This is a genomic window from Microvirga massiliensis, from assembly GCF_001006805.1.
Taxonomy (GTDB): Bacteria; Pseudomonadota; Alphaproteobacteria; order Rhizobiales; family Beijerinckiaceae; genus Microvirga; species Microvirga massiliensis.
Map to the genome: position 1 here is coordinate 264,985 of NZ_LN811356.1, position 54,424 is coordinate 319,408.

Here is a 54,424-nt window from a genome sequence, read left to right on the forward strand (position 1 = left end):
GCTGGTGCCGTCCGGCATCACGCCCTTGCCTTGGGTTGTCCGAATGGCGGTGCAGAGATTGGAACGCCGCGAGAGGCAGGTTTTGCAGTTGCGGCATTCCGGCGTGTAGAGCGGGATCACGTGGTCGCTGGGCTTGAGGGTCGTCACGCCCGGTCCGACCTCGCGCACGATGCCGGCGCCTTCGTGGCCGAGGATCGCAGGGAACAAACCTTCCGGATCGGCACCCGAGAGCGTGTAGGCATCCGTATGGCAGACACCCGTCGCCATGATCTCGACGAGCACCTCGCCGACCTTCGGGCCTTCGAGTTCGATCGTTTCGATCGTCAGGGGCTCGCCTGCCTTCCAGGCCACGGCTGCACGTGTCTGCATCTTTCATCCTCGAATTGTTGGTGATGGCGAACCGCAGCTGAATGCGCGCGTGAACGCGCCAGGTCAGGGTCCAAGGCCTGTTGTTAGTTCCCTTCGCCGGGTGTGTCCACCCAGCTGAGCCATATCGCGCCGCCTCCTATGAGGGCGGCATCGATGAGGTTCCAGGCAGAATCGTAAGTTGAGGGCCGCCCGCCGTGTCGATTCCATCCTGGAGATAGCCGGCTTAGAAGCGCGGATTCTCTTGCCCCGGCAGAACCCGGACGCCGTTTCGGAATGGACGCACCTCCAAGGGAACAGGTTTTTCGAAGCGACGTTCTCTCGCAGGGCAGTCAGAAAAGGATTCCCTTGCATGAAACGCTCCTCGATTCTTCTCGCAGGCGTTGCGCTCTTCGCATTGACGGCTGGCGGAGCCCTCGCTGATTGCGCCGGTGAGATTGCACAATTGTCTCCCGGCACTACCACGGGCTCGGTATCCGGATCTTCCGGTGGGCACCCCGGGATTTCCAAGGATGGAAGTCTTGCTCCCCTCCAATCCGGACCTTCCACGGCTGCGGCAAGTAGCATGAGCAGCAACTCAGGCGGTCAGGGCGCCTCTGCGGCCGGGCACAGTGTCTCGAAAGACGGTTCGACCATGCCGCTGGCCAGCCAGCAGGGTGGTGGGAATGCGAACATCGCCACATCCAATCAGGACGTCCAATCTCAACAGCAGGGCGGCAAGACTGCCGCGGCCGCAGCGGGCCAAGGCTCGAGCCAGCCGAGTTCCGGAAGCCACGCTTCAGGAAGCCATGCTTCAGGTATCACAACAGCCGCCCCTGGTGGGCATCCTGGAATTTCCAAGGATGGGAGCCTTGCTCCTCTTCAGTCCGGATCATCCACGACGGGTGCCATGGGCACGAGCGGCTCAGGCAGCCAGAGCGCTTCTGCCCAAGGCCAAGGTATCTCCAAGGATGGCTCGACCATGCCGCTCTCGACACAGTCAGGTGGTGGGGATGCGAACATTGCCATGTCCGGACAGGACGCCGTGTCTCAGCAGCATGGCGGCCAGACCGCCGCAGCTGCAGCCGGCCAGGGCGGGGCATCTTCCGGAAACCATTCTCCGCAGATGATGGCCGCTCTCGAGCGGGCTCGCATGCTCCATCAGCAAGGCAACGAGGCCGGATGCATGCAGGCTATCGGGGAGGCAAAGCGCCTTCGGTAAGTCCTGGCGCAGGGAGCATCGCCGACAGCTCGGGCCGGATGCTCCCTGCGCGATTTCTCTCGCTTGAGCGATGGGGCGCTTGTTCATCGGCCTTTGCAGGGAACGATTTGGCATCGTGCCTATCGGCAGCGCTCCACCAGCGATGATCGAACGAGCCGCAAACTGCCGCTCCTACAGCAACCCCGATCGCGTCGTGTGAACAGCCCGAACTCTGGCGCGGGTGCTCTACATTCTATTCCGCGCTTCCAATCAGGCCCTTAACCTTCTCCACGAGCGCAGCGGCCGTGAAAGGCTTGACTAGGAGATTGACGTCCTCGTCCAGCCGCCCGTGGTGAATGATCGCGTCGCGGGCGTAGCCCGTCGTGAACAGCACTTTGATCTCCGGTCGCCGCCTGCAAGCCTCCTCGGCGACCTTGCGCCCGTTCAGCGGACCAGGGAGCACCACGTCCGTGAACAGGAGCGCAACCTCCGGGTGCAGATCCAGAAGGGCGAGGCCGGTTGGTCCGTCCGCTGCCTCGAGCACGCTGTAACCGGCTCCTTCCAGAGCCGAAACTGAGAACTGCCGCACCCGGAGTTCGTCCTCGATGACGAGGATCGTTTCACCCGACGCGGGAACTGCCGCAGCCTCGAATGCGGCTGCGTGGCTTGGCTTGGCAAGCGCCCGACTCGCAGCCGTTCTTGGAAGGTAGAGCTTCACGGTCGTGCCATGGCCGACCTTCGACGAAATCGTGACGTGACCGCCCGACTGGTGCATGAACCCGTAGACCTGCGCCAGGCCTAATCCAGTGCCCTTGCCGACGGGCTTGGTGGTGAAGAATGGCTCGAAGACGCGGGCCATGACGTCCTGAGACATTCCTACTCCCGTGTCGGACACGCATAGCGCGACGTAGTCGCCAGGCTTGACCTCGTCGCGATGGGACATCGGATGGCTTTCGTCGATGGAGGCATTGGCCGTCTCGATCGTCAGTCTGCCTCCCTCCGGCATCGCGTCCCGTGCATTGACCGCGAGGTTCAGGATCGCATTCTCGAGTTGGTTCGGATCGGCCTCCGCATGCCACAGGTCGCTTCCGAGCACGGTGTCGATGGCGACATGCTCTCCCAAGGTCCTGTGCAGCAGGTCGGACATTCCGCCGACCAATTTGTTGACGTCGACTGCTTCCGGCGCGAGCGGCGATTGACGCGCGAAGGCGAGCAGCCGATGCGTCAGCAGCGCGGCTCGTTTTGCTCCGTCCATGGCGCTGTCGATGTTGCGCTGCGATCGAGCATCGGCCGTATCGGCAAGCCTGCGCTTCAGCAGTTCCAGGTTGCCGGTGATGACGGTGAGCAGATTGTTGAAGTCATGGGCCACTCCTCCGGTGAGTTGGCCCACGGCTTCCATCTTCTGGGATTGGCGCAGTTGCTCCTCGACCTGGCGCAGCGTTTCCGCGCGCTCGTGCTCGACTCGTATCGCCTCGGCGATGCGGTATTCCAGGGTCGCATTGAGGTCTCGCAGCTCTTCCCGGGCTTTCAGCGCGGCTTGCGTTGCACCCGCTTGCGACCAGGCGAGGCCGGCCAACAGGAGAGTTGCAAGGAGACCGCCGGTGACGACGAACGGGATCAACTCCCGACCTGAACCGCGCTCGAAGGCTCGTCGCGAGGCAAGATCGACCGTCCATGTGCGTCCACCAATCTCGAGAGATCTGGAGGTCGACAGCAATGGAACGTGCGCCGAATCGGCGCTGCTGTCCTGTGACCGGTAAAGCAGGGTCTCCGGTGAGGGGGCGCCGTCATAAACCGCGATCTCGAGATCGTGCAGGTAGTCACCGAAAACTGCATTGAAGAGGTCGCCAGCCCGGTAGGGGCTGTAGGCGAAGCCCAGAAGCTGCGCCCTGCGCGCTTCGAGAGTTTTCGGCGTATTTCCACCGTCATAGACCGGCAGATAGATCAGGAAACCCGGTTGCTTCTGCTGATCGATCTCCTGAACGAGCTCGACTCTCCGCGACATCGCATGCCGGCCCGTGTCGCGCGCCCGCTCCATGGCTTCGCGCCGGTTCGGCTCGGTAAACATGTCATAGCCGATCGCCGCTTGGTTCCGTAGATCGAGCGGCTCGAGATAGATTATTGAATGATACTCGGGTCGCGGTTGATTGGGCCAGAGTTGGAAGTCGGCTCCGATCTGCTCCCGGGCCAGAGCCAGAAATTCGTCGAGCGAGCCGGCTTCGACCCGGCGCGTAAAGCCGAGCCCCTGGACACCCGGATAGAGCTCACGAAGTCGCAGGCGCTCCACATAGACTGCGAATTCGCTGCGCGTCACGAACTCGCTCGCGGCGAAGAGGCCTGCCGCCCCCCGCAGCAAAGCGATATGTTTTTCGATGTGGTTCTCGATATCCGCGAGCCGCATTCGGACCGCGGAATTGAACCGCTCGAGCTCATTGGCCGCGATGATCCGCTGCAGCTGGGTAGTCGCTGCAAGAGTGAAGACGAGGCCCAGGACGAGCACAATGACAGGGGCCGCGAAAGGACGAGAGAGAAGATCTCCCCGCCAGCGCAAAGCGAAGGGTCCAAGGGGGCGCCTCAAAGAATTCAATGGGGCGCCTCGAACGTGCAGTTCGTCCGGAGACTTGATGAATCGCAGCCGAGCGCCGGACGTGACCGGCGCTCGTGATCGGGCCGAGCGGCGCTTCGCGGGTTCACGTCTATACCAACCCGTCGGCGTCAGCGATCATACTTGATATAGGCGAAGCGTGGATCGGATGGCGTGCCCTCGAGCGCGCTCGTGCTGTCGGGTTGCCAGGAAATGACTTCCTCGATTTTCGCCGCGAGCGCCAGATCCTTTTCCGTGATGCCCTTCGCGGTATGGGTTATGAGGCGGACCTCCACCCAGGCGTAGGACACCGTGAGGTCGGGATGATGCCAGGCCGCCTCCGCGAGATGGCCGACGGCATTCACCACCATGAGCGTCCCCTTCCAGCTGTTGGTCTTGAACGTTCGCTTGATCCAGCCGTCCTCCAGCTTCCAGCGCGGTAGATCACGCTGAAGGCGCTCGAGAATTCCCGGCTCGCTCAAGGTCTCTTCACGCTTGGCCGTCATCGTGCTTCACCTTTCCGATGTGCGGAGGCCGTCCATCGCCACATGTCCATCCGGGTAGACGGGCACAACTCGATGTCTCCGAGCAGGTCCAAACAATCACAGTCCGGCTCGCCCGCTCCTGCCTTCCGAACCAGGCAGGCGTGAGCGATCTCACCAATGCCACAGGAGAGCGTGCGGGTGAATGCTCCCCGGGCACTGTTCCGTCAGAGAGCGGGACGAGGCAGACCGGGGTCTCCTCCGGGCAGGCAACCAGGATCCGGTGCAGGGGGCTTCTAGCATCGAATGGCTGCAATCTCGACGCGCCTCAGGTGGCGTGGACGCCGGTCAAAGCTCAGTCTCCTGGATCTCAGAGGCCAAGCCCAGAGTTCCTGCCGTGTTCGAGACGGCTGCTAGACAGAGGGCCGCATCCTCGGGAGCGATCGACACGGCGAACCGCGTCTCGTAACGCCCGCCTTCCGTGTCGGAAAGTTTGCGAGCCTCAAGCCGTACGATGTTGGCCCGATACTGCCGGAAAATTTCTGCCAGGCGGGCAACGAGGCCGAGTTGGTCGCCCCCACTGATCGTGATGCGGTGCGTCACGCGGCTCGTCAGGGCCGGATTGGGGTCGAACTCGTAGGGAACGACGCGAACCTGCGACCCGTCGAGGTCGGGCAACCCGCTGAGCTCTTGCTCGAGCGTGTTCGTGGAGACATCGTCCGGCAATTCGCAGACCGCGATGAACTCTGCGCCCGTCCCGAGCGCCGCGAAGGAGACATCCCGGAGATTGATGCCGGCGGCATAAAGGTGATCGGCAACGGCCGCCACCAGACCGATCCGGTCCGGGCCGAGGATGGAGACGAGGGCGATTGTCGTCATCGGGGCCTCCTTGCGTGCTGTCAGAATCGATCGCGCCGGCACCTCCGCTCGGTGCGTGCTTCCGTGGTCTCCCATTTGGCGGCCTGACGCAATCCGCTGCAGATGCGGAGCCGCCGTCGATCGCGCGGGCACTCGCCCCGCCGGGGCGGCGCTTCGAGAGATGCGACGAGATCACCTACCTAATAGGCCCATCCAGGGCGGGCCCGAGCGCCCGTCGCCGCCACCTCGCGGGGCAAGGGCCCACGATTCCCGCCAGGAGCCCGAAGCAAACACCAGTCCGGCGAGGCACTGCACCATGCCTCTTCCGGAGCGCATGATGAAGAGGGCGTTTAGGCCCCGTGCCTTGGCAAAGGCCGTGCCCGCGGTCTTGCCCACGACCATCCACGCTGTGGCCGGCCACCAGCCTTCCATGCACGTGTCCGCCAGTACCGCGGCCGACGCCACACCATTGTTGAGCGGCCCACCGGAATGGGCATCATCGTGTGCGACAGGTGCATCCGACCGACATTGACCCAGTGGCGATAGTCACTCGAGGTCGCGACTGCCGCATCCTGAAGTATCAGCGCGGATATCGGCGCGCGTCTCACAATCGGGTTTTTCGATAAAGATCGTCCAAGGTGTTCCATTGGCGCCTTGCACGCAGGAGATGCGCTCCGCATGAGTGCAAGGCGTCCAGAGGGATCTCCCCGCGATTGTCGCTACGGGTACTTTGAAAGTTCAGGACCAGCGTGGCATCCGGTAGCAAAGACTATCACTTGCCGCGGCCGTTTCCTTTCCCCTCATGCAGCGATTCCTGCACCTCGACGACTCCGTCAGAATCGATCCAACGCAGCAGCGAATGCCGAAGCGAATTTGCATCCGCAGGCTTCGGCAGTTACCTTGCCGGCCTTATCCCCAAGATCAGCAAGGAGGCAAGCGAGGTCCATGGACGCAGCGAACCCGATTCTGCGCCGTATCTATAGCATGAAGGGAGGCGCGGACGAATGCCGCGAGGTCTACGAAACCTGGGCTGCGACCTATGAAAGGGATACGCTCGAGGATATGGGCTATGTCGGCCCGGCGATTGCGGCCGAGACATTGGCTTCGCTGCTGCCCGAGAACGCCGTCGTACTCGACGCTGGCTGCGGAACAGGACTGGCAGGCTCAGAACTGGCGCGGCGAACCGAAGCCGTCATCGACGGCGTGGATATCTCGAGGGAGATGCTCTCCAAGGCGGCTCAAAAGGGTGTCTACCGGACTCTCGGAGAGGCCGACCTGACCCAACCGCTCGCGATCGACGCCGACAGTTACGATGGCGTGATCTGCGTCGGCGTGTTCACCAATGGACATGTCGGCCCCAAGGCGCTGGGCGAGATGGCCCGGGTTGCAAAACCGGGCGCGGCACTCGTCTTTACCGTGCATCAGGACGTGTGGGCGAGTGGCTATGCCGAGCAGCTGGAGCGCCTCGCTGCCAACGGCCGCATCCGAGTGCATAGGATCATCGATGCGCCGTATCATGAGAAAGAAGGCTATCGCTGCCGTCTGTGCATCGTCGAAGCAGCCTGACTCTGACACGAGGCGTGCCTCATCTGACACAACACTTCAAGCAGATGCAGGATTTCTTGCAGGCAAGAGTGGCGCGCCTCGTGTGTGACGGGGGCATGGATCTCGATGTGATGAGAGAGGAGGGCATTGCCTGTCTGGAACTGTTCGGAGCACAGAAGACCATTGGCTTCGAACATCTCGGCGAAGTCGAACGCGCTTATCTGGAACCGAGCAGCAAGATCGGTTCATTCAAGCAGCCAGCCAGTCACGTTCGGACTGGTTTGCCCCTGCTGCCGGAAAGGGTCGAAGGACCGCTGCGCCCCCACCGTTCGGTAAAGATAGTCTTGAGCGGCGGCTCCTACGCGTGCCGGGGGTGCGATCGTCCTGTCGATTTTGTTTTTGGCAGGACGTTTCCGCCTTGCCCAGTCTGTCATAGGGAAATGCGGGCGAGAGCTGTCATCAACGTGCACGAGACTCTGTGCTCGGCAATGCGCCCACAATAAAGCCGTATCTTCCCGATGCCTCCTCGCACGGCAATTTGCTGAAGACCCTCCTGATACACTGCACTGGAAGGCCCTGCTTCCGGTCATCATTCGAGTTGGCGAAAATCAGCCTCTTGTTCCCTTGGGGCAGGAACTTTGATCATTGCAGCTTCTACGGGCGTTCGCAGACGATCTTGAGGTAATTGCCCTGGCCGAGAATGCCATCGAAAGCGGTTCCCGCAACCAACGTCTGGCCGTTCATCAGGCATTCGAATACGGATGAGGCGCGTCGAACCATGACGTCGGTGGCGCTTGCGCGGTTACAACTGGCGTGAGGGACGGTCGAGGCGCAGATGAGCATTACGGCGAGCAGATGAGGCATGGAAGTCTCCAGGCTGCCTGCGAGGCCAGCGAGAAATCGGCCAGCTCCATCTGTGAGTATAATTCGACACTGCCGCAAAGATATGTGATGGCGCACATATGCGTCTCTTCGTCCTTTCTGATCTTCACCTCGAAAAGCACTCACCCGCGAAACTCCCTCTCCCAGCCGCAGAGTTCGACGTCCTTGTCTGCGCAGGGGATCTCTGGGAGGGCGAGCCGGAACTGGGCGTGAGAGCCGTTGCGGCGCTCGCGGACGGCCGTCCTACGATCATCGTGCCCGGTAACCATGACCGCTACCGGAAGGGTCGCAGCGATCCTCGCACGGCCGCCGATCTCCTTCACGCCATGAAAAGCGAGGCCCAGCGGCTGAACGAGAGGGCCGGATTTCAGCCGATTTCAATCCTGCACAGCGGGCAGGCGACCTCGGTCGGAGCGGCGACGTTCGTGGGCGGAACGCTCTGGACGGACTGGTCGCTCGCTGGACGGTGGCTCGACGGGAACCTGGCCGCACGAGGTTTGCCCTTGACCCCCGAAGGTGCCCTGGAGGCCGCGATCGCCCATGTGACCGACCCGGAAACCGGCTCGAGGGAATATCTCGGCGACATGGCTCCGGAGAATGGCCGGCCCTGGTCGCCGCACGAGGCCATGGCAGCCCACCGGCGCGATCGCGGCCTGATCCGTGCGGCTCTCGAACGGCCGAGGCCCGGACCTCTGGTGGTCGTAACCCACCATATGCCGCTCCCCGGGCCAGTGGACGCCTATCAGGGCAGGGAGGGCGTTCCCTGGTGGATCCCGGCCTTCTATTGTTCGACTTTCCTGGAGGAATTGCCCGACGGCCTCCGGCCGGATCTTTGGATCTCGGGCCACTTCCACGCACCCCATGACGTTTCGTGGGGCCGGACGCGATGCGTCGCCAACCCAGTTGCGGCGGCTGCTTTCGATCCCAGTTTTGTAGTCGAGATATAAGCCCACGCGGTTCCGGTATGCCCGCTGCCCCGCGAGGCGCATTGCGCAGGGTGGGGAAGGAGTTGGCTCAAGCCCCAAAGGAGTATGGAATGCTATCCAGACGCGAGCTTCTCCTGGCTGTAGCGATGGCGCCGGCTATGGCGAAAGCCAGGGATCTCGTGCCCATCAAAGTCGCGACCCTTCCCTTCGGAACCGTATCCTGGGAGGTCGAGACGATCCGCCATGGGAAGCTCGACGAGGCGAACGGAGTCCGGCTCGATCCGGTCAAGCTCGCTAACAACGATGCGACCCGGATCGCGTTCCAGGCTGGACAGGTGGACACCATGGTCACGGATCTCCTCTGGGCGGCCCGGCTCCGTAACGACGGGCGCAAGGTGAAGTTCATTCCCTTCTCGGCCACGGAGGGCGCCGTGATGGTGCCGGCGGACTCGCCGATCCGGAGCGTTGCGGATCTCCCCCGGAAGAAGATCGGGGTCGCGGGCGGAGCGCTCGACAAGAGCTGGCTCATGCTTCGGGCACACTGCCAGCAGACGACCGGTGTGGATCTCGCGACGGGGGCTGCTCCCTCCTATGGCGCGCCGCCCCTTCTAACACACAAGCTCGAGACGGGCGAACTCGATGCGGCGCTGCTCTACTGGAACTTCTGCGCCCGCCTGGAGGCCAAGGGCTTCCGGCGGCTGATCGAAGCCGGAGACATTGCCCGTTCCTTCGGCGTCGAAGGCGATATCGCCCTCATCGGCTACATTTTCGATGAGTCCATTCTGGAGCGAGGGCCCGGAGTCCTCGATGCATTCGCTCGGGCTTCCTCGGAGGCCAAGCGCCTCCTTGCGACATCCGAAGATGCCTGGACTGTCGTCCGCCCACTCATGGAGGCGCCGGACGATTCGACCTATCGGACCTTGAAGCGATACTTTCTCGAGGGCGTGCCAAGCCGGCCCGTTGCCGAGGAGCGTGAGAATGCCGAGCGGCTCTACGCGGTTCTCGCAAGATTGGGTGGAGAGAGGCTGGTCGGGTCCGCTACGAGCCTTCCGCCTGGCCTTTACTGGGGCGACAAGCGGACGCCGATCTGAGGAACCGCATGCGCACCGAAGTCTCTGCGCGCCTAGTCTCGCTCGCCGTCCTTCTCCTGATCTGGCAGGTTGCCTCGGTTCTGGCGAACAGTGCGGCGCTCCCTCCTCCGGCCAATGTTTTCTCCTTCATTCTGAGCGAGACGGCGTCGGGAGAATTGCCGATGCATCTCTGGGCCACGCTCAGGCGGGTCGCGATCGCGTTCTCCCTGGCCATGGTGTTCGGCGTGGGACTCGGAGTCGTCCTCGGCCGGCTGCCGGTCGTAGATCGCCTCGCCGATTCCTGGCTCCTCGTGCTCCTCAATACACCGGCGCTGATCATCACGGTGCTGTGCTATGTGTGGCTCGGCCTGACCGAGGCGGCCGCCATCGCTGCCGTCACCCTGAACAAGGCTCCCAACGTAGCCGTCATCATGCGGGAGGGAGCCCGTTCCATCGATCCGCAACTCGAGGAGATGCGGCGCGCGTTCCGCTTCGACCGGCGAACCTGGTTGCTGCACGTCCTGTTCCCGCAGCTCGAGCCCTATGTCGTCGCGGCAGCGCGGTCGGGCCTCGCGCTCGTCTGGAAGATCGTTCTCGTCGTGGAGTTGCTGGGCCGGCCTGATGGGGTCGGATTTGCGATTTCCTATTATTTCCAGCTTTTCGACGTGAGGGCTCTGCTCGGCTATAGCCTCGTCTTCAGCACAGTCGTGCTCCTCATCGACTTCGCACTTCTTCAACCTCTGGAGTGGCATGCCCGGCGCTGGCGCATCGTTCCCGATCCGGCTTGATATCGAACACAAGGTCTACCGGCACCGCCTCAGGCCCGTGGAGGCGGTGCGCGACTTTCATGTCAAGATCGATGAGGCAGAAACCGTATGCCTCATCGGCCCGTCCGGCACCGGCAAGACGACGATCCTGCGGATCCTCACCGGATTGGACAGGGATTTCGAAGGGCGCATCTCTCCGGATCCCGGATCCATTCGGATCGGAATAGTTTTCCAGGAGCCGCGGCTCCTTCCATGGCGGTCCGTCGAAGACAACGTGCGCCTCGCGCTGCCGCGGGCGAGGCGAAGCCTGCCCCTCGACACTCTTTTAGCGGATCTCGGGCTCGCCGAGTGGCGAAGGCGGTACCCGGGTGAACTTTCCGGTGGCATGGCCCGCCGGGTCGCGCTTGCCCGGGCATTAGCGATCGAGCCGACATTGCTGGTCCTCGATGAGCCGTTCGTCTCGCTCGATGACCGTGCCGCCACTGAACTCCGAAAGGTCGTTTTCGACGTCGTGACGACACGGCGGCTGACGGTGCTCATGGTGACGCACAACATGCGCGAGGCACTGATGTTCGCAGACCGGCTGATCCTGCTGACCGCTCGGCCCGCGAGTCTGCTCGCCGAGGTTCGCCTGCGCGAGCAGCGCGTCGCGCGCAACGCACAATGGCTCGATTCGATGCGTGCCGACTTGGCGTCACGCTATCCGCTCACGGTCTCTCTATGATCCAATCATATCTCCTCCTGCTCTCGCGATTCTTCGGCGTCATAGCGCTGGCCATTACCTCGTGGCCGGCCCTCGCACAGCCCGAGCCCCTGCCGGTTGAGGAAGTTGCGCCGGGTGCCTTCGTTTTCGAGGCGCCGATCGCGCTCGCCGATTCCTCGAACCGCGGCGCGATCGCAAATGTCGGTTTCGTGATCGGGCGCGATGCTGTCGCAGTGATCGACACGGGTGGTTCTCTGGCGGCCGGACAGCGCCTCCTCGCAGCCGTCCGGGCACGGACGAAATTACCGATCCGCTACGTGATCAACACGCACTTCCATCCGGATCATGTATTGGGCAACGCGGCTTTCGAAGTGACTGGCGCCGTTTTCGTCGGGCACCACAATCTTCCGCAGGCGCTCAGCGCGAGAGAGGAACAGTACCTTAGATCGAATCGTGAACTCGTCGGTGAGTCCTTCGAAGGCACGAAGATCGTTGTGCCTACGGTTCTCGTCGACGGGACTCTCGATCTCGACCTCGGAGATCGTGTCCTGCGACTCGAAGCTTGGCCTACATCGCACACGAACACCGATCTCACGGTCCTCGATCGTGCAAGCGGCACTTGGTTCCTAGGCGATCTGCTCTTCGTAAGCCACGTGCCGGCGCTCGACGGAAAGCTCACAGGCTGGATTGCGACGCTGCACACTCTGGAAGAACGCCAGGTCGGACGAGTCGTGCCTGGGCACGGCCCAGCAGCCGCCGCTTGGCCCGATGCCGCCGTCCCGATCGAACGCTATCTCGGGCGGTTGGGATCGGATGTCAGGACCCTGATCCGCGGCGGACACAGCTTGCGCGAAGCAGCCGAGCAGGCGGCCCGATCTGAGGCGAATTCCTGGTTGCTCTTTGATGAATTCAATGCGCGCAATGCGACGGCTGCGTACCACGAGCTTGAATGGGAGTGAGTGTTTGCATCGGTGTCTGCGAACTCCTGGCTCAGTAGTTCTCGATTTGCTGCAATGCAGCAAAAACTGCGCCTAAACGTCAGCGTGGGTACCGTCTTTTGGCCGCTGCGGAGTATTGCCCCGCCCAACATTATAACTTAGAGTGCTCTTAAGCTTCGGCTTCAACGGCACCGTTTGGGGAAAGCGGCGCCGGATCGCAGACTTGGCGGCTCTCTCCAGCCACAAGTCGGGGCGTTGCCGCCGGTCGTGACACGCTGTCGAGGCTCTCAAACTCCCCTTTTCGTGAAGTGCGGGCAGATTCCGCCGCCGTGCGTGCGGCTGGCGGACCCCTTGCGGGAGGAATAGATGAGAGCGATAGGTTTAGCTTTCGGGTTGGCGGCAGTTGCCGGGGTTACGCCGGCACTGGCCAATGATGAGCTGCAGAAGCTCATCCAAGACCCAAATCAATGGGTCATACAGACCGGCGACTATGCCAATACGCGATACTCGAAACTCGACCAGATCAAAGCCGACAACGTAGGCAAGCTGCAGGTCGCGTGGACCTTTTCAACCGGCGTGTTGCGTGGACACGAGGGCTCTCCTCTTGTCATCGGCGACGTGATGTATGTTCATACGCCGTTCCCGAACATCGTCTACGCGCTCGATCTCAACAACGACGGCAAGATCATCTGGAAGTATGAGCCGAAGCAGGATCCGAACGTGATCCCGGTCATGTGCTGCGACACCGTCTATCGCGGCTTGGCCTATGCCGACGGCAAAATCTTCCTCCATCAGGCCGACACCACTCTGGTGGCGCTCGACGCGAAGACCGGCAAGGTCCTCTGGAACGTCGTGAACGGCGATCCCAAGAAGGGCGAGACCAATACCGCAACCGTGCTTCCGGTGAAGGACAAGGTCATCGTCGGGATCTCGGGCGGCGAGTACGGCGCGCGCTGCCACGTGACGGCCTACGACATGAACACGGGCAAGCAAGTCTGGCGCGCCTATTCGACGGGACCGGATAACGAGATCCTTGTCGATCCCGAGAAGACTACTGAACTCGGCAAGCCGGTCGGAAAGGATTCCAGCCTGAAGACCTGGGAAGGCGATCAGTGGAAGACCGGTGGTGGCTGCACCTGGGGCTGGTTCTCCTATGATCCGCAGCTAAATGCCTTCTTCTATGGGACCGGCAATCCGTCCACCTGGAACCCAAAACAGCGTCCGGGCGACAACAAGTGGTCGATGACCATCTTCTCCCGCGACGTCGATACCGGCATGGCGAAGTGGGCCTACCAGATGACCCCACATGATGAGTGGGACTATGACGGCGTGAACGAGATGGTCCTGGTCGACCAGGAGATCAACGGCCAGCCGCGCAAGCTGCTCGTCCATCACGATCGCAATGGCTTCGCGTACACCATGGATCGCACCAACGGCGAATTGCTGGTCGCCGAGAAGTTCGATCCGGCAGTGAACTGGGCCACCAAGGTCGACATGGACAAGAACAGCAAGACCTACGGACGTCCGCAGGTGGTTGCCCAGTACTCCACGGAGAAGAACGGCGAGGACGTGAATACGAAGGGCGTCTGCCCGGCAGCGCTCGGGACGAAGGACCAGCAACCCTCCAGCTTCTCTCCGAAGACCGGCCTGTTCTACGTGCCGACGAACCACGTTTGTATGGACTATGAGCCGTTCCGGGTGAGCTACACTCCCGGACAGCCCTATGTCGGTGCAACGCTGTCGATGTATCCGGCGCCGGGCAGCCATGGCGGCATGGGCAACTTCATCGCGTGGGATGCCCGTACCGGAAAGATCGTCTGGTCGCTTCCCGAGCAGTTCTCGGTGTGGTCCGGGGCTCTTGCGACGGCTGGCGATGTAGTCTTCTACGGAACGCTCGAAGGCTATCTCAAGGCGGTCGACGCCAAGACGGGCAAAGAACTCTATAAGTTCAAGACCCCGTCGGGCATCATCGGCAACGTCATGACCTACACCCATAAGGGCAAGCAATATGTCGCAGTGCTCTCGGGCGTGGGCGGTTGGGCCGGCATCGGTCTCGCAGCCGGGCTCACGGATCCGCAAGCCGGTCTTGGCGCAGTCGGCGGCTATTCGGCCCTGAGCAACTACACGGCTCTCGGCGGACAGCTCACCGTCTTCGCGCTTCCGAACTGACGGCCTGGGCACATCTCTTCGAAAGTTGCCGGCGCGGCTCTGCCGCGCCGGTTTGCGTGTGGGGCTGGCTCATCCCAGGCCAAATCGCACCCGATCCCGATTTCTTGCGGGAGTCTGATCATTCTGGAATACCGGGTTTCACTTTTGCGGATCTTGCTTTAGAGGCAGATTGACTGACGTGATCTGTCGCCCATCCTCGCTTCGCTAAGCCGAGCGAAAGCTGAAAACATCGGCGGGCGGAGCAATCCACTGTCTGCGAACTCTGTTCGAACGCAATCAATGGGAGAACCTGCGTTGATTCGAGTATCAAGAGCCTCCGCGATTCAGGCGGCCGTCCTGAGCGTCGTATCCCTCATTGCCGTCGCTCCGGCCGTCCAAGCCGAGCCGAAGAAGCCGGTGAGCGAGGAGGACGGGAAATACTTCGATGCCGAGGGAAATCCGACGTACAACGTAAAGCCGGACGGAACGGTTGACTGGTATACCTACTCGGGCTTCCGTCGCTATCATGCGGAATGCCATGTCTGCCACGGGCCGGATGGAATGGGCTCCACCTATGCTCCAGCTCTTATCGAGAGCGTCGAGCGGTTGAGCTACCAGGATTTCATTGCCGTCATCATCCAGGGGCGGGAGAACGTCACCACCGGATCGCAGAGCGTCATGCCTTCGTTCGGTACCAATAAAAACGTTGTCTGTTACCTCGACGACATCTACGTTTATCTTCGCGCACGCGGCGACGGGGCGATCGGTCGCGGGCGGCCCATGAAGCGCGAAGATAAGCCCCAGGCGGCGATCGATGCCGAAAAAGCCTGTCTTGGCGATTAAAACGTGGCGGGTAAGCGCGGTAATGTCCGCGCTTACCTTCCTGCCTCTCTGGGCTGCGCCAATCATGCCGGCTGCAGCCCAGCAGATCCCCGATCTCGTGACGCCCGATGTCCTGCGCGTCTGCGCCGACCCGGCGAACATGCCGCTTTCGAACCGCAAGGGAGAAGGCTTCGAGAACAAGATCGCCTCGATCATCGCTGACGAGCTGAAGATCGGCGTTCGCTACTATTGGCTTTCGCAAGGGCCCGGGTTCGTCCGAAATACCCTCGGGCTTAAGCTCTGCGACGTAATCATCGGCTATGCGATCACTACGGAACTGGTCCAGCACTCCAATCCCTACTATCGATCTGTCTACACCCTCCTGGTCAAGCGGGGCGGAGAACTCAGCGGGATCAAGGAACTGGCCGACCCTCGACTCAAGGGGAAAAAGATAGGAGTCATCGCGGCAACTCCGCCCGTCGATCATCTCCAGGAACTCGGACTGCTCCCCGAAACGAAGCCCTACTCGCTACTCGTCGACCGCCGTTACGAGGCACCGGCCCAGGATATGATGGCCGATCTCCTCGCGGGCAGGATCGATGCCGGGATCCTCTGGGGTCCGATCGGCGGCCCCCTTGCAAAGCAGACGAATGGCGAGGTCGAAGTGGTCCCGCTCGTCAACGAAACGGAGCGACCGCCGCTCGCCTACTGGATCGGCTTGGGCATCCGCCCGCGGGAAAACGAATGGAAACATACCCTCAACAGGGTCTTGCGCCGACGCGAAGCGGATATCCGGCGCGTTCTTCTCGACTATGGGGTCCCGCTCCTCGACGATGAGAACCACCTCATTACCATGTCCGAGGGTAATGGGACGGCGAAGCAATGAGGGCCGCGTACCTGGCTGTGGTCGCGGCGCTCCCAGGGATTCTCCAGCCGGCCCTCGCCGATGCGCCGCCCGAGCCGGAAGGCTATCGTCTCGAGAACTATCGCGCGCCAACGCCTGCAACTCTCACTGGTGCCAAGGTCATCGACACAAGCGAGGCTAAGTCGCTCTGGCAGCAGCAGGCGGCCATCTTCGTGGATGTTCTGCCGCAGCCCCCACGACCGGCTAACCTGCCGCCCGATACGCTCTGGCGCGTGCCGCCGCGGAACAGCATTCCGGGAGCCATCTGGCTGCCAAATGTCGGCTTCGGCGAGATTGCCGCTGAAACCAGCGCCTATTTCCAGCACGGCCTCGATACCGCGACGGGCGGCGACCGAACCCGCCCACTCGTGTTTTTCTGCGAACGGAATTGCTGGATGTCATGGAACGCAGCAAAGCGTGCCATGACCTATGGCTACTCCGCAGTGTCCTGGTACCCCGAGGGTACCGAAGGCTGGAAAGAGGCAGACCTCCCGCTCGAGAAAGTCGAGAAAGCCCCGTAGGGCCGTGCCGCACGGCCCGCGATGCGGTCGCGATAACCTGTGGCGGGTTTCGAGGCGACCCGCATTGGCAGCGTCCGCGATTTCTACAGATCATTCACCCGTTCGATGCCGCCCCTGTCCACGCGCGCCAGAGCCTCGGCGATGCTCGATTCTCCAATCTTGAGATTGGGCGCGATTTCGGCGAGGGGAACGAGAACGAAGGCGCGCTCGGCGAGGTGCGGGTGGGGCAGGGTGAGCGTCTCGTCCGCCACATGACGTCCGTCATAGACGAGGACATCGATATCGATAAGCCTCGGTCCCCATTTCTCGTCTCGTACACGCCCGAGGGAACGCTCGACACTCAGGCAGACCTCCAGAAGGTCGTGGGGCGCAAGATCGGTTTCCACGGCCGCGGCCGCATTGAGGAACCAGTCCTGGTCCGTCTTGCCCCAGGGGGGCGTCCGGTAGAATCCGGAGCATGAAACGACCTTCACGCCGGCAGCCTCGTCAAGCCGCCGCAGGGCCTCCCGCAGCATGGCGGACTTGTCGCCGACATTGCTGCCGAGGCCGAGATAAGCCCTAGCCATTGCGGCGTCTCGTGATTTCCACGGTGACCCCATCGATGATCGCGGGCACGGGCGCGCTCGGTTTCTCGACACGGACCGTGATCGCCTCGAGGCGCGGGAAGGTGGAGAGGGCGGCCTGTGCGATGTTTTCGGCAAGCGCCTCTATGATCTTGAACCGCTTGCCGGTCGCGATACTGCCGACCAGCTCGGTGAGCTGGACGTAGCAGATCGTGCTCTGCCAGTCGTCATGTTCCCCGGCAGCCCGAAGGTCGAGGCAGCAATCGAGTGAAACATAGAACCGCTGCCCGAGCCGTTCTTCCTCCGCGTGAACGCCGTGATAGGCGTAAATGGCGATGCGATCGACGAGGATCCGGTCAGTCATGTATTGCGCCCTCTGATGACATCCGCGACCTGGCAGGCTTCGACATGGGGCCGCACATCGTGGACGCGCACGATGTCGGCCCCGTAGGAGATAGCCATGACGTGACTTGCAATGGAACCGTACAGCCGGTCCTTCGGCGCGGTCGTCGTGTTGTGAATACGGCCAAGCACCGATTTCCGGGATACTCCTACAAGGACAGGAAAGCCGAGGGCCCTGATCTCGGGCAAGCGCCGCAATGCCTCGAGATGCTGGTCCCAGCTTTTTCCAAAGCCGATTCCCGGATCGAGAATGATGTGCCTGTCGGGAATGCCGGCTCGCCGGGCATGCTCGATCGAGCGATCGAAGAACGACTTCATATCGCTGATGATATCGATCGTGGGGTCGATCTCTTCCCGGTTGTGCATGATGATCACCGGCGCGCCGAATTCGGCTGCGACCGAGGCGATGTCCGGATCGCGCTGCAGCCCCCAGATGTCATTGACGATCGATGCACCGGCTTGCAGGGCAAGTCGTGCGGTCGAGGCCTTGTAGGTATCGATCGAGATCGGGATTGTCACGCTTCTCGCGAGGCTCTCCACGACGGGCAGCACCCGCCGCTGTTCCTCCTCAGCGGAAACAGGAACATGGCCCGGCCGTGTGGATTCGCCGCCCACGTCGATGATGTCGGCTCCCTCGTCCTGAAGAGATCTTGCGTGCGAGACCGCAACATTGAGGGCTTCGAACTGACCACCGTCCGAAAAGGAATCCGGCGTCACGTTCAGGATGCCCATGATGAGCGTTCTCCGGCCGAGATCCGGAAGCAGTGCGATCCGCGGGGCATGCCCTTCGGTTTCGTTCGTCACCATAACTGTCCTGACTGGTTGGTGAGTTCGCCCCTTTTGAGCGCAACGGATGCAGGGCACAAGCGTCCCCTTGCTGCATGCCGGTTCGCCGACCAGATCCGATATGATAGATTGTTGACCTTCAGACCAGGAGAGCGTCCATGCCTTCGCGTTCCATCCGAGCCGTCCTCGGGAGCGTCGCCTTCGCGGGCCTGTTCCTTGCAATGGGCCCAAGCTTTGCTCAAAGCGAGGCGACCTGGTCGGAGATACGAACCAATGCGATCGGCGACCGGCTTCCGCAGGAAGGTGAGGGGCTCCTCACATTGGTCGCTCCGAAGCGGGCCGAGGACGCCGCCATCGTGCCGATCGAGCTTCATGTCAAGCTTCCGGAGGGCGACCCCCGGCAAGTCACGAAGCTGACTCTCGTCGTGGACGAAAATCCTGCACCCGTCGTCGGGACATTCTCCTTTCCGGAGGGCCGTCGCGCCTTCGATCTCTCCCTGCGCGTCCGGGTCGACTCCTACTCCTTCGTGCGGGCGATTGCCGAAACGAGCGACGGCACGCTCCACATGACGAAGGCTTATGTGAAGGCTGCCGGAGGCTGCTCAGCGCCGGCCGTGAAGGACCCGACCGAAGCGCTGGCCAATCTCGGGCAGATGCGCTTCCGCACCTATCCGGAGCGGGGCGAGGCGCAAGTCCAGGTGCGACACCCCAATTATTCCGGTCTGCAGATGGACCAGATCACGCGCCTCTACACGCCGGCCTGGTATGTCGAAACCCTGTCGGTCCGCCAGGGCGACCGGACCCTCTTCACGATGGAGGGGGGCATCTCGATCAGCGAGGATCCCACCTTCCGGTTCTCCTATACTCCCAGCGACGAGGCCGTCACCGTCGAGGCGAAAGATACCCAGGGGCGGGAGTTCAGGCAGACCTTCCCGGGGTCGAGTGCGTAAGTGTGATCCGGTTGAGGGTGGCGGCGCTGACGTCGAGAGCTCACGCAGCCCGATCACGCCTACCTGAAGCAGCGGATCTCCGCCTCAGCCTGAGCACGCCGCAGGTTCGCGACGATGTCGTCGAACATCTTTACGCTTTTGAAGGTAGCGGCTTGCTGGCCGACGCCTTGGCGCATCGAGAGGATGGTCTCGGCCTGGACATACTTGTCGTAGGGCAGGATCGAGGCCAGGACATCGACCGAACAGGAGCAGTGCTCCAGGCTCTCGCGAGTTTGCCCGTTTACCGCCATGCAGCCGAACACGTATTCGGCACGGGCGCTGGTCGGGTAGTCGTTCGTCTCCGCGGCTCCGGCAGAAACGAGCAGGCCGAGCCACAGCGCTCCAGCAGCGATGCCGCACTCGGCAAGCGATCTGGTCATGAGTTGCGCTCTCCCGTTGGGTTTCAGAACAATGGCTCCCGGGTGGTGATGGCGCTCAGCTGGATGACGGCTCATAGGTCAAAGTCTCGCGGAGAAGCTCGGCGCCGTCCGCTGCAGTGGCCCGAGCCTCGATGGATAGGATCGCGCCCGGCACCTGATCCGAGGTGACGAAAGTGTAGGTCAGGCTTTCCAGGCCCCGCATGCGATCCTTGTGGGAGTCGTCCAGGAAGGGCCGGGTCTCGATCCGTGTGACCTCTACGGAGCGGCCGCGAACCGTGGCGGTCTCCGGCGTCATGACCGCCTTCTCGCGGAGGCCGGCGCGGATTGCGTTCTTCAGGTAGCGCGGGTTGGCTTTGAGGATCTTGGCTAGATCGATCAAGTGATGCTCCAGAAAGAGCACGATCACCGGATTGCCTTCGACATCCTCGAAAGGACCGGCAGGAAGGCGTCGGCCGTCGGAAAACATCTGCACCTTCACGGTCCGCTTCGCATCGCTCGCACCGGCCTCGAGGGTAAGGCGGATCCTGTCATCGAAGGAAGGGCCAAGGGCGGGCTCGATCGGCGTGGATCGCTGATAATGATAGACCAGTTCGGTCCCGGCGACCGCGGTCTGCCAGTGAGGCGTCTCGAAGAGCAGGTCGGCCGGCTGGCGTTCCTGAGCCAGGGCACCGGCTCCGGATAGCAGCAGCAGGACGGCCGCGATTCGGTGAAACTGCCTCACACGAGTTCTCCTTCGGTCTGACGGACGGGGACACCTCCGATCGTGCGATACACGTAGGGTGGCGGCTTTGCTGCTCCCGCCTCGGTGACGGCGAGCTCCCTGATCTTGGCATGGTAGGGCGATAGCGAGCAGGCGGGATCCGTCGCGCTCGCATCCCCGGTCAGCGCAAGGGCTTGGCAGCGGCATCCGCCCCAGTCCCGTTCCCGGCGCTCGCAACTGCGGCAAGGCTCCGGCATCCACTCGGTCCCCCGATAAGCGAGGAAGGCCGGTGACCGGCTCCAGATCTCGGCGAGGGAATGCTCCCGCACGTTCCAGAATTCCAGGCCGGGAATGGATTCGGCCGCATGGCAAGGGAGCACCTTGCCCGAAGGAGTAACATTCATCAGCCGGCGTCCCCAGCCCCCCGCGCAGGCCTTGGGATAGGCGGCATAATAGTCGGGGATCACTAGGTCGATCACGAGACGGCCGGCAAGCCGGTCGCGGGCTGCCTCGACAACCGCAATGGAACGGTCGACGTCCGCTCGCGTCGGCATGAGGGCCGCCCGGTTCACGTAAGCCCAGCCGTAATACTGCGTATGCGCAATTTCCAGGCGCCTCGCCCCCAGCGCGACCGCGAGGTCGATGAGCTGCTCCACCTCGTCGATATTGCCGCGGTGGATGACGGCATTGACCGTGAGCGGCAGGTCGAGTGCGACGACGCGATCCGCGAAGGCGAGCTTCTGGCGATGGGCGCCATTGAGCCCGCCGATCCGGTCCGCGTTTGCGGCATCGGCGGCCTGGATCGAGAGCTGGACATGGTCGAGACCTGCATCGGCGAGGGCATCGAGCTTCGCGAGCGCCTGTCCCACACCGGAGGTGATGAGATTGCTGTACAGTCCTTCGCGCGTGCAGTGGGCCGTGATCTCAACGAGGTCCGGCCTGGCAGTGGGCTCGCCGCCGGAGAGGTGAACGTGCAGCACGCCGAGCGCCGCCGCCTCGCTCAGAACGCGCTGCCAGGTCTCGGTGTCGAGTTCCGCCGATCGGCGATCGAGCTCGAGGGGGTTCGAGCAGTAGGGGCAGCGCAACGGGCAGCGATGGGTCAGTTCGGCGAGAAGGCCGATCGGGGCAGGCGAAGTGCCAAGTGCATCTGTCATGTCATATCCCTCCGGGTGGCGGACCACCGCGGATCCGCCTCAGGATCCCGAGGCAGAGGGTCGAGTCAGCGCTCGAGGACCCTTTTGTTCATGAGATCCGCGAGCATTTCGATCACGTCGGCTTCGATGACCTTGCGGTCGGCATCGAACCTGGCGGCAAGCTCATCGACGATGGCGCTGACGTTCCGCTGACCGTCGACGAGCTTGAGGACCTCCGTCGCGATCTCGTCGAGATCGAAAGCCCGCTCGGGTGCAAGCAGCACGTGAGCGTTGCGCACCGCATCGAAACGCATCCTCACGCCACGGGGCAGGCGTGGAATATCGGTGTTCGCAAGCCCGGTCACTCTCCGCGCTCCGCTCCGGGCACCCAGGCGCCGGGGGGCGGAAAGCCCGGCTCGACATAGGCGAAGTAAAGGCCGTCGAGCTGAGACCACAGCACGTCGCATTTGAACGTGAGCGCGTCGAGAACGCATCTCTGCGTCTCGGGAGTCCTCGCATGCTTCTTGACGTAGTCGAGCGCGAAATCCGCATCGCGTGGCGCCTGCGACAGGCGCTTCTCGAAATAGGCGAGAGTCTGTTTCGAGATGAAGTCGTAATTCGCGAGCATGCCTGCGACTCGCTCCGAAATGATGTTGGGGCTGAACATTTCGGTAAGCGACGAGGCAATCGCCTCGAGAAGTGATTTCTCCCGAACGAAATGGACGTAGGCTTCCACGGCGAAGCGCGTCACCGGCAGGATGCCCTTCGTGGACATCACGTAGTCCCGGGGCAGGTCGAGCCCATCGGTCAGCCGCAGCCAGCGCTCGATTCCGCCGTCGCCCTCTCGTTCACCGTCGTGGTCGATGATCCGCTGCCGCCAAATCCGGCGCAGCTCCGGATCGGGCATGCGGGCGAGGACGCTCGCATCCTTCACGGGTATCATCGCCTGGTAGTAGTAGCGGTTCAGCGCCCAGGCGCGCACCTGGTCGCGGTCGAGTTGTCCTCCGTGCAGGAGACGATGAAAGGGATGCAGGTTGTGGTAGCGCCGCGCACCTATATCACGCAGTGCCGCCTCGAGTTGCGCCGGTGACAAGACGGCACCGCCATCCGAGAGGCTGGAATCGAAGCGGGCGGGAGACGCTGTCATAGGTTAATCACCATCCCATCATGGGCCACGATCCATCCGGCCTGCTCGACGGAGCGACGCTCTGCCGAATCTTCGATCAGAACCGGATTGGTATTGTTGATATGCACGAAAATTCTCTGCCCGATCGAGAGGTCCGCGAGTGCGTTGATCGAGCCATTGCTACCTTGCATGGGGACATGCCCCATCCGCCAACCCGTTTTCTCGCCGACACCGGCGCGAATGAGATCGTCGTCGTAAAGCACCGTGCCGTCGAAGAGGAGCGTCTCGACGCCTTCGACACGCGCGCGGAGGTCCGAGGTCACCGCGGCGCAGCCCGGAACATAAGCCATCCTGCGTCCATCCGACTCGATCAGGGCTCCGACGGTCGTTTCCGTTGCCTCGCCGATCACGGGATCCTTGCCGTCCTCGAGCCACAAAGGCACCTTTCCGGGAACTGGAAAGAGAGTCACGGTCAAGCCCTTCAGCGGCTCGAAGGCTTGCTCGAGCCGGACCTCGCTCCGAGTCACGAAACGTGGCGCCATGACGTCGAAAACCGGATTGCCGGCAAGAGCGGCAAGGATCTCCGACGTGCCGTAGAGCCGGAACGGTTGACTCTCCCGCAGGGTGAGCAGTCCCGCCACGTGGTCGACGTCGCCATTCGTGAGGAGAACGGATTCGAGAGGTGAATGGCGTAGCCCGGTTCGCGGATGCAGTGCGGTGGTGGCGCCGATCTGATGCCGGATGTCGGGCGAGGCATTCACCACCAGCCACCGGTCGCCGTCGGGCGAGACTGCAAGGCTGGACTGGGTGCGAGTCCTGACCCGCGGATCACCGGCCCAAGCCAAACGGCAGATCGGGCAGCGGCAATTCCACTGAGGAACTCCGCCGCCCGCTGCAGAGCCGAGAACGATCGCCTGCACGGTCGAATTCCGCGCGACGTGTTCTCAGCACGTTAGTGGAGCGTATCCTCGATCTCAGCCGAGTCGTAGCTCGTTACTTCCATCCCGACACAGAATTCACGGACAGCGGGTTTCAGCCACTTCATCGTATTCCTCCGTATACCTCTTACGATCTTCATCATAAGAAAATCATAAGAACATTGCGTAGCGCACCATTGCTACATGGACACTATGGTTTCTTCACAGCGCGGAAGCAAGAGAAAAGCAGATTGCCCTCGCGCATCGGGAGATCCTTATCAGGAATCGGAACTCGCCTCCCGCAGATCAAGCATGAAGCCGCGCCCCCGAACGGTCACGATTATCGGACCACCCGCGCGAGCGATATCCCCGAGCTTGATCCGGAGATATCCGACATAGACATCGACCACGTTCAGGGAAAGCCCGCCATGGCTTGCCCAGAGCTCGTCGAAGATCTCGCCTCGCAATAGCGGCCGGTTCGGCGAATGCATCAGCAGGGAGAGAAGTTCCGTCTCTCTCTGCGTGAGGCGTGCCGTCACCGCGCCGAACCGGGCTTGCCGCATCACGAGATCGAGAGAGAGACGGCCGGCTGTGATCGTGGTGCGTTCCGCCAAGCCTTTACGCCGCAGAAGCTGCGTCCTCAGGCGAGCCACGAGTTCCGCGAAGTCAAAGGGCTTGACGATGTAGTCGTCGGCCCCGTCGGAGAGTCCCTGCACGCGATCGCTCACTTCGTCCTTCGCACTCAGGAAGAGGATCGGGCCCGCGAAGCCTTCCGAGCGCAGGGATCGGCAGATGTCGTATCCCGAGCTGTCGGGGAGCATGATATCGAGCACGACCGCCGCGGGCGTCGTTTCCCGAGCATCCGCAAGAGCCTCGCTCGCCCGTTCTGCCGCGGATACGGTAAAGCCCTCCGCGGTCAGCCCGCGCTCGAGCATCGAGCGGATATCGGGATCATCCTCCACGACCAGAATACGCGTCACGCAACCTGCTCCTTTCGCTCCAGGGGGATTCGGATGACGACCCGCGCTCCGGGATTCCCACCCAGCGATTGTTCGAGGCGGATCTCTCCGTGGTGCCGCTCCACGACCCAGCGTGCCAAGGCGAGCCCGATTCCGAAGCCGGAGGGATCCTTCCGTTCGGGGGCGCGCGCAAACCGCTCGAAGAGCTCCTCCCCGGCCGCGGGAAATCCGGCACCATCATCGGTTACCGCGATCTCTGCCTCATAGCCACGCTGTTGCAGGGAGAGCAGCACCCGGGATGCACCTACCGCGTGCCGGAGGGCATTGTCGATCAACCCCTCCACGATCTGTCGCAACCAGTCACGGTCCGCGAGCACCTCCAGGTCGGCAGGGCCTGGCTCCAGGGTAAGAGCGATATCGCGGCGCCTCGCTTCGGCACTCATTGCCTCGACGGCTTCGGCGAGCACGGAAGATACGCTGATGGGCCGCAGATCGAGTTCGATCCGCCCGGACTCGGACCGTGCTACCCGGAGCAGATCCTCTACGCGCCGGTGCAGGCGCTGCGCGCGTTTGCGGATCGTCGTGAGTACGTTCCGGTAGTCCTCGTCGCTCGAGAGCGTCCTCAGGCTGATGTCGCATTCACCGAGAATGACCGTGAGCGGTGTCCGCAATTCGTGGCTGACATCCGCAAAGAAGCGCCGTCTCGCCTGATCAATCGTCGCGAGCTGCTCATTCGCCCGGACGAGATCGTCCGTGCGTTGCGTGATCGTCTCCTCCAAGGCAGCCTTGTCTCTCGCGACCTCACGCTCCCGTCGGGCTAGGCGGGCTGCCATTCGGTTGAAGTGCGCGCCCAGGAGGCCGAGCTCATCCCGGGCTTGCGTCGGCAGGCGGGTTCCGAGCTCGCCGCGCGCGATTGCCAATGCGGCCTCCTGGATCGCCGAAAGCCGCGCGAAAAGGGGACGTGTCATGGTCCGGTGGATGAAGACGATCGCCGCAAGAGCGATTGCGGCAGCAAGAGCCGCGCCGGCTCGCAACCGGCTGGCGAGAGTTCGTGCGTCTGCGGATGCAAGCTCGATCCCCCGCCGCTCGGCATCGATGAGAAAGGAGAGCGAAGGCCCGTTCATGGTGGCAAATGCATTCAGCGCACCGCGGATGGCATCCCCGCGCAGGCTCGCATCAGGCTGCGCAATGGCATGCTCGATATCGGCATCGAGGCGATTGACCGCCGCCTGAAGACGGGCAAGCAGACGGCCCCGGTTCGCAAGCTCGGTCGGGCCGGGAGCATTGGCCTCGGCGGCGCCCCGCATGATCGCCGTTTCCACTTGTGTCAGAGCGCGGTGGGCTTCTGCCCGCTGCGCCCCGAGTCGCTCAGGGCTGGGCGCAGATGAATTGGCAGTATCTACGGCCGCGAGGCCATAATCGGCGAGCCTCCCCGAGAGTTCTGCCAGAAGGTCGAGGCGGTGTTGCGCCGCAAGGGTTCTCTCAACGGCGGCTTCGGTTGCATGGAGCGCCCAGAACAGACCCGCGGCAGCCAGGATGACGAGGAGGGCCGTGCCGCCGAGCAGGAGACCAAAGCGTCCCTTCAATGACTTCATGCGAGCGCCTGACTCTTCCAGCCACCTTCTGTGAAGGTGGAGTAGCCTTCAGAGATTGTCAGGCCAAGTCTCTGCAGCAAGGCGCTATCGGGACGCGGGGCTCAGACGCGATCCTGCCAGTCAGCATCGTGCAGGTCAGGTCCTCATCCTGATCTTGCACTCACCACATGACGTCTTTCGTCCCGTCTGACGGAAGATGGGGGCGGAAGCCGGATCAGATCGGGGTCTCCGCCTTGCTTCGCGCCACACACCGCCAGTTATTGACCCGCCAGGTGGGGTGTGACTGCTGCCACTCCGCAATGACCTCCTGCGAGTGGACCATGCAGGCAAAGGCGCTTGCCGGCTCGAGGGAGAAACTCAGGCGCTCCTCGCGGCAATTTCCAGGATTCGCCAGCATACAAATCGACATCAAGATCAGCATCGTGCGGGTTCCGTCACGACTGGACTGCGCTCTCCGCGCATGCAGGCGCGATACGAGCATTGCCGCACACCGCCAGGGCGAGCGTCCCGCTCACTGGTGCGGCGTCAACAGCTCTCCTTTGCCGAGCGTGGCGAGATCCCCAGCCCGGCGGTGCAGATCCTCGCGGGCAAGCTCCGCGAGATGCGGAGCGAACGGCCGCACAACGCGCTCGAGGATGCGCACGAAGACCAGCCGATGCACGCCCGTCTCGACAAAGCTCGGCACCGGAACTCCATGCTCCCGGACGAGCAGCGTGCCTCGACGCATAGCATAACCCGGATGATCGCCGACCGTTCCGGCTACGATCGTGCCGGCAATCATGCGCGAGCCAGCATAGGGGCCGGTCCGTTCCGCGATGATCAGGCCGCTCCGCATGCGATCGCCGACCCGAGCCCCGGCCCGCCCACGAATCACGATCGTGCCGCCGCACAGGCCGCTCTTGGCGCCGTGGACGGCTCCGCCAGCGTGATCGTCAGCATCTCCGCCGATGGTCATGAGGCCGCCCGTGGCTCCCGAACCAACATAGGGGCCGACGGAACCGGAGACATGGATCTCGCCACCGCTCATTCCGAAGCCAAGCCGCTGGCCGGCATCGCCCTCGAGGCGGATCGTGCCCTCCGCAAGGCCCAGGCCCAGATTGTCGAAGCGCGACGACCCGCCCTCGATCCGGATCTCGTCGAGTGTTCCGGGCGCAATCGTAAAGCAATCGCCGAGACGAACGCCGGTCCGGGACGTGCCGACATCGAGCTCCGCGATTTCCCGCTCGCCGAGCCCCGCGAGAGAGGCGGGGTTGATGACCGAAAGGTCGAGGCGCTCGGGCGGTTGCTCCCGCAATGTCAAGCGCATCGCGCTCATGACACGAGGTCCTTCAGGTGGAAGTGATGCCGACCGAGCTGGCCGCCGTAATTGCCGGCCGTGACCCGGACGAGACCATGAGCCTCGCCGCAGGCCGTCGCGGCATGCAGGGCTTCGCGCATCGAGGCCGCGATGGCATCTGCCGAGAGGCCGTCGATGACGATCTCCAGGACGCAGCCGACCTCGGGAGGCAGCGCCGAGCGGGGCCGGCCCTTCAGGGTCGGGCAATAGGCGTCATTCGTCGAGGCGATCATCCCCTCATAGCGAGCCCCGACCTTCGAGCCCGAACGGACGACGCCGCCCGGAAATGGCAGGATGACGTCCGGAACCTTCCGAGCGGCGGCGACCGCAGCTTCCGCGACGGTCAGCGTGCCGGCCTGCGTCCGTCCGAGAAAGAGGAGATTGCCGCCTCCCACCGCTCCCGTCACGGAGCCGGTGTCGTGCTCGCAGAGAAACTCGCCGTCCATCACCGGAATGCGCCAGAAGCGTCTTCCGTCGAGGCGCTTGGCGACCTGGAAGCCATCGCCGAACATCCGCAGGGAGGCGCCGAGCTTGAGGCGAGTCCCCTCATGCACGCCAGCGAAGCACGCCGAGCCCGGCGAGGTAAGGACGCATTGGCCGACGCGTTTCAGGAGCTGCTGGCCCAGGCTCGTCGGGTCGAAGCCGAAGAGCAGGACCCGCACGCCGGGCCTGCCGTCCGGCGTCTCATCGGGGCTCAGCTCCGCATCGATGCCCGCCTCGACCCCGCACCCGATGACCGATGTTGCGAAACCCGTCATGGTGGTAGCCGCGATCATCGCCCAGGCCGGCGTATCGGCCGTTATGATGATGACCGTTGCCGCCATGTCGAAGGCTTCGGCGAAGGTATCTTCGACAGGGATGCCGTTGAGGGTCAGTTCAGGCATGCTTCCATCCTGAACGGATCCCTGTCGCGAAATGCATCCGCGGGGACATTGAAGGATTCGAGCCCGGCGCCGAAGCGATCATGGAGATAGGCGTCGACGCGCCGAGCCATGCCCTCGTCGACGTCGATGCCGAGCGACAGGGTCTTGCCATCGGCGCGATCCACGACTTCCCCTTCACGGACGATGAGCTTCCCGGCCTTCCAGACGGCCTCGGCTGCGCTGAACATGGCCGTCCGATCCGGGATGTCCCGATAGACGGCGACATCGGCTCGGGCACCGGCCCCGAGATGTCCGCGGTCTTTGAGGCCCAGGAGCCGGGCGGGGGCAGCCCGCGTGATGATCGCTACCTCTTGCATCGTAAGCTCTCGGTCGATCGTCATGATCGACGAGTGATCCCGGATGACCGGATGGATTCTGGAGAGTTCCCGGTCCCGCTCCTCCTTGTCCATCATGAGATGCAGAAGCCTGGGATAAGCCGTGAACGGGCCGCCGTTGGGGTGATCGGTCGTCAGCAGCACGCGCCATGGGTCGGGCGAGAGCAGCATCAGCTCGAGGCCGATGGCGAATTGCAGGGCGCTGGTGCCTCTGCGGTGGCGATACACGAAGGGCACGAGCCCGCCCCCTTCGGCATCTCCCGCCACCACGGTCCACTTGCGCGGATCGGCGCCCTTGCGGCCCACGAATTGTCTCAGGATATCGAGGGAAAGCGTGCAGGTCGGCCCGAAGACGACGTGTCCGACATCGAGCGTCGCATTCGGATGCCGGGCGAGCGCGTCGCATACCCGTGCAGCCGCGGAGGTGAAGCCGCCACCTTCCGTCTCCGCATAGCTATAGAATTGAGCATGGGCAAAGTGGATCCTGCGCCCCTCGGAGGCAGCCATCGTCTCGACGAGCGTCTTGTCCGCCCCCGGGATCCCCAGGTTGCTGCAATGGACATGCAGCGGGTGCGGGACGCCGAGCGACTCGACGGCATTCAGAAGGGCCGTGAGAATGCGGCGCGAAGTCAGTCCATAGCTCGGGACCTCGTCGTCGAGGTCAAATTTCGTCGCTCCTTCCTTGAAAGCGACGGCACCGCCTGCATTGATGACTTTGACCCCGAGGCCGCGCGACGTCGCGAGCGTGAGCGCAACGAGATCATTGATGGCCTGCGGACTCTCGCGCTCGCGCAACAGGCTCAGCAACAGATCGTCGTTGCCGAGAACGCTGAGCGCGCCGCGATCGATGAGCGGTATGTCGGCGAGTTCGAGATGCGTCGTGAGCGCCTGTACGGGTGCGAGCGCCGGCTCGATGACCGTCGTGTATCCCATGCACGCATAGGAGCACCCGACCTCGGCCGCGGAGCGACGGATGGCTGCGAAGGGGTACAAGTCCGGAGACGGTGCCTCGGCGACTGCATATTCAGGCAGCAGCAGCCGCGAAAGGATGACGTTTCCACTCGCGATATGAGAATGAACGTCGATGCCTCCGGCCATCACCACGCAGCCGTTCGCATCGATGATCTCATCCGGTTTCGGATCGGCGGGCGGTTCGACCACATGCCCGTCTTCGATCCACAGGTCGCCGACCGCATCACGGCCGTGGACCGGATCGACGATCCGTCCGCCTTTGATTCGGGTCAGCATTCGATACCCTGTCTCCGTTGCACGGCCCGTCCGATATCCTCGATCACGGATGCTGCGGAAGGCGCCTCGCCGGGTTGGGCGGCGTCGCGGAAGGCGAGGGCTCCGCGGTCATGCCAGAGCACGCCGGGCGTCGTATCGCCCGGGATGCCTACGGCGATGACCACGTCACCTTCGTCACCGCGCGCATTCCCGACGAGGCTGACCGAGGGAATGGTGCGGACCCAATCGGGTTGGGGAGCTTCCAGGGAGGCCAGCCAGACGACGGCATCGACCTCACCGGCTTTGGCCTGCCGCGACGCGTCGAAGCGCCAGGGGTCATGCTCGGGAATCGGGCGGCCGAATCCTACGCGGGGAGCCATTCCCGTCGTCCAGGTGGCGACCTGCAGGACGGCCTGGCCCTGCCATGGATCGGAGAGCGAAACGGCGAAGAACCGGGTGGTCTCGTTCAGATCCACGACGAGCCCTTGCATGGTCTCAATCGCCAAATCTCCGACTTCCTCCGGGTCATAAAGGGCGACGCCGAATTGCGCCTGTTTGAGCTTCTGCGTCCATTCCGCGAAGGGGTGATCGCGCTCGATGCGCCCCCCGGTCAGGGCGCGCAGAAGCCCGAGAGCGGTCGGGAGTTCATCCCGATCGACCACAAAGCCGATATCCCCATCGGACAGATCCTGCCCACCTGCCAGCACCATCACGGATCTCGGCCCGGACCCACGACCGACCGTGGCCTCGGACGTTCGGAGCGTCTGCGTCAGGGGCGCGTGGGCGGCCTTGGAGCCGATGGCGAGAACGACATCAGCCCGACGGATTGCTTCGCTCCGCGTCGTGTACATGGTGCCTGCGCTCGCGAGGACAGCCAGATCTGCATAGAGGCTGGGAGAGCTGATGGGGTCCATCGAGGCGCCGATCTCCATGCCCAGCCGATAAGCAGCCCGAATGCAGTCGACATCGGCGGCGAGGCCGGCGATGACCGGCGCGCGAGCGGCAGCAATCGTATCCGCAGCTGCTTCCACGGCGTCGTCAAACGTCGCTGACTGTCCTCGAATCCATGCTGTCATGAGTTTCGCTTTCGTCGCGGCAGCTTTGCATTCTCCTTGGAGAGCAAGCAAGCACTCAAGACATCCGGAGCGGAGATATCAAGAGCAGATCAGCAACGATCATAAGAGTTTCATAAGAACATTGCTGGTTGCCACCAGGCTTGACCCTATGTGATTGGTTTTCGGTAGTGGATCGGGAGGTGTGAGTTGTACGAAGCGGAGAGTGATGCGACCTATGCCATTCGCGTCCGCGCTCCGGCACGACTGCATTTTGGATTCCTCGATCTCAACGGGAGCCTCGGACGACGTTTCGGAAGTCTCGGGCTGGCGCTTGACGACCCGGCGGCGGAACTTCTCATCCTCCGGGCTCCGGACGGACCGGCTCCGGTGCAAGAGAACGAGCGCATCGCAAGGATCGTTCAACTGGCTTGCGCATTCCTGAAGGTATCGGACCGGTTCGACGTCCGGCTGAAAGCTGAGATTCCGGCCCATGCCGGATTTGGCTCCGGCACGCAGCTCGCCTTGGGAATCGTCAGCGGGGTGGCCGAGCTTCTGGGCAAGTCCCTCGATTTGAGAAAGGCAGCCGCCGCGCTCGATCGGGGCAATCGATCAGGGGTCGGCCTCGCCGCATTCTCCGGTGGCGGATTCATCCTCGACGGTGGCCGTGACCAGACCGGCGAGCCGCCGCCTATCCTGAGCCGCTTGAACTTTCCCGAACCGTGGCGCGTCCTCCTGATCCTCGACGAGCGAGAGGACGGGATTCACGGAACGGCCGAGGCGGCGGCGTTCCGCGACCTGCCGCCATTCCCCCAGTCCGAAGCCGCGTCTCTGTGCCGGATTGCGGTTATGCAGGTTCTGCCTGCGCTCGCGCTCGGCGATATCGGCTCCTTCGGGCGCGGCATTACCGAAATCCAGCGCCGTCTCGGCGACCATTTCGCACCGTTCCAGGGTGGCGGACGATTCACGAGCCCGGCTGTGGCAGCAGCACTTTCCCGCCTCGAAGCGATGGGAGTCGAAGGTGTCGGCCAAAGCTCCTGGGGCCCCACGGGCTTTGCCATTCTGGCTTCGGAGAAAGATGCCTGCCAAGCCGTCGAGGAGCTCGGTCGCCACGCAGACGAGTCGTTGCGCTTCCTCGTGACGCGAGGGCGCAACCGTGGCGCAGACATCATCAAACTCGATCGATCTGCATTAGAAGAGAGGCTCATTCGATGACGCGTTCAATCCTCCACATGCTGACGCCGCTGAAGCACATGAGCCCGTTCGACGTGAACATGGCGGCCGATGCAGGCTTCGATGTTATCGTGCCCTATACGGGCGTGATGGTCAGCGAGGTCGCATCGCTGGTTCAGGACGCCATTTTCTCGCGCGCTCCGCAGCACGGTGTTCGCACGGGCCTTTTCATCGCCGGCAAAAATGCGGAGATGGCGCTCGACATGGTCGACGTAGCCCGCAATGCGTTCGTGCCACCGTTCCAGCTTCACGTCTTTGCAGATCCGGCGGGGTCTTTCACGACGGGCGCTGCAATGGTCGCCGTCGTCTCGAAAGTCCTGCGCGAGAAGACAGGCCAGGATCTGGCAGGCCGGAGAGTCGTGCTGTTCGGCGGCACCGGTGTCGTGGCCTATTGCGCCGCCGTGCTCGTCGCACAGCAAGGCGGCCACCCCGTTCTGGTCGGCTATGACGGCCGGGAGCGTGTCGCCCGCATCGCATCGTCCATGAAGGAGCGGTTCGATGTCGAGGTGGAGGCTGTCGACGGCTCCACGGCCGATCTGCGGCGCGAGGTGAGCCGGGAGGCAGACATCATCCTCTCCGCCGCAGCGGCAGGCGTGCAGGTCCTGACCGAGGACGATCTCACCGTGGCGAACCGCCTTCTCGTCGCGGCCGATGTCAATGCGGTGCCGCCTGCCGGCATCGCCGGAGTCGATGTGCAGGCCGCGGGTGAGCCGCTTCCAAGTGGACGCGGCGTCGGTGTCGGCGCCCTCGCAATCGGCAACGTGAAATACCAGACGGAAGCCGGCCTCTTCCGGCGGATGCTGGAGGCGGACCAGCCCCTCGTGCTCGATTTTCGCGATGCCTACGAACTCGCCGTCCGGATTGCCGGCTGACGGAGGATTCATCCTCCTTGCCGCGCAATCGGGCCGGGCGCTGGCGGCAGCGGCACGGCGCGCAGGCTTGCGCCCGCTGGTCGCCGATCTGTTCGGCGACACGGACACGCGGGCGCTCGCGGAGCACTACCGCCCGTTGCGCGGACAGTTCGGATTCAGCATCGATGGAACGAGCGTGCTGGGCGCGCTGGAGGAACTCGTCGCCGCTGCCGAGGGCGAGCCGATCGGAATCGTGCTCGGGAGCGGCTTCGAGGCCGCGCCGGATGTGGTCGAGACCATTGCGTCGCGATTTCGTCTGTTCGGCGCCGGCGCAAATACGCTCCGCATCCTCAAGGACCCGATCCGGTTCGCAGCAATCCTCGACCGGATAGGTATCCAGCATCCGGCCGTGAGCCTCGGATCCGTTGCGGATCCGGACAATTGGCTCGCGAAGAGGGCAGGGGCATCCGGCGGAACGCATATCGGCCCTGCTCTTTCCGGCCTTCCGGAGGACGGCACCTATTACCAGCGGCGCGTCGTCGGGGAGCAGCGTTCCTTCGCGTTTCTCGCCGACGGCCGATGCGCGCAGGTGTTCGCGGTCACGGCGCAATGGACTTCACCCTCGGTGCGCGCCCCACATCGTTTCGGGGGGGGCCTCTATCCGGGCGCCTGTCCGCCTACGGTCATGCGCGAGGCGAAGCGCGGTCTCGATGCGATCGTCGCCGAGACGGGTCTCCAGGGCCTCGCCAGCGCGGATTGTCTCGTCGATGGCGAAAATTGGTGGCTTCTGGAGGTTAATCCCCGTCCCGGAGCGACCCTCGATGTCCTCGATAGGCGGACGAGGCCGCTGCTGCTCGACCACATCGAAGCTTGCCTCGGCCGGCTTCCTCCCATCGAAAGCATGCCCCGCGCTGCTGCGACGACGATCGTTTACGCGAGCCGACCCCTTCCGGATGTTCCGGTCATCGACTGGCCCGATCACGTCTTCGATCGCCCGGAACCCGGTTCCCGCATCCCGCCCGATGGCCCTGTCTGCACCGTGTTCGCAGATGGGGACAATGCTGCAGCGGCGCTCGACCTCCTCGACCGCCGCGTTCAAGACGTCCGTCGGACGCTTCGCATAGAGGAATACGAACATGGCTGCTGTGTCGGATCGCCCGAGCGTGAACGCGCTTGCTGCGCCGCTTGTTGACCGCCTGATCTCGGACAGATCGGCGCTGCGTCTCGCCGTATCGGCGGAACCGGGCGCGCCTTGCATGATCGATGCTGGTGCAGGCGCCCTCGGTTCCGTTGAGGCCGGGCGGCGGATCGCCGAAATCTGCCTCGGTGGACTCGGAACCGTCACTCTGAGCCCGAGCGGCCCGGTTGCGCGCTGGCCGTTCTCGGTCAACGTCCACACCGCGAATCCCGTCATGGCCTGCCTCGCGAGCCAGTATGCGGGATGGAGCCTCCAGGGTGATCCGGAGGAAGGCAATTTCTTTGCCCTGGGCTCCGGTCCCGGGCGCGCGGCCGCTGCCGTCGAGTCCCTGTTCGAGGAACTCTCATATCGGGACCCAGCCGAGCGAATCGCCCTGGTGCTGGAGGCCGATCAGCCGCCGCCGAGAAGCGTCGTCGAAAAGGTGGCCGCGGCAGCGGGCGTGGATAAGAGCGCTGTCACGTTCATCTATGCTCCCACCCAGAGCCTCGCAGGATCGACGCAGGTCGTCGCTCGCGTTCTGGAGGTCGCACTTCACAAGGTTCACGCGCTGGGTTTTCCGCTCGACCGGGTCGTGGATGGTTTTGGCGCGGCGCCTCTTGCTCCGCCGGCGCCGGACTTCGTCGCCGCCATGGGGCGAACCAATGACGCGATCATCTATGGCGGCCGTGTGCAACTCTTCGTGACCGGCGACGATGCCGACGCGCGCCAACTCGCCGAAGCCCTGCCGAGCACCACGTCGCGGGATTATGGCGCACCCTTTGCGGAAATTTTCAGCCGCTTCGGCAGCGATTTCTACGCGATCGATGCGCATCTCTTCAGCCCCGCCGAGGTAATCGTCACAGCCCTCGGAAGCGGCCACAGCTATCGCGGCGGGCATCTCGCCCCCGATCTCGTCGACGCCTCTTTCGCGTGAGACAATTGTGATGCGCATCGCGCTCGCCGTCGAGAACGGCGAATGGCACCGAAATCAATTGCTCGCCGCCTTCAGGAAACTGGGTGTCGAGCCGATGCTGATTTCCCTTGCCGACGTGACGATCGTCACGGGATCGGGTGAGCCCGTGCATGTGCCGGGCTTCGGTGATGCGCTGCCCGATGGACTGCTGCTGCGCACCGTGTCGGGCGGCACCTTCGAGGCTACCACGATGCGGCTCGGCGTGCTCCATGCCATGGTTTCGGCAGGCGTTACGGTGTGGAATTCGCCGGTCGGAATCGAGCGGTGCGTCGACAAGGGAATGACCAGTCTTCTGCTGGCGCGCCATGGCATTTCGACGCCGGACACTTTCGTGGTTTCGAGCCGGGATGCGGCAGCCGACATCGTCGCGCGCGAGGCACGGAAAGGGACGCCCCTCGTCCTCAAGCCGCTCTTCGGCTCGCAGGGCAAAGGCTTGCGTCTTGTCGAGAGGCCGGAGGATCTGCCGCAGCTCGAAGAGGTATCGCGCGTCTATTACCTGCAGCGAATGGTCGACAACGCGCGCATCCCCTGGCGCGATTACCGCATCTTCGTGTGCGCAGGACGAGCCGTCGCGGGCATGATTCGCGAGGGTGACACGTGGGTCACCAATGTGCATCAGGGTGGCCGGCCGATTCCGTGGGCGGTTCCGGCCGCGGCTGCGGAACTCGCGACGGCCGCGGCCCGCGCCGTTACGATCGATTATTGCGGCGTCGACCTCATCGATGACGGGGCCGGAGGTTATCTGGTGCTCGAGGTCAACAGCATGCCGGCCTGGTCCGGCCTGCAGCGGGTGACGGATATCGACATCGCGGAGGTGGTGGCGCGGTCCTTCCTCGATTCGGTGCGAGGTGCGGTGGCGCCCGTCCGGCTCGTCGCATCGCAATGACCGCAGGAATTTCTACGACCAGGATCGCCGAGGCCTATCGTTTCGCCTGCCGGGCGGAACTCGATGCACTGAAGCCCGGGAACGTGCATGTCTATGCGCACGGTCACGGCATGGTGGTCGACGACTTCGAGCGAAGCACCCTCGTCACGGCCGGTCCCCTCACGCAGGCAGGGGACCGGGTCGGAGCGCGAATTCTCGCAGCAGCGCGCGCCACCGCCACGGAGGTTGGCACGAACACCAATCTCGGAATTCTGCTCCTCTGCGCGCCCCTCGCCGTAGCGGCGGAAATGGGCGGGATTTTCAGGCCTCGTCTCGCAGAGGTCCTGAAAGGACTTGATCGAGAGGATGCGGCCGCGGTCTTCGAGGCGATCCGGATCGCATCGCCGGCCGGCCTCGGGAAGGCCAGGTCTCATGACGTCAACCAGCCTGCCCGGATCGACCTCCTCACGGCAATGCGCGAGGCGGCGGAGCGTGACCGGATCGCGCGCGCCTATGTGACCGATTTCGAGGATCTGTTCGTGATCGGGCTGCCGGCCCTTGCCGAGGCCCGCGCGCGGGGGCTCGAAATCTCCTGGTGCACCACGGCCGTATACCTGGAATTCCTCGGCCGGATTCCGGACACCCACATCGCCCGCAAATATGGGACTGGCCAGGCGGAGGCCGTGTGTGCGGAGGTTCGATCGGCCGTCCGCAGTCTCGACCTTTCCGCAAAGCCCGTCGAGGCTCTGCTTCGGCTCGACGCTGCTCTCAAGGAGCGCCGGCTCAATCCCGGCACGAGTGCGGATTTCACAGTGGCGACGCTGTTCGCCGATGCACTCCTTTGTTCCCTGCGAGGTGACATCGACCTTGTCGACCGATGAGTGACGGGTTAGGCTGCAGCCCGCTATCTGGCCAACCGGTTCGGCGCGCCCGAACGCTGTCAACAAGGATAGAGAGTTCCGCTCGGCCTCGAGCGGCTGTTGGTCATTTCTCCCGGGAGGTATTAAAGATGGCGACGATCAACAAGGTAATGGTGGGTGAGTCGCTCGTCGGCGACGGCAACGAGGTCGCTCACATCGACCTGATCATCGGACCGCGCGGCAGCGCAGCCGAAACGGCGTTCTGCAATAGCCTGACGAACAACAAGCACGGGTTCACCTCGCTTCTGGCGGTTATCGCTCCGAACCTGCCCTGCAAGCCCAACACATTGATGTTCAACAAGGTCACCATCAACGACGCGCGTCAGGCCGTCCAGATGTTTGGCCCGGCTCAGCACGCTGTCGCCATGGCGGTGCAGGATTCGGTTGCTGAAGGCATCATCCCGGCCGATGAGGCGGATGATCTGTTCATCTGCGTCGGCGTCTTCATCCATTGGGAAGCAGCGGACGACGCCAAGATCCAGCAATACAACTATCAGGCCACCAAGGAAGCGCTGCAGCGCGCCGTGCGTGGACAGCCCACCGCTCGGGAAGTCACTGATAAGCGCAACACGGTGAAGCACCCCTTCCAGGCGGCCGAAGGCGCTTAGACACGAAACAGTCCGGGGCAAACTCAACCTTCGGAAGTTCCGAAAGGCCTGCTTCAGCGACTGGCAGCCATCTTCATGGGGCGGAGCTAAAGCCGGCCCCACTCGTGTCCCCTGGGTCAGGAAAGGAGGCGCCAAGCCTCCTTTCCAGCTTTGTTGCCGTGCGGGACTCGGCTTCGGTGGTTGAAACGACGGGCCGCTTACACGGCCTCTCTCCAATATCTCTCAGTCACGATCGGCGAAGACGCCCGTCATGGATCGCGGAGGCCACCAGGGCGCCTGCGACCCCCATCCGGTGTAGGTCGTGACAATCCTCCCAGCCCCGCACCCCACCGGCCGCGAAGATCCGGGCCTCGGGCGCTTGCTCCCGAATGGCAGCAATGCGTTGCCAGTCGGGGCCATGGGAAAGCCCGACTCGGCCGAGTGTCATCACGATGAGGTCTCTCGGCCAGAGTGACCGGGCCTCGTGAAGCAGCGTAGGCCCGAGCGGTTCGTCGCCGCGGAAATCAAGGGAGAGGATCGCCTCGTCACCAAGTCGCTTGAGGAATCCGGAATCCCGCTGGCTTTCGGAGCCGATGACGGGACGACCGATCTGCCCTTCGATCAGAGGCCGGATTGCCGCCTCGTCCGAGAAGCCGCCATCCACCCATAACTCCACATCCGGGAATGCGGCGCGGATGTCCCGAAGAGCCTTCAGGTTGTCGCCGTGCCCCTGGATCGCGTCGAGATCGGCGATATAGAGGTGGTTCGCGGCAACGGCGCGCAACAGGCCTGCCGCCACGGCGACCGGCTCGGCGGTCGGACTGAGGGGCGTCACGATCGGAGCATAGTTCTGCCGGTCGCCGCCTCTCGCATGAACGACCGTCCCGCGGAGCAGGTCGATGACCGGTATAACAGTGAAGTCCGTTGAAGCCGCTATCGCCTCGCAGCCCGCATCTGGATCATTGACCGACATGCCTCAGCTTTATGGAAAGGAAGCCCGGCCGACAATCGGTTGGGATATAGGCGGCATTCACCTGAAGGCGGCGTTCGTCCAAGAAGGCCGCCTGGGCGAAGTCGTGCAGGTGCCTTGTCTGCTCTGGCGCGGGCTCGACGCGCTGGATGAGGCCTTTGCGGCCTTGCCCGACTGGGTGCGCGGCGAGGCTTCGCATGCGGTCACGATGACAGGCGAATTGTGCGATTACTTCTCGGGCCGGGAGAAGGGCGTCTCAGAACTCGTCGGATGGGCCGGCCGCACGCTTCGAGGCGATCTCCGCATCTATGGAGGGCGGTCCGGCTTCCTGCCCCCGGAAGCCGCCACGGCCGCGGCCGCGGATATTGCTTCGGCGAACTGGCACGCGACGGCTCGCCTCGTCGGCCGCCATCGTCCGGAGGCTTTCGTCGTCGATGTGGGCTCGACGACTGCAGATCTGATCCCGGTGGCAGACGGCATGCCGAGAGCGTTCGGCTACAGTGATGTCGAACGGCTCGAGACGGGAGAACTCATCTATACGGGCGCCGTTCGCACACCGCTCATGGCGCTGGCGAGACAGGTTCCGTTCCGCGGGCGCTTCATATCGATCATGGCGGAGTATTTCGCCACGACCGCGGATGTTTATCGTTTGATCGACGCTCTCCCGCCTGATGCCGATCAGCAGGAATCTGCAGACGGTCGCGGCAAGAGCCTGCCGGAAACGGAAACCCGATTGGCGCGCATGGTCGGCTGCGATCGGTCGGACGCGACGGCGCAGGAATGGAGGCGCCTCGCGACCTATTTCGCCGAGACGCAATTGCGTCTTTTGCACGATGCCGCTGCACAAGTTCTCTCCCGCGGAGAACTCCCCGATGATGCGCCGGTCGTAGGATGTGGTGTCGGCCGCTTCATCGCTGTGCATCTCGCGCGTCGACTCGCGCGCGAGTTCATCGATCTGGAGAACCTCGTCGCTCCAGGTGCCGATCAGGCGTGGGTTTCATCCTGCGCGCCGGCGGTTGCTGTCGCGCTCATTGCTGCCGGCGAATGATTCCTTGTGCGACGGGTAGGGCTTGTCGTCCTTGAAGCGCTCGCGGCACGTTAATCGCGGGTGAGTTTATGCTCTACGTCCTTCTCGCATCCCCCTCGTCATTGCGCGGGGCAATGCAATCCAGGAGCACATCCGTCGACGGGTAGATTGCTTCGCCTCCGGCTCGCAAGGACGGAGGTGCGGCTGAAAGGGCTGTGCGAGCCGCCCGCTCGCAAGGACGGCAGTGCGACGGGAAGGGCGGCGGATCGCGCCTGAAGCTCGCAAAGACGGCTGTGGTTCAGGCACCACTCCGATTCCGAGTGTGCTCCTCACGCTTTCACGCCCTCACCGTCATTGCGAACGCAGTGAAGCAATCTACCCGTCGACGGACACTTCGCCTCGCCTGAGGCTTGCAACGGCGGCAGTGGGACGGGCAGTGCGTCGCCTCACATGGCATGCACGGATGATGTGGTCGCAGATCAGGTAGGCGCCTTCAGCGCTGAACCGATTTTCTCCTCGATCCAGCTCCAGGCCTCCTCCTCGGCCGGGCCTGCCGTCTTGGAGATGGCGATCCGCAAATACTCCATCTCCGCATTGATCTTTTCGGCGGGCAGGAGATGAAGCCGCGTCGAGAGGATGGCGGCCTCCAGTACGGCGGCTTGGGCGCGGTTGTATCCCAGGAACGGGCGGTGCATGGCGGTATGCACGATGCGGCAGCGAAAGCGCGGACGCATCGGATCATCCACGAGTGCAACGACTTCGAGCTCCGCATGCGAATACGCATCGGCGAGCCTCATCCCGTCGATGCGTTCGCAGGGCAACATCGGCCAGTCGCGCCGTCCCGTCACGCAGCCGGCCAGAACGCGGATATCGGCTGGTGCCGCCGCGGACAGGAACGGATGCCGCTGGAGATTGTCGATGCTCGGCGACGGCCTGAACGGCGCGACGATGAAATCCACGTTCTCCTGGATGAGACCGAAGGGCACCATGTGCCAGCCGTCTTCGGCTTTGGTCACGACCACCGATTCGAGAATCCGCGGCATCACTCGCCTCCCGGCTCGCGAACGCGGGCCCGCAATGTATGCCCCGCTTCCTTGAACGCGGTCGTATCTTCTTCCGGCCGGTCTGCCGAGCAGCCCCAATCGAGAGGCTCGTCCTGGACGTAACGTTTCCCGAGCGTCCACGCGATCTCTGCCTTGGCGAGTTCGCCGCCGAGATAGAAGGCATGAGCGCCGTCGGCCTCGACCCCCAGTTTCGGGAACAGGGCGAGTGCTTCAGTCGCCGTCTCGTGCAGGGCGCGGTTGTAGATGTGGATGCCGTCCTGAGCGACGGCGATCCGGAAATTCGGGTCCCGCACGGCGGCTGCGTCCGTGGCGACTTCCTCGGGGCTCCGCACGAACGGGCGAAGATCGTGAAGGCTGAGCATGGCGCGGCTGTAGCCCTTCGGCAGCGCGGCATCGGCTTTGGCGGCATACATGATCCGCCGTGCCGCATCATGCTCCTCGATCGTACGACGGGTATGGTCGCTGACCTGAACGACGAGGACGTTCCGGATGCTCAGCTCCGAGCACATGCCGATCAGGGCTGCGGTCATGCCGAGGCTGTCGGCTTCGGTGAGTTCCGTGAGATTGCCGGTCCCCATCAGCATGTCGATGTCGGGAAAGCGCCGGCGGACTTCGGCATAACGGAGAATCGATTCCACGAAGCCGAAATGGATCGGCTCGAGAATCGGATCCGCCATGAACGGCTTTCCTGCGACGCTCAGCCGTTCGATGGCTCGAAAGAGCGAGTCGAGGTCGTTCGGCTGAACCGGAACGAGAACCGGTACGGCATCGGTCTCGAAGGCCAGGTCGAGATTGTCCTCGTTGAGGCTCAGGAGAAAGTCGGCTCCGGCGGCAGCGCCGCGTGCCAGCTCGTCCCGCGAGAAGGAATCGATGCTGACCTGGAGGCCGGCATTCTTCAGCGCACGAACGCTCTCTTCCAGATGCGGGAAGGGCGTATCGGGCAGGCCGCCGAGATCCACGACATCCGCGCCACGCCTCGCCAGGTCCAGTCCGCGGGCCAGGATTTCCGATGGCTGCAGGCGGGGCGCATCGACGATCTCGGCGAAGATTCGCAGGTCGTATCGCGACAGGTCGACCCGGTGCGCGCCGACTCCCAGGTAAGCGGGCAGGTCCACCACTTCGTCCGGGCCACGCTCCACCGGCACGCCGAAATGCTGGCCAAGCGCATCGAGATCGGCCCGGCATCGGCCCGGCAGGACAATCCTGTCCACACCGGCCGGGATTTCGACGCGCCTGCGGATGATTTCCTCTGTCATGAGCGCCGCGACCTTGACGCCTGCATCGATGATGATGCTCTCGAAGCGATCGGATGGCAGCGTCGCAACGACCTTTTCGAGCCGCGCCTTCGCCAGCCGTCCCGTCACGAAGACGATGCGTTCACGCATGCGAGCCGCGCCCTCAACGCCTGTTTGAGCTCGTCGAGTGTTTCGACGACGGTCGTCGCCTCGAAGGTTCTCAGACGATCGACATTCTCGAGGTCAATTCGCCGCGGATAGACCTTGACCATGCCCGACGGCGCCATGGTGTCCATTTCGGGAGCCGTATCACAGGCGAAAACGATCGTCGGGATGCGGCACTTGCCGGCCTGAGCGAAAACGTTCGTCGCGAGCGTATCCGAGATCCCGTAGACGCACTTCGCCACGGTGTTCGATGTCGCCGGGGCGATGACGGCCGTGTGGTAGAGGCCATGATAGAACTGGCCGATGGGTGCGGCGCTCGCCGTCGTGTCCTTGATGACTCTCACCCGGTTCGGCAATTGCTCCAGCTTCTGGCGGTACATCCGCACGACTTCGGCCGCCGCGCGAGTGACGAAGAGATCGAGATGCGGGATTTCGTGCATGAGATCGAAGCATTCCGTGAAGAAATGCCCCGAGCCTGTCAGCGTCCAGGCGAGACGTTGCGGACGAACCGGGGCGTTCATGCGGCAGCGAACTCCTGGACGATTCTGAAGCCCGAGAGATCGGACGACGGGCCGAGCAGGTGAATGGTGCCCGGGAAGTTGCGCGCAAATGCGGGAAAAGCCTCGTCGACGAGGCCCTGCTCAGCAAGGAATTCCGGATCGAGACGGGCGGGCGGCTCCGCGGATTTCACCAGAACCAGATGCTCCGCGTCGAGCAGGCCGGCGAGCCACAGGGCCAGGGAATCCGAGGTCACGCTCCAGCTTTCCGGGATATCCGCATACCCTGCCTGCAACTCCAGCGGATCCCACACCGGTACGCGGCCATAGGAATGGACTGCCGCAATTCCGACCGGATCATGAACCGTGATCAACGAGGGTTGGAGGGCGACAAAGACCTCCGCCATTCGGCCCATGGCATCGAGAGCAAGGCGGTGGGCCAGGGCATCGTCGAAGCCGGCGTGCTCCTGGGCGACCCGGACCGCATCCGCGAAGACACCGCCGCCCGGCGCCAGGACGAGCCGCAGGTTGCGCCATTCCAGGATAGCGCGGAGTGTGGACGGGAGCCTACCGGAATCGAGCAGGCTTCCTCCGATCTTTACGACGACGAGCGGATGCGGCATCCGGCTTTCACGCGCAGCTTGAAACGGGCAGGGTGGACGCAAGCTCGCTCAATGCCTCAGCAATGCGCCCCACTGCAAGCCTTGTGCGGCGGTCTCCCTCCTCGCACAGGCCGCCACGAAAGCCGAGATAGTCCGGTCTGAGAGCGGCAAGCGTCCGGATGTCGGAAATGCGCAGCGAGCCGGCAAGCCCCGTCATCAGGCCGTGTTCTTCGCAGCGGCGCAGAAAAGCATCGAGCTCGCTGATCGTCAGATGGTCCGGCAGGCGCTGCCCGTTCTTGACTCTCGTGTCGATCATGGCGCCCGAGAACCCGGCGCCCGCCAGCTCGGGAACGATGCTCGGCGGCGGATGATCCTCTGCGAAGAGCGCCGCGACGACAGGACAGGGGAGCGCGCGCAGAGTGTCGCTCACGCCAGCGGGAATGACTGCTTCCCGGCTCGGAAGTGCGACCTTCACGAGGCCGACGCCCGTCGAGGCCACGCGCCGTACCCGGATGCAAAGATCGGCCCAGGTCTCGGGCTCTCCTGCAACCGCACTCGTGACGGCGCGGCCACCGACCGCATCGACGATGGCCCGGATCGTCGACGTGGGGAGAGCACCGAGTGCTCCTGCCGCAGGATCCTTGGCATCGACGAGCTGCGTGCCGGCCGCAGCGGCGAGGTGAGCCTCGGCGGCGTCACGAACGCTGACGAGGAGCCTGACGGCCCGCGGAGAGGTATGCGGTCGCATCGAGCAGCGCTACGAACGAACCGGAAGGGGCTCGGCGAGGAGGCGATTCTTTACAACCCACCGAACGCCGCGCAGCCAGTCCTCATCGGTATTTCCGCGAATATCGACCTGACCGCCCCGGATCATCTTGCCGGTCCGGACATCCTTGATCGTGATGGCGAAGCTCAGGATCAGGTTCGACGTCTTCTGCACGATTCCGGAAACCTCCAGGTCCGCTCCGAGAGCCTTGGCGATGTCTTCGTCACAGCCATTGCACTTGTGCAGGGGACCCTTGGTGCGAATGGCTTCCGCCTGTGGCGCGATATCGACCAGCTGGAGCTGCGGCGACTTCGAGAGGAATTCGCGCAATGCGTCGCTTGCGAGGGCGAGCCGACGAGACTGATCCTCTCGGACGCGCCCCGATTCGGCGCTGGTGTCAATGAGTTCGAGATCGAAGACTGCGGTCTTGGCCGGCTCGGCCGCCGCCGCACTCGCTACCAGCAGGAAGGTCAGAACAGTCCAGATTTGCAACAAGGCAGGCCTCTCCAAAAGTCAAACGTCGCATATTCCGCAAGTCCTGCGCAACGCAGGTTGTCTTAGTTTTCTCTTAGCAGAATCTCGTTGTATTCGCGCAGGAAACACTGCAGCTTGTCTCACGACATGATGGTTGGTTCCACTCGTTTCCTCCTCCGAAATCACCTCGGGCTGATTGCTGCTGTGGCGATCAGCCTTCTTTTTTGGCAGTCGCTGGCGCAAGCTGCCGATCCGGTCGAGGTCCGTATCGGGCTCGTGGCCCGAGAGCCGAACCCGCCGGTTCTCTACGAGGTTGATCCCGTCCCCGAGGATGAGGGGCTGGCAGGCGGGCGTCAGGCCATTCAGGACAACAACACGACGGGCCGATTCACCGGGCACCGTTATTCCCTCAAGGAGGTTCTCGTCCCGGCCGATGGCGATCCCGCCGAGGCGGCCCGCGCCCTAGTAGCCGAAGGGATCGGCTTCATCGTAGCGAAGCTACCGGCCGACGACCTCCTCAAGGTTGCCGATGCCCTCAAGGGTTCCGATGCCGTTCTCTTCAACGCGACCGCACCCGACGACCGGCTCCGCGGGGCCGAGTGTCGGCAGAACGTCTTCCACCTGGCGCCGAGTCGCGCCATGCTCACCGACGCGCTGGCGCAGTTTCTGGCCTTCAAGCGCTGGCGCAAGATCTTCCTGATCGTCGGTCCGAACCCTGCCGACCGGCTCTACGCGGACGCCATGAAGAAGTCGGCCCGCAAGTTCGGGCTCCAGCTTGCCGCCGAGCAGGCATGGACGTTCGGGCCGCTCGCGCGCGCCAAGGCCGACAGCCCCACGACGGCCGAAGCCCTCGTGTTCACGCGGGGCGTGGATTACGACGTGGCCATCGTCGCCGACGAGGCCGCCGACTGGGGCGACTATGTGCCGTATCGGACCTGGGATCCCCGGATCGTCGCGGGCACGCAGGGGCTCATCTCCACGACCTGGCATCCGACGCTCGAGGTCTGGGGCGCCACCCAGGCGCAGACCCGCTTCCAGCGCCTCGCGCAACGGCTCATGCGCCCAGTCGATTATCAAGTCTGGATGGCAGTCCGATCGGTTGGTGAAGCCGTGACGAAATCGAAGAAGACCGACCCCGGCGAAGTGGGCGTCTTCCTGCGTGGCCCGGACTTCGCACTGCCCGGCTACAAGGGCGTCCCGCTCACCTTCCGCACGTGGGACCAGCAATTGCGGCAGCCGATCCTGATCGTGCAGCCGAAGGCCCTCGTCTCGGTCGCGCCGGAACAAGGATTCCTGCATCAGCGCACGCCTCTCGACACGCTCGGGACGGACGCGCCGGAATCCGAATGCAAACTCTAAAAAGATTTCGAGAGGATGATGTGAGCACGCTCGCACAGAAGCCATTGTTGTTTCTCGCCGGGATGGCGGCCCTGCTGGTCGGCACGTCGCAGCCGGCCGACGCCTATACGGTCTATGTCTCGAACGAGAAGGACAACACGGTCTCAGTGATCGATGCGGATACCATGGCAGTGACCGCGACGTGGAAAGTCGGACGGCGCCCCCGCGGGATCACGATCAGCAACGACGGCAAGTGGCTCTTCATCTGCGCGAGCGACGACAACCGCGTCGACGTCGTCGATGCTGCAACCGGCAAGGTGGTGCGCAGCCTGAAGTCCGGCCCGGATCCGGAGCTGTTCGTCCTGCATCCGGAGGGCAACCCGCTCTACATCGCCAACGAGGACGACAACATGGTCACCGTCGTCGATGTCGAGAAGAACCAGGTCATTGCGGAGGTGCCGGTCGGGGTAGAGCCGGAAGGAATGGGGATCAGCCCGGATGGCAAGATTCTGGTCAATACCTCCGAGACCACGAACATGGCCCACTTCATCGACACGGCAACGTTTCAGGCAGTCGACAACGTGCTGGTCGATGCGCGCCCGCGCTTTGCGGAGTTCTCGGCAGACGGAAAGGCGCTCTGGGTATCCGCCGAGGTGGGGGGCACGGTCAGCGTGATCGATCCGGCCGCCCGCAAGGTCGTGAAGAAGATCGAGTTCAAGATCCCGGGCGTGCCGGACGAGGCGATCCAGCCGGTAGGCGTGCGTCTCACGAAAGACGGCAAGCGCGCCTTCGTGGCGCTCGGCCCGGCGAACCGGGTCGCAGTGGTGAATGCACAAACCTACGAGATCGAGAAATACCTGCTCGTAGGGCAAAGGGTCTGGCAGCTGGCCTTCACGCCGGACCAGAAGCTGCTGTTCACCACCAATGGGACCTCGAACGACGTCTCCGTCATCGATGTCGCGAATCTCACTGTCACCAAAAGCATCCCCGTCGGACGATACCCGTGGGGCGTGGTTGTTTCGCCGAATTAAGAAATCATTGAAGAGGAGGACATTCACCATGCGTCTTGTCGGTCTCGCGATTGCGGCAGCCGTCCTGGGTTTCGCCGCTCCGGCGGCGGCCACGGATCTCGTCAGGGGAAGGACCGACCTGCCGGAACTCGTCCTCGGGAACGACGAGGGCAATGATTTCGCGGTGTCGCAGAAGGACATCGAGCTCGAATCGGGTAAGTCCTACCGGCTGTCCATCACGGCCAAAGGCGAAAAGGAATACAAATTCTTCGCGCCCGAGTTCTTCCGTAACACCTGGATCAACCAGATCGTGATCAACCATCTCGAGATCCACATGCAGGGCCCGCCGCACCACCTCGAGTTCGACGACACCGGAACCATCCATCTCGAGTTCGTCATGGTCCGGCCCGGCGAATACCCCTGGTACATCCAGGGTATGGAAAGCCGCGGCATGACCGGACGCTTCATCGTCAAGTGAGCCGGGCCCGAGAAGATCATGATTCGGACGGTATTGTTCTGTCTTCCGGCTGTCGTATTATTCGCTTCCCCGTCGCTGGCCGATAATCGGACGGAGTGCCGGGCGGGGATCGAGATGATCCGATCCGAGATCGCCAAGAAGCCCGACGAGGCAACCTGACGGAGCTGCGGACCGCCTTGCGGGTGGCCGAGCGCGAGGACAAAGAGGCCGAGTACGACGAATGCCTCGACGCGATCAAGGACACCCGGAAGGCGCTCGGCCGTTGAACGGCGCCATCGCAACGCCGGCACTCAGCGTTCGCGACGTAAGCCACCGCTTCGGGTCGCGTGATGCCCTGCAGCACGTGTCCCTCGAAGTTGCACAGGGGGCTTTCGTCGCGCTCCTCGGGCCAAACGGTGCCGGGAAAACGACTCTTTTCTCAATCGTGACGCGGCTCTATCACACCCGTCACGGCGAGGTCCGGATCTTCGGCCGCGACATGCAGCGCGAGCCCTCCCGGGCCCTTGCGGATCTGGGCGTCGTCTTCCAGAGCCGAACTCTCGACACCGATCTGACGATCCGCCAGAACCTCCATTATCACGCCGCGCTGCATGGCATGCCGCGGCGAGCGGCGGATCACCGTATCCAGGAACTTCTGGCGAGAGTCGGCCTCCTGGACCGGGTCGACGAGAAGGTTCGGACCCTGTCGGGCGGGCAGTCGCGCCGGGTCGAGATCGCCCGGTCCCTCATCCATGGGCCGCGGCTCCTGCTGCTGGACGAGCCGACGGTCGGCCTCGACCTCAAATCGCGCTCCGACATCGTCGCCATCGTGCGGGCGCTCGTGCGCGACGAGGGCCTTTCGGTGCTTTGGGCAACCCATATCTTCGACGAAGTCGAGTCGGACGATCCCGTGGTGGTGCTCCATCTGGGCCGCGTCATCGCGCGCGGCCCGGCGCGAGAGATCGCGTTACCCGAAGGGTCGCTGGAGGCCACGTTCCGAAAATTGACCGCAGCTCCCCTGATGGGAGAGACGGCGTGACGGGCCTCGATACCTTCGGGCAGCCGGGCTCGGTGTCGCACGCGACCGGTCCCGTGGCCTCCGGATGGGTCGGCGATCCGATTTCGGGAGAAAGGACATGACGAGCACGGCCGTTCCACTCGAGCGGCGACTGGGCCTGAAGGGCTACGCGATCTGTTTCGGAGGTATCGCACGTCGCGAGCTTCTGCGCTTCGTCAATCAAAAAGAGCGCTTCTTTTCCGCTCTGGTCCGCCCGCTGGTCTGGCTGTTCATCTTCGCGGCCGGGTTCCGGAACGTGCTCGGCGTGTCGATCATCCCGCCTTACGAGACCTATGTACTCTACGAGGTCTACGTAACACCGGGCCTCGCCGCGATGATCCAGCTCTTCAACGGCATGCAATCCTCGCTGTCCATGGTCTATGACCGCGAGGTCGGCTCTATGCGGGTGCTCCTCACGAGCCCTTATCCGCGATGGTCTCTTCTCCTTGCGAAGCTCGCGGCAGGCGTCCTCGTCTCCCTCGTGCAGGTCTATGTCTTTCTCCTGATCGCGCGTTTCTGGGAGGTGGACGTTCCGACCATTGGCTACCTTGCCGCGCTGCCTGCCTTCCTGATGGCCGGGCTCATGCTCGGGGCGATCGGTCTCTTCCTGTCGTCACTCGTGCGGCAGCTCGAGAATTTCGCGAGCGTCATGAATTTCGTGATCTTCCCGATGTTCTTCGCCTCCTCGGCGCTCTATCCGCTCTGGCGCATTCGCGAGTCGAGCGAGGCTCTCTATCTCGTCTGCCTCGCCAATCCGTTCACCCATGCCGTCGAGCTCATCCGACACGCGCTGTATGGCAAGTTCGAGCCGACTGCCTTTGCCGTTGTTTCTGCTGTCACGATCATTTTCTTCCTGCTGGCCGTGCTGGCCTATGATCCCGGGCGCGGGATCATGGCGCGCCGCGGCGGGCCTCCCGGAGAAGCTGCATGAACCGTTCAGTCTTTGCCTTCGCCATCCTCGCGCTTTTCTCGATCAGCGAAGCACGCGCGCAACCGAAGCCCGATCCCGACTGGCCCTGCGTGCAACGCAAGGTTCCGACTCTTGCAGCCGGTACGGTCTGGTCCGGGCCGAGTCTCGACGAGGCAGGCCCTTGGGGCTCGGACTTCGAAGCCGCAGCGCTGGCTCAGAAGCTCGCCTCCCGACGAACCCCCATGAGCGAAGTCGACCAGCTTGTGGAGGATTTCGCGAAATCAGCCGGCGACGAGAAGGAGAAACGCCTGACGCGGGTCTTCGCGGGCGTCCTCGAGCTCATCAACACCGAGCGGTCCCGTGTCATGGCCGGAATCGAGCGCTATGCTCGTGGCCAGCGCCAGCTGGCGGAGCGGATTCGCGACGAGGCGGATCAGATCAGTGCCGTGCATGATGCACCCGAAAAAGAGGTGCCCAAGGAACTCGCGGAGGTCGAGAACCGCTTCACATGGGACAAGCGCATCTTCGAGGAACGGACCCAGGCCCTCGAATATGTGTGCGAGACGCCGGTCCTCCTGGAGCAGCGCCTGTTCGAGATCGGCCGGGTGATTCAGTCGAAGCTTTGACGGGCAAGTTCGGAGTCCGCGTCGTCGTTCACGACGACCGCACGCCCAAGATCCATGCGCGCCGCGGGCGTGATGCACTGCCCGTCCCACCGCACTGCCGTCTTTGCGAGCCGGAGGCGAAGCAATCTACCCGTCGACGGATGTGCTCCTGAATCGCTTCATTCCGTTCGCAATGACGAAGTGGACTCGTGACAAGCTGGATGACTGCGACTCGCAGGGACGCAGTGGATCGCCACCTATACCCATCTTCCTCTCGCCAGGGGGGGTATGACGTTCTACACGTGGTCCGAACACCTGGAGAGAGGGCGTGAGCAGCGAGATTTTGGAACATTCACTTCGGCCCCGTGTCATGGCCGAATTGCATGCGAGGCCATTTTCGCCAGTCACGACACCGAAGCGCATTCTCCATTATGCGTTCGCGACCGATGCCAAGTCGGCGGCCAATGACCGTCAGGCACTTTCGGCATTCTGCATCGAGCGCGGGCTTAGCGGCCCGGAAGCGGACACGAAGCAGGCCCGAATCGTTCTGCCCGAGGCCGTGCTCCGCTGGGAGAGCCACACCGAGTTTACCACCTATACATGGGAGTTCGCGAGCGAAGACCCGCTCCCGCAACCATTCGAACCGGCTGCGGATCGCCTCTCCGGGGTCATGAGGCTTGTCCCGCAGCCGGGTCCGCTTCTCGTCGCGATCGACCTGCATCTGGTGCCGGAATCGTCGGCGCCGGCCGGAGCACAGGCCTGCTTCGGCGACAAGGTCGTCGCGCTCTCGGAAGTCGAGAACGGCGCTGCGATCGTAGCCACTGATTTCAAGGCGAATCGAAACGGATTCGTGCGCGTCCTCGTGATCGATCGCGGTCTCACGCCCGGGCCCGCCGGCGCCCTCATCCAGCGCCTGCTCGAAATCGAAACCTATCGAACGCTCGCACTGATGGGATTGCCGGAAGCCCAGGAGCTGGCGCCGGTCATTCGGCGCATCGAGATCGAGCTTCCGCAACTGCTCGACGAGATGCAGCGGAGCGAAGGGTTCGATGCCAATCACCGCTTGCTCGATCGCCTCACGGCGCTCGCGGCGCAACTCGAGGCGGGCGCCGCAAAAAGCCTCTATCGTTTTGGGGCGACACGCGCCTATGAGGAGCTCGTCGGCCTGAGGCTTCAGTCGATCGGCGAGCGCCCCATTCCGGGCTGGTCGACCTGGTCGGGCTTTCTCTCGCGACGCCTCAATCCGGCCATGAGGACTTGCGCTTCGACGGAGGAGCGGCAGGCCAATCTGTCGCGAAAGCTCGCCCGTGCCGCGCAGTTGCTGCGCACGCGCGTGAACATCGATCTCGAGCGCCAGAACCGCGATCTTCTGCAGGCCATGAACAAGCGTGCTCACCTGCAGCTTCGTTTGCAGCAGACCGTGGAGGGCCTCTCGGTTGCGGCGATCTCCTATTATCTTGCGAGCCTCGCTCACCTCGTTTTCGAGGGAGCGCACGCCGCGGGGTTCCACATCGACCCCAATGTCGCAACGGCAGTCGTCGTGCCGGTCGCGCTCGTGATCGTGGCGGCCACCGTTCGACGGATCCGGCGATCACACTCGCTCAGCGAATGACGAGCGATGGATCCGAGCAGGAAGCGGCATCATGCCGAATGCGCCAGGGTGATCCAGTTCGGGTCGAAATAGCGGTCCGCCTCGCCGTCATAGGGGAGGCGGGTGATGTCCCAATGACGGATGAGATGGGCATAGGCCGCCCATACGGGCGGGCCGCCCCCGATGAAGATGACGCGCCCGGGAAACCGGGCGATGACTTCCTCGGGCTGCATCCAGGACCGGATCTCGTGAATCGTGCGGTCGTGATAGACGAAGTCCGGGATCGATTCCTTCGTGCGTGGGCCGCTCAGGAGGACGTGGCCGCGCGTGACATCGAAGAAGCGCTGCACGTCCGCAACATATTCCGGATCCGTGTTGCCTTCCCAGGGCAATCTGCCGTTCAGGCCAAGCTGGCCATGCTGGCCGATTGCGAGCATCGCACGAACGTCTGCCATGGCCGCCACTCCCGCCTGTTGCTGTCACGCCCGAGCACGCGATCACGTGCAGTTCCCTAAAGAACTCACGCGCGCACCTGATTGTTTCGTGGTGGCGGAGGCGCAGCGACCCCAAGGGCCTCGCAAGGCTCTCTTACTTGGCCGAAGTCGCCCGCCACGCCTCGTAGAGATCCGCTTCTCCCTCGGGACGGACCGGGACATAGTCGATCTTCATCGACTGCTCCGAAAACGGCTTCGCGAGCTCCGCATAGATGGCGGCGGTCGACAGGCCATAGGGCTCGCCGTCCTGGTTGGAATAGGCGTAGGCCACCTCGCGCACTCCCGCTATGCGCATTGTTGCCAGACACATCGGGCAGGGATTTCCGCTCGCATAGACCGCACATCCATCGAGACGCAGCGTTCCGAGCGCCTGGCCTGCGGCGCGGATCGCCAGGAGTTCGGCGTGCGCCGTCGGATCGTTGGTCCTGTGCATCTCGTTGACACCACGGGCGATGACCTCGCCGTCCCGGACCACGACGGCGCCAAACGGCCGCCCGCCCTCACGGATATTATCACGCGCAAGCGCGATGGCTTCGCACAGAAAGCGTTCCGTCGATGACACTGCATCCTCCTTTCATCGGGCTCCGGCCGCCGCCAGAAGCCGTTCGATCTCTCGATAGCCGCGTCTGCGCGCGTGCTCGATCGGCGTTATACCGTCTTTGTCGGCCAGATCGACGTTGGCTCCGGCTTCGATCAGAAGACGCACGATCTCGACATGTCGCGGCCCGCCGTCGCTCAGGATGATTGCTTCGAGCAAGGCGGTCCATCCGAGCTTGTTGACGTGATCGACATCGATGCCGGCCGCGATCAGCATCTGCACGGTTTCCACATGTCCCCGCTCGGAGGCCGGAATGAGTGCCGTTCCGCCGAACCGGTTCGTGCTCTTCAGGTCGGCGCCATGGGCGAGCGTGAGCCGCAGGATGTCGAGATAACCTCTGGCACCAGCGAGGAGATACGGGCTGTCGTCGATCGAATCCTTAGCGTTCACGTCGGCGCCCGCTTCGATCAACACCCTGGCGGTCTCGATTCGGTTATTCTGAACCGCTGCCATGAGCGGTGTGCGCCGGCGGTCGTCGCGAACGTCGATTGCCGCGCCCTCGCGCAGTGCATGCTTCACCGCCTCGACGTCGCCCTTTTCCGCGGCAACCATGAGTTGCCGGTCCAGAGGCGAGGGAATCGCGGGTTGGGCTTCTGATGACAGGTTCATGATCATCGCTCCGAACAGGGCGGCAGAAGCCACCATCTGTCTCACCCATCCACCCATGACGAAAACCTGTAGCGCCCGCTATAGGAATAGGCAGGCCATGAGCGGTCAAGGTCAAGCCACGTCCCTTGTGCTCGGATGCGAAACGAGGCCGGGAAAGGATGAGTAAGTTCGGAGAGTGCGGCAGCTCTGATGCTGGGGGAATGCAGCCTCCCGACCCTGATGCCTATACCATCTGGCGTGATTGTCAGGCCAAATCGACCTCGCTATAGCTCGGGCCAACAAGAGGCGGACCGTCCAGCCGGGCAGGTTCGCGCCTTTCGGGGGTTGAAAAGGCTACTCATGCCCGCTCCGGCAGCTGACACGCGTGACAGCGAGGTGGCGCATCTGGATGTTCCCCTCGAACGGGATGTTTTCCTGCGGACGCTTCTGCGCGAGCTCGCCGGCACCCTTCAGGACGTGGTCGGCCTCGATGAAGCTTCGGGCTATATCAGCGTCGTAGGTGGCGCGATCGGCGAGCAGATCGATCACGATTATCGCCATGCCTTGGCCGTGGACCGGCTCACCCGCGAACAGGTCGCCGATGTTCTGGTCGACCTGAAGCGCCGGATTCGGGGCGATTTCTTCATCCTGGAGGAAACCGAAGACCGAATCGTCTTCGGGAACCGGGCCTGTCCGTTCGGGGATCGGGTTCGCGACCGCCCGTCCTTGTGCATGATGACCTCGAACGTCTTCGGCTATATCGCAGCCCAGAACCTTGGCTATGCGGGCGTCGAACTGGAGCGCACGATCGCTCAGGGACACCCGGATTGTCGCGTCGTTGTCCATCTCCGTCCGGCGCCCGATGCTGAACCGAACACCCGGGAGTATTTCCGGCGCGACGATGACGCTCAGCGCTGATGCGCTGGCGCTTCTGAATGCGCTTCCGGAGCCCGCGCTAGTCGTCACGGTGGTGGGAGAGGTGAACCATGCCAACCGGTCGGCTCTGTCGCTCTTCGACCGCGAGGTGCTGGGGAGCGATCTCACTGCACTCTGCGAGGACCCTTCCGGCTTCCGGTTGCTCCTGAGGCGTGCCTCGGGGTCCCGGCAGCCGCTCCCCGGCAGCCTGCACGCACGGCCGGAGACCGGCCTCGGCCCGTTTCGGGTCAATGCCAGCTTGATCATCCCCGCTGCCGATGGCGTGCCGGCAAGCCTTCTGGTGCGGCTGGCCCCTATCGAGGACCAGCGCTTCGT

The 54,424-nt window shown here is 63.5% G+C and carries 59 protein-coding genes and 1 pseudogene (2 of these 60 running past the window's edge); 30 read left to right on the forward strand and 30 right to left on the reverse strand.

The window, feature by feature from the left end; genetic code table 11:
- Positions 1–369: the 5' portion of an S-(hydroxymethyl)glutathione dehydrogenase/class III alcohol dehydrogenase gene (locus BN1233_RS21655; RefSeq protein WP_046865681.1), read on the reverse strand. The gene continues 744 nt to the left of window position 1, outside the view; the window shows 369 of its 1,113 coding nt (coding positions 1–369); its start codon is at positions 367–369; the stop codon falls past the left edge of the window.
- Between the two features lie 958 nt (positions 370–1,327).
- Between BN1233_RS21655 and BN1233_RS21660 the strand changes: the two genes are divergently transcribed.
- On the forward strand, positions 1,328–1,567 hold the full coding sequence (locus BN1233_RS21660) for a hypothetical protein (protein WP_048708552.1): 240 nt from the start codon (positions 1,328–1,330) through the stop codon (positions 1,565–1,567).
- Positions 1,568–1,799: 232 nt separating this feature from the next.
- Here the strand turns inward: BN1233_RS21660 and BN1233_RS21665 are convergent, their stop codons facing one another.
- The 3 genes from BN1233_RS21665 to BN1233_RS21675 all read right to left on the reverse strand — a co-directional run bounded on the left by BN1233_RS21665 (position 1,800) and on the right by BN1233_RS21675 (position 5,491).
- Positions 1,800–4,133 carry a CHASE domain-containing protein gene (locus BN1233_RS21665; RefSeq protein ID WP_156312698.1) on the reverse strand — a complete coding sequence of 778 codons (2,334 nt, stop codon included), beginning with the start codon at positions 4,131–4,133 and terminating at the stop codon, positions 1,800–1,802.
- Positions 4,134–4,261: 128 nt separating this feature from the next.
- Complete coding sequence (locus BN1233_RS21670; RefSeq protein ID WP_046865683.1) at positions 4,262–4,636, reverse strand: 4a-hydroxytetrahydrobiopterin dehydratase; 375 nt, start codon at positions 4,634–4,636, stop codon at positions 4,262–4,264.
- 324 nt (positions 4,637–4,960) lie between these two features.
- Positions 4,961–5,491 carry a glycine cleavage system transcriptional repressor gene (locus tag BN1233_RS21675; RefSeq protein WP_046865847.1) on the reverse strand — a complete coding sequence of 177 codons (531 nt, stop codon included), beginning with the start codon at positions 5,489–5,491 and terminating at the stop codon, positions 4,961–4,963.
- A gap of 924 nt (positions 5,492–6,415) precedes the next feature.
- Here BN1233_RS21675 and BN1233_RS21685 point away from each other — a divergent pair.
- Positions 6,416–7,036 (forward strand): class I SAM-dependent DNA methyltransferase, encoded by a 621-nt coding sequence (locus BN1233_RS21685; RefSeq protein ID WP_046865684.1) that lies wholly within the window; start codon positions 6,416–6,418, stop codon positions 7,034–7,036.
- A gap of 14 nt (positions 7,037–7,050) precedes the next feature.
- Entirely contained in the window at positions 7,051–7,518 is a 468-nt protein-coding gene (locus BN1233_RS21690; protein WP_147707415.1) for a DUF421 domain-containing protein, read from the forward strand.
- A 151-nt stretch (positions 7,519–7,669) separates the two neighbouring features.
- Here the strand turns inward: BN1233_RS21690 and BN1233_RS21695 are convergent, their stop codons facing one another.
- Entirely contained in the window at positions 7,670–7,879 is a 210-nt protein-coding gene (locus BN1233_RS21695) for a hypothetical protein (protein ID WP_046865686.1), read from the reverse strand.
- Between the two features lie 98 nt (positions 7,880–7,977).
- Between BN1233_RS21695 and BN1233_RS21700 the strand changes: the two genes are divergently transcribed.
- The 9 genes from BN1233_RS21700 (at position 7,978) to BN1233_RS21740 (ending at position 16,696) form a co-directional block, all read left to right on the forward strand.
- A complete protein-coding gene (locus BN1233_RS21700) occupies positions 7,978–8,844 on the forward strand; it encodes a metallophosphoesterase (protein ID WP_046865687.1) in 867 nt (288 codons plus the stop codon).
- A gap of 89 nt (positions 8,845–8,933) precedes the next feature.
- Entirely contained in the window at positions 8,934–9,914 is a 981-nt protein-coding gene (locus BN1233_RS21705; RefSeq protein WP_046865688.1) for an ABC transporter substrate-binding protein, read from the forward strand.
- A gap of 8 nt (positions 9,915–9,922) precedes the next feature.
- Positions 9,923–10,681, forward strand: coding sequence for an ABC transporter permease (locus BN1233_RS21710; RefSeq protein WP_046865689.1), 759 nt, complete (start codon positions 9,923–9,925; stop codon positions 10,679–10,681).
- Positions 10,644–11,384 carry an ABC transporter ATP-binding protein gene (locus BN1233_RS21715; RefSeq protein WP_046865690.1) on the forward strand — a complete coding sequence of 247 codons (741 nt, stop codon included), beginning with the start codon at positions 10,644–10,646 and terminating at the stop codon, positions 11,382–11,384. Before BN1233_RS21710 ends, BN1233_RS21715 begins: the two co-directional genes overlap by 38 nt.
- Entirely contained in the window at positions 11,381–12,322 is a 942-nt protein-coding gene (locus BN1233_RS21720; RefSeq protein ID WP_046865691.1) for a quinoprotein relay system zinc metallohydrolase 2, read from the forward strand. The genes BN1233_RS21715 and BN1233_RS21720 overlap by 4 nt, the downstream gene beginning before the upstream one ends.
- A gap of 345 nt (positions 12,323–12,667) precedes the next feature.
- The gene (gene xoxF5, locus BN1233_RS21725; RefSeq protein ID WP_046865692.1) at positions 12,668–14,470 is read left to right on the forward strand and encodes a lanthanide-dependent methanol dehydrogenase XoxF5; all 1,803 of its coding nucleotides are present in this window, start codon (positions 12,668–12,670) and stop codon (positions 14,468–14,470) included.
- A gap of 354 nt (positions 14,471–14,824) precedes the next feature.
- Positions 14,825–15,292, forward strand: a complete 468-nt coding sequence (locus tag BN1233_RS21730) for a c-type cytochrome, methanol metabolism-related (protein ID WP_046865848.1) — start codon at positions 14,825–14,827, stop codon at positions 15,290–15,292.
- Positions 15,293–15,314: 22 nt separating this feature from the next.
- Positions 15,315–16,157, forward strand: coding sequence for a substrate-binding domain-containing protein (locus BN1233_RS21735; protein ID WP_244470791.1), 843 nt, complete (start codon positions 15,315–15,317; stop codon positions 16,155–16,157).
- Positions 16,154–16,696, forward strand: coding sequence for a PQQ-dependent catabolism-associated CXXCW motif protein (locus BN1233_RS21740; protein ID WP_046865694.1), 543 nt, complete (start codon positions 16,154–16,156; stop codon positions 16,694–16,696). Before BN1233_RS21735 ends, BN1233_RS21740 begins: the two co-directional genes overlap by 4 nt.
- Before the next feature lie 83 nt (positions 16,697–16,779).
- Here the strand turns inward: BN1233_RS21740 and folK are convergent, their stop codons facing one another.
- Genes folK through folP form a run of 3 tightly spaced genes read right to left on the reverse strand, consistent with a single transcriptional unit; the run spans position 16,780 to position 18,468 of the window.
- Positions 16,780–17,262, reverse strand: coding sequence for a 2-amino-4-hydroxy-6-hydroxymethyldihydropteridine diphosphokinase (folK, locus tag BN1233_RS21745; protein ID WP_046865695.1), 483 nt, complete (start codon positions 17,260–17,262; stop codon positions 16,780–16,782).
- Positions 17,255–17,623, reverse strand: a complete 369-nt coding sequence (gene folB, locus BN1233_RS21750) for a dihydroneopterin aldolase (RefSeq protein WP_046865696.1) — start codon at positions 17,621–17,623, stop codon at positions 17,255–17,257. Before folB ends, folK begins: the two co-directional genes overlap by 8 nt.
- The gene (folP, locus tag BN1233_RS21755) at positions 17,620–18,468 is read right to left on the reverse strand and encodes a dihydropteroate synthase (RefSeq protein ID WP_046865697.1); all 849 of its coding nucleotides are present in this window, start codon (positions 18,466–18,468) and stop codon (positions 17,620–17,622) included. Before folP ends, folB begins: the two co-directional genes overlap by 4 nt.
- A gap of 137 nt (positions 18,469–18,605) precedes the next feature.
- Here folP and BN1233_RS21760 point away from each other — a divergent pair, with 137 nt between their 5' ends.
- Positions 18,606–19,397, forward strand: coding sequence for a quinoprotein dehydrogenase-associated SoxYZ-like carrier (locus tag BN1233_RS21760; RefSeq protein WP_046865698.1), 792 nt, complete (start codon positions 18,606–18,608; stop codon positions 19,395–19,397).
- A gap of 59 nt (positions 19,398–19,456) precedes the next feature.
- On the opposite strand, the gene BN1233_RS21765 is transcribed toward BN1233_RS21760, so the two are convergent.
- The 12 genes and pseudogenes from BN1233_RS21765 to BN1233_RS21830 form a co-directional block, all read right to left on the reverse strand.
- On the reverse strand, positions 19,457–19,816 hold the full coding sequence (locus BN1233_RS21765; protein WP_046865699.1) for a hypothetical protein: 360 nt from the start codon (positions 19,814–19,816) through the stop codon (positions 19,457–19,459).
- A 55-nt stretch (positions 19,817–19,871) separates the two neighbouring features.
- Positions 19,872–20,537: a hypothetical protein gene (locus BN1233_RS21770; RefSeq protein WP_052763872.1), complete on the reverse strand. Its 666-nt coding sequence runs from the start codon at positions 20,535–20,537 to the stop codon at positions 19,872–19,874.
- Positions 20,534–21,670 carry a pyrroloquinoline quinone biosynthesis protein PqqE gene (gene pqqE / locus BN1233_RS21775; RefSeq protein WP_046865700.1) on the reverse strand — a complete coding sequence of 379 codons (1,137 nt, stop codon included), beginning with the start codon at positions 21,668–21,670 and terminating at the stop codon, positions 20,534–20,536. The genes BN1233_RS21770 and pqqE overlap by 4 nt, the downstream gene beginning before the upstream one ends.
- Positions 21,671–21,735: 65 nt before the next feature.
- Positions 21,736–22,796, reverse strand: a pseudogene (pqqC, locus tag BN1233_RS21785) (pyrroloquinoline-quinone synthase PqqC).
- Positions 22,793–23,695, reverse strand: a complete 903-nt coding sequence (gene pqqB / locus BN1233_RS21790) for a pyrroloquinoline quinone biosynthesis protein PqqB (protein ID WP_046865703.1) — start codon at positions 23,693–23,695, stop codon at positions 22,793–22,795. Before pqqB ends, pqqC begins: the two are co-directional and overlap by 4 nt.
- A 32-nt stretch (positions 23,696–23,727) precedes the next feature.
- On the reverse strand, positions 23,728–23,820 hold the full coding sequence (gene pqqA / locus BN1233_RS21795) for a pyrroloquinoline quinone precursor peptide PqqA (RefSeq protein WP_046865704.1): 93 nt from the start codon (positions 23,818–23,820) through the stop codon (positions 23,728–23,730).
- 150 nt (positions 23,821–23,970) lie between these two features.
- Positions 23,971–24,672 carry a response regulator transcription factor gene (locus tag BN1233_RS21800; RefSeq protein WP_046865705.1) on the reverse strand — a complete coding sequence of 234 codons (702 nt, stop codon included), beginning with the start codon at positions 24,670–24,672 and terminating at the stop codon, positions 23,971–23,973.
- The gene (locus tag BN1233_RS21805) at positions 24,669–26,246 is read right to left on the reverse strand and encodes a sensor histidine kinase (protein WP_046865706.1); all 1,578 of its coding nucleotides are present in this window, start codon (positions 26,244–26,246) and stop codon (positions 24,669–24,671) included. The genes BN1233_RS21800 and BN1233_RS21805 overlap by 4 nt, the downstream gene beginning before the upstream one ends.
- Positions 26,247–26,757: 511 nt before the next feature.
- Complete coding sequence (locus BN1233_RS21815) at positions 26,758–27,552, reverse strand: formylmethanofuran dehydrogenase subunit C (RefSeq protein ID WP_425311738.1); 795 nt, start codon at positions 27,550–27,552, stop codon at positions 26,758–26,760.
- 5 nt (positions 27,553–27,557) lie between these two features.
- Complete coding sequence (gene fhcD / locus BN1233_RS21820; protein ID WP_046865709.1) at positions 27,558–28,466, reverse strand: formylmethanofuran--tetrahydromethanopterin N-formyltransferase; 909 nt, start codon at positions 28,464–28,466, stop codon at positions 27,558–27,560.
- Positions 28,454–30,088: a formylmethanofuran dehydrogenase subunit A gene (locus tag BN1233_RS21825; RefSeq protein WP_046865710.1), complete on the reverse strand. Its 1,635-nt coding sequence runs from the start codon at positions 30,086–30,088 to the stop codon at positions 28,454–28,456. The genes fhcD and BN1233_RS21825 overlap by 13 nt, the downstream gene beginning before the upstream one ends.
- A complete protein-coding gene (locus BN1233_RS21830; protein WP_244470790.1) occupies positions 30,082–31,098 on the reverse strand; it encodes a molybdopterin-binding domain-containing protein in 1,017 nt (338 codons plus the stop codon). The genes BN1233_RS21825 and BN1233_RS21830 overlap by 7 nt, the downstream gene beginning before the upstream one ends.
- 231 nt (positions 31,099–31,329) lie before the next feature.
- On the opposite strand from BN1233_RS21830, the gene BN1233_RS21835 reads away from it, so the two are divergent.
- The 7 genes from BN1233_RS21835 (at position 31,330) to fae (ending at position 37,746) form a co-directional block, all read left to right on the forward strand.
- Positions 31,330–32,334 carry a beta-ribofuranosylaminobenzene 5'-phosphate synthase family protein gene (locus BN1233_RS21835; RefSeq protein WP_046865712.1) on the forward strand — a complete coding sequence of 335 codons (1,005 nt, stop codon included), beginning with the start codon at positions 31,330–31,332 and terminating at the stop codon, positions 32,332–32,334.
- On the forward strand, positions 32,331–33,224 hold the full coding sequence (locus tag BN1233_RS21840) for an NAD(P)-dependent methylenetetrahydromethanopterin dehydrogenase (RefSeq protein ID WP_046865713.1): 894 nt from the start codon (positions 32,331–32,333) through the stop codon (positions 33,222–33,224). The genes BN1233_RS21835 and BN1233_RS21840 overlap by 4 nt, the downstream gene beginning before the upstream one ends.
- Positions 33,190–34,395, forward strand: a complete 1,206-nt coding sequence (locus BN1233_RS46055) for an ATP-grasp domain-containing protein (protein WP_063776659.1) — start codon at positions 33,190–33,192, stop codon at positions 34,393–34,395. The genes BN1233_RS21840 and BN1233_RS46055 overlap by 35 nt, the downstream gene beginning before the upstream one ends.
- Positions 34,340–35,314, forward strand: a complete 975-nt coding sequence (mch, locus tag BN1233_RS21850; RefSeq protein WP_046865714.1) for a methenyltetrahydromethanopterin cyclohydrolase — start codon at positions 34,340–34,342, stop codon at positions 35,312–35,314. The genes BN1233_RS46055 and mch overlap by 56 nt, the downstream gene beginning before the upstream one ends.
- A 10-nt stretch (positions 35,315–35,324) precedes the next feature.
- Positions 35,325–36,239, forward strand: coding sequence for an ATP-grasp domain-containing protein (locus BN1233_RS21855; RefSeq protein ID WP_046865715.1), 915 nt, complete (start codon positions 35,325–35,327; stop codon positions 36,237–36,239).
- A complete protein-coding gene (locus BN1233_RS21860) occupies positions 36,236–37,099 on the forward strand; it encodes a triphosphoribosyl-dephospho-CoA synthase (RefSeq protein ID WP_046865716.1) in 864 nt (287 codons plus the stop codon). Before BN1233_RS21855 ends, BN1233_RS21860 begins: the two co-directional genes overlap by 4 nt.
- A gap of 128 nt (positions 37,100–37,227) precedes the next feature.
- Positions 37,228–37,746 (forward strand): formaldehyde-activating enzyme, encoded by a 519-nt coding sequence (fae, locus tag BN1233_RS21865; RefSeq protein ID WP_046865717.1) that lies wholly within the window; start codon positions 37,228–37,230, stop codon positions 37,744–37,746.
- Positions 37,747–37,972: 226 nt separating this feature from the next.
- On the opposite strand, the gene BN1233_RS21870 is transcribed toward fae, so the two are convergent.
- Positions 37,973–38,698, reverse strand: coding sequence for a HisA/HisF-related TIM barrel protein (locus BN1233_RS21870; RefSeq protein WP_046865718.1), 726 nt, complete (start codon positions 38,696–38,698; stop codon positions 37,973–37,975).
- Here BN1233_RS21870 and BN1233_RS21875 point away from each other — a divergent pair.
- The gene (locus BN1233_RS21875) at positions 38,697–39,743 is read left to right on the forward strand and encodes a hydantoinase/oxoprolinase family protein (RefSeq protein ID WP_046865719.1); all 1,047 of its coding nucleotides are present in this window, start codon (positions 38,697–38,699) and stop codon (positions 39,741–39,743) included. The genes BN1233_RS21870 and BN1233_RS21875 overlap by 2 nt on opposite strands.
- 458 nt (positions 39,744–40,201) lie before the next feature.
- Here the strand turns inward: BN1233_RS21875 and BN1233_RS21880 are convergent, their stop codons facing one another.
- Genes BN1233_RS21880 through BN1233_RS21905 form a run of 6 tightly spaced genes read right to left on the reverse strand, consistent with a single transcriptional unit; the run spans position 40,202 to position 44,546 of the window.
- Positions 40,202–40,765 (reverse strand): DUF447 domain-containing protein, encoded by a 564-nt coding sequence (locus BN1233_RS21880; RefSeq protein ID WP_046865720.1) that lies wholly within the window; start codon positions 40,763–40,765, stop codon positions 40,202–40,204.
- Positions 40,765–42,171 carry a DUF6513 domain-containing protein gene (locus BN1233_RS21885; protein WP_046865721.1) on the reverse strand — a complete coding sequence of 469 codons (1,407 nt, stop codon included), beginning with the start codon at positions 42,169–42,171 and terminating at the stop codon, positions 40,765–40,767. Before BN1233_RS21885 ends, BN1233_RS21880 begins: the two co-directional genes overlap by 1 nt.
- A complete protein-coding gene (locus tag BN1233_RS21890; protein WP_046865722.1) occupies positions 42,147–42,707 on the reverse strand; it encodes a flavoprotein in 561 nt (186 codons plus the stop codon). The genes BN1233_RS21885 and BN1233_RS21890 overlap by 25 nt, the downstream gene beginning before the upstream one ends.
- The gene (locus BN1233_RS21895; protein WP_046865723.1) at positions 42,704–43,306 is read right to left on the reverse strand and encodes an amino acid kinase family protein; all 603 of its coding nucleotides are present in this window, start codon (positions 43,304–43,306) and stop codon (positions 42,704–42,706) included. Before BN1233_RS21895 ends, BN1233_RS21890 begins: the two co-directional genes overlap by 4 nt.
- A 7-nt stretch (positions 43,307–43,313) precedes the next feature.
- A complete protein-coding gene (locus BN1233_RS21900) occupies positions 43,314–44,033 on the reverse strand; it encodes a (5-formylfuran-3-yl)methyl phosphate synthase (RefSeq protein WP_046865724.1) in 720 nt (239 codons plus the stop codon).
- Positions 44,034–44,042: 9 nt separating this feature from the next.
- Positions 44,043–44,546: a DUF3280 domain-containing protein gene (locus BN1233_RS21905; RefSeq protein WP_048708548.1), complete on the reverse strand. Its 504-nt coding sequence runs from the start codon at positions 44,544–44,546 to the stop codon at positions 44,043–44,045.
- A gap of 126 nt (positions 44,547–44,672) precedes the next feature.
- Between BN1233_RS21905 and BN1233_RS21910 the strand changes: the two genes are divergently transcribed.
- The 7 genes from BN1233_RS21910 (at position 44,673) to BN1233_RS21945 (ending at position 51,514) form a co-directional block, all read left to right on the forward strand.
- Entirely contained in the window at positions 44,673–45,884 is a 1,212-nt protein-coding gene (locus BN1233_RS21910; protein ID WP_046865726.1) for an ABC transporter substrate-binding protein, read from the forward strand.
- A 62-nt stretch (positions 45,885–45,946) separates the two neighbouring features.
- Positions 45,947–46,894 (forward strand): YVTN family beta-propeller repeat protein, encoded by a 948-nt coding sequence (locus tag BN1233_RS21915; protein ID WP_046865851.1) that lies wholly within the window; start codon positions 45,947–45,949, stop codon positions 46,892–46,894.
- A 28-nt stretch (positions 46,895–46,922) separates the two neighbouring features.
- Entirely contained in the window at positions 46,923–47,351 is a 429-nt protein-coding gene (locus tag BN1233_RS21920) for a cupredoxin domain-containing protein (RefSeq protein WP_046865727.1), read from the forward strand.
- 262 nt (positions 47,352–47,613) lie between these two features.
- A complete protein-coding gene (locus BN1233_RS21930; protein WP_244470789.1) occupies positions 47,614–48,369 on the forward strand; it encodes an ABC transporter ATP-binding protein in 756 nt (251 codons plus the stop codon).
- A gap of 97 nt (positions 48,370–48,466) precedes the next feature.
- A complete protein-coding gene (locus BN1233_RS21935; protein ID WP_046865729.1) occupies positions 48,467–49,318 on the forward strand; it encodes an ABC transporter permease in 852 nt (283 codons plus the stop codon).
- Positions 49,315–49,923, forward strand: coding sequence for a hypothetical protein (locus tag BN1233_RS21940; RefSeq protein ID WP_046865730.1), 609 nt, complete (start codon positions 49,315–49,317; stop codon positions 49,921–49,923). Before BN1233_RS21935 ends, BN1233_RS21940 begins: the two co-directional genes overlap by 4 nt.
- 307 nt (positions 49,924–50,230) lie before the next feature.
- Positions 50,231–51,514 carry a DUF3422 family protein gene (locus BN1233_RS21945; RefSeq protein ID WP_046865731.1) on the forward strand — a complete coding sequence of 428 codons (1,284 nt, stop codon included), beginning with the start codon at positions 50,231–50,233 and terminating at the stop codon, positions 51,512–51,514.
- Between the two features lie 29 nt (positions 51,515–51,543).
- Here the strand turns inward: BN1233_RS21945 and BN1233_RS21950 are convergent, their stop codons facing one another.
- The 3 genes from BN1233_RS21950 to BN1233_RS21960 all read right to left on the reverse strand — a co-directional run bounded on the left by BN1233_RS21950 (position 51,544) and on the right by BN1233_RS21960 (position 53,194).
- On the reverse strand, positions 51,544–51,948 hold the full coding sequence (locus tag BN1233_RS21950; RefSeq protein WP_046865732.1) for a dihydrofolate reductase family protein: 405 nt from the start codon (positions 51,946–51,948) through the stop codon (positions 51,544–51,546).
- Positions 51,949–52,081: 133 nt separating this feature from the next.
- The gene (locus BN1233_RS21955; RefSeq protein WP_046865733.1) at positions 52,082–52,549 is read right to left on the reverse strand and encodes a nucleoside deaminase; all 468 of its coding nucleotides are present in this window, start codon (positions 52,547–52,549) and stop codon (positions 52,082–52,084) included.
- Between the two features lie 12 nt (positions 52,550–52,561).
- Positions 52,562–53,194: an ankyrin repeat domain-containing protein gene (locus BN1233_RS21960; protein WP_425311736.1), complete on the reverse strand. Its 633-nt coding sequence runs from the start codon at positions 53,192–53,194 to the stop codon at positions 52,562–52,564.
- A gap of 339 nt (positions 53,195–53,533) precedes the next feature.
- On the opposite strand from BN1233_RS21960, the gene BN1233_RS21965 reads away from it, so the two are divergent.
- Positions 53,534–54,091: a methanogen output domain 1-containing protein gene (locus tag BN1233_RS21965; RefSeq protein ID WP_046865735.1), complete on the forward strand. Its 558-nt coding sequence runs from the start codon at positions 53,534–53,536 to the stop codon at positions 54,089–54,091.
- On the forward strand, positions 54,075–54,424 hold the beginning of the coding sequence (locus BN1233_RS21970) for a sensor histidine kinase (protein ID WP_046865736.1). Its footprint extends 703 nt past the window's final position; only the first 350 of its 1,053 coding nucleotides appear in the window; the start codon lies at positions 54,075–54,077; its stop codon lies off the right edge, out of view. The genes BN1233_RS21965 and BN1233_RS21970 overlap by 17 nt, the downstream gene beginning before the upstream one ends.

Coding starts and splice junctions, on each gene's coding strand:
- BN1233_RS21660 (WP_048708552.1), top strand. CDS start 1,328: ATGCCGCTCTCGACACAGTCAGGTGGTGGGGATGCGAACATTGCCATG.
- BN1233_RS21670 (WP_046865683.1), bottom strand. CDS start 4,636: ATGACGGCCAAGCGTGAAGAGACCTTGAGCGAGCCGGGAATTCTCGAG.
- BN1233_RS21675 (WP_046865847.1), bottom strand. CDS start 5,491: ATGACGACAATCGCCCTCGTCTCCATCCTCGGCCCGGACCGGATCGGT.
- BN1233_RS21685 (WP_046865684.1), top strand. CDS start 6,416: ATGGACGCAGCGAACCCGATTCTGCGCCGTATCTATAGCATGAAGGGA.
- BN1233_RS21695 (WP_046865686.1), bottom strand. CDS start 7,879: ATGCCTCATCTGCTCGCCGTAATGCTCATCTGCGCCTCGACCGTCCCT.
- BN1233_RS21700 (WP_046865687.1), top strand. CDS start 7,978: ATGCGTCTCTTCGTCCTTTCTGATCTTCACCTCGAAAAGCACTCACCC.
- BN1233_RS21705 (WP_046865688.1), top strand. CDS start 8,934: ATGCTATCCAGACGCGAGCTTCTCCTGGCTGTAGCGATGGCGCCGGCT.
- BN1233_RS21710 (WP_046865689.1), top strand. CDS start 9,923: ATGCGCACCGAAGTCTCTGCGCGCCTAGTCTCGCTCGCCGTCCTTCTC.
- BN1233_RS21715 (WP_046865690.1), top strand. CDS start 10,644: ATGCCCGGCGCTGGCGCATCGTTCCCGATCCGGCTTGATATCGAACAC.
- BN1233_RS21720 (WP_046865691.1), top strand. CDS start 11,381: ATGATCCAATCATATCTCCTCCTGCTCTCGCGATTCTTCGGCGTCATA.
- xoxF5 (WP_046865692.1), top strand. CDS start 12,668: ATGAGAGCGATAGGTTTAGCTTTCGGGTTGGCGGCAGTTGCCGGGGTT.
- BN1233_RS21735 (WP_244470791.1), top strand. CDS start 15,315: ATGTCCGCGCTTACCTTCCTGCCTCTCTGGGCTGCGCCAATCATGCCG.
- BN1233_RS21740 (WP_046865694.1), top strand. CDS start 16,154: ATGAGGGCCGCGTACCTGGCTGTGGTCGCGGCGCTCCCAGGGATTCTC.
- folK (WP_046865695.1), bottom strand. CDS start 17,262: ATGGCTAGGGCTTATCTCGGCCTCGGCAGCAATGTCGGCGACAAGTCC.
- folB (WP_046865696.1), bottom strand. CDS start 17,623: ATGACTGACCGGATCCTCGTCGATCGCATCGCCATTTACGCCTATCAC.
- folP (WP_046865697.1), bottom strand. CDS start 18,468: ATGGTGACGAACGAAACCGAAGGGCATGCCCCGCGGATCGCACTGCTT.
- BN1233_RS21760 (WP_046865698.1), top strand. CDS start 18,606: ATGCCTTCGCGTTCCATCCGAGCCGTCCTCGGGAGCGTCGCCTTCGCG.
- BN1233_RS21765 (WP_046865699.1), bottom strand. CDS start 19,816: ATGACCAGATCGCTTGCCGAGTGCGGCATCGCTGCTGGAGCGCTGTGG.
- pqqE (WP_046865700.1), bottom strand. CDS start 21,670: ATGACAGATGCACTTGGCACTTCGCCTGCCCCGATCGGCCTTCTCGCC.
- pqqA (WP_046865704.1), bottom strand. CDS start 23,820: ATGAAGTGGCTGAAACCCGCTGTCCGTGAATTCTGTGTCGGGATGGAA.
- BN1233_RS21805 (WP_046865706.1), bottom strand. CDS start 26,246: ATGAAGTCATTGAAGGGACGCTTTGGTCTCCTGCTCGGCGGCACGGCC.
- BN1233_RS21815 (WP_425311738.1), bottom strand. CDS start 27,552: ATGCGCTTGACATTGCGGGAGCAACCGCCCGAGCGCCTCGACCTTTCG.
- fhcD (WP_046865709.1), bottom strand. CDS start 28,466: ATGCCTGAACTGACCCTCAACGGCATCCCTGTCGAAGATACCTTCGCC.
- BN1233_RS21825 (WP_046865710.1), bottom strand. CDS start 30,088: ATGCTGACCCGAATCAAAGGCGGACGGATCGTCGATCCGGTCCACGGC.
- BN1233_RS21840 (WP_046865713.1), top strand. CDS start 32,331: ATGACGCGTTCAATCCTCCACATGCTGACGCCGCTGAAGCACATGAGC.
- BN1233_RS46055 (WP_063776659.1), top strand. CDS start 33,190: ATGCCTACGAACTCGCCGTCCGGATTGCCGGCTGACGGAGGATTCATC.
- mch (WP_046865714.1), top strand. CDS start 34,340: ATGGCTGCTGTGTCGGATCGCCCGAGCGTGAACGCGCTTGCTGCGCCG.
- BN1233_RS21855 (WP_046865715.1), top strand. CDS start 35,325: ATGCGCATCGCGCTCGCCGTCGAGAACGGCGAATGGCACCGAAATCAA.
- BN1233_RS21860 (WP_046865716.1), top strand. CDS start 36,236: ATGACCGCAGGAATTTCTACGACCAGGATCGCCGAGGCCTATCGTTTC.
- fae (WP_046865717.1), top strand. CDS start 37,228: ATGGCGACGATCAACAAGGTAATGGTGGGTGAGTCGCTCGTCGGCGAC.
- BN1233_RS21875 (WP_046865719.1), top strand. CDS start 38,697: ATGCCTCAGCTTTATGGAAAGGAAGCCCGGCCGACAATCGGTTGGGAT.
- BN1233_RS21870 (WP_046865718.1), bottom strand. CDS start 38,698: ATGTCGGTCAATGATCCAGATGCGGGCTGCGAGGCGATAGCGGCTTCA.
- BN1233_RS21880 (WP_046865720.1), bottom strand. CDS start 40,765: ATGCCGCGGATTCTCGAATCGGTGGTCGTGACCAAAGCCGAAGACGGC.
- BN1233_RS21885 (WP_046865721.1), bottom strand. CDS start 42,171: ATGCGTGAACGCATCGTCTTCGTGACGGGACGGCTGGCGAAGGCGCGG.
- BN1233_RS21890 (WP_046865722.1), bottom strand. CDS start 42,707: ATGAACGCCCCGGTTCGTCCGCAACGTCTCGCCTGGACGCTGACAGGC.
- BN1233_RS21895 (WP_046865723.1), bottom strand. CDS start 43,306: ATGCCGCATCCGCTCGTCGTCGTAAAGATCGGAGGAAGCCTGCTCGAT.
- BN1233_RS21900 (WP_046865724.1), bottom strand. CDS start 44,033: ATGCGACCGCATACCTCTCCGCGGGCCGTCAGGCTCCTCGTCAGCGTT.
- BN1233_RS21910 (WP_046865726.1), top strand. CDS start 44,673: ATGATGGTTGGTTCCACTCGTTTCCTCCTCCGAAATCACCTCGGGCTG.
- BN1233_RS21915 (WP_046865851.1), top strand. CDS start 45,947: ATGGCGGCCCTGCTGGTCGGCACGTCGCAGCCGGCCGACGCCTATACG.
- BN1233_RS21920 (WP_046865727.1), top strand. CDS start 46,923: ATGCGTCTTGTCGGTCTCGCGATTGCGGCAGCCGTCCTGGGTTTCGCC.
- BN1233_RS21935 (WP_046865729.1), top strand. CDS start 48,467: ATGACGAGCACGGCCGTTCCACTCGAGCGGCGACTGGGCCTGAAGGGC.
- BN1233_RS21940 (WP_046865730.1), top strand. CDS start 49,315: ATGAACCGTTCAGTCTTTGCCTTCGCCATCCTCGCGCTTTTCTCGATC.
- BN1233_RS21950 (WP_046865732.1), bottom strand. CDS start 51,948: ATGGCAGACGTTCGTGCGATGCTCGCAATCGGCCAGCATGGCCAGCTT.
- BN1233_RS21960 (WP_425311736.1), bottom strand. CDS start 53,194: ATGAACCTGTCATCAGAAGCCCAACCCGCGATTCCCTCGCCTCTGGAC.
- BN1233_RS21965 (WP_046865735.1), top strand. CDS start 53,534: ATGCCCGCTCCGGCAGCTGACACGCGTGACAGCGAGGTGGCGCATCTG.